This is a genomic window from Aquibacillus sediminis, from assembly GCF_005870085.1.
GTDB lineage: Bacteria > Bacillota > Bacilli > Bacillales > Amphibacillaceae > Aquibacillus_E > Aquibacillus_E sediminis.
Genome location: NZ_SZNM01000009.1, coordinates 57,672 through 115,342, shown reverse-complemented (window position 1 = coordinate 115,342; position 57,671 = coordinate 57,672). Strand labels below are relative to the sequence as shown.

At 38.6% G+C, this 57,671-nt stretch carries 51 protein-coding genes and 2 riboswitches (2 of these 53 cut by a window edge); of the genes, 37 read left to right on the top strand and 14 right to left on the bottom strand.

Features of this window, described 5'->3' with window-relative positions; translation table 11 throughout:
- From FCI53_RS10945 to FCI53_RS10915, 8 genes are all read left to right on the top strand, one after another.
- Nucleotides 1–618, top strand: the final stretch of a protein-coding gene (locus FCI53_RS10945) for an amidase (RefSeq protein ID WP_138418759.1). 822 nt of this gene lie to the left of the window's left edge; the window shows 618 of its 1,440 coding nt (coding positions 823–1,440); the start codon falls outside the window, past its left edge; its stop codon occupies nucleotides 616–618.
- Nucleotides 619–646: 28 nt separating this feature from the next.
- The gene (locus tag FCI53_RS10940) at nucleotides 647–1,858 is read left to right on the top strand and encodes a M20 metallopeptidase family protein (protein ID WP_138418757.1); all 1,212 of its coding nucleotides are present in this window, start codon (nucleotides 647–649) and stop codon (nucleotides 1,856–1,858) included.
- A gap of 50 nt (nucleotides 1,859–1,908) precedes the next feature.
- Complete coding sequence (locus tag FCI53_RS10935) at nucleotides 1,909–2,616, top strand: DUF5058 family protein (protein WP_138418755.1); 708 nt, start codon at nucleotides 1,909–1,911, stop codon at nucleotides 2,614–2,616.
- A gap of 24 nt (nucleotides 2,617–2,640) precedes the next feature.
- Nucleotides 2,641–3,360 (top strand): small-conductance mechanosensitive channel, encoded by a 720-nt coding sequence (locus FCI53_RS10930; RefSeq protein WP_246050081.1) that lies wholly within the window; start codon nucleotides 2,641–2,643, stop codon nucleotides 3,358–3,360.
- A 162-nt stretch (nucleotides 3,361–3,522) separates the two neighbouring features.
- Nucleotides 3,523–4,770: a M20 family metallo-hydrolase gene (locus FCI53_RS10925; protein ID WP_138418753.1), complete on the top strand. Its 1,248-nt coding sequence runs from the start codon at nucleotides 3,523–3,525 to the stop codon at nucleotides 4,768–4,770.
- A 49-nt stretch (nucleotides 4,771–4,819) separates the two neighbouring features.
- Nucleotides 4,820–5,641, top strand: a complete 822-nt coding sequence (locus FCI53_RS10920) for a sulfite exporter TauE/SafE family protein (RefSeq protein ID WP_138418751.1) — start codon at nucleotides 4,820–4,822, stop codon at nucleotides 5,639–5,641.
- 528 nt (nucleotides 5,642–6,169) lie between these two features.
- Nucleotides 6,170–6,277: a putative holin-like toxin gene (locus tag FCI53_RS21880; RefSeq protein ID WP_246050080.1), complete on the top strand. Its 108-nt coding sequence runs from the start codon at nucleotides 6,170–6,172 to the stop codon at nucleotides 6,275–6,277.
- A gap of 648 nt (nucleotides 6,278–6,925) precedes the next feature.
- Nucleotides 6,926–9,118, top strand: a complete 2,193-nt coding sequence (locus tag FCI53_RS10915) for an alpha/beta hydrolase family protein (protein ID WP_138418749.1) — start codon at nucleotides 6,926–6,928, stop codon at nucleotides 9,116–9,118.
- A 165-nt stretch (nucleotides 9,119–9,283) separates the two neighbouring features.
- Here FCI53_RS10915 and FCI53_RS22215 read toward each other — a convergent pair whose 3' ends face one another.
- Nucleotides 9,284–9,943: a winged helix-turn-helix transcriptional regulator gene (locus tag FCI53_RS22215; protein WP_138418747.1), complete on the bottom strand. Its 660-nt coding sequence runs from the start codon at nucleotides 9,941–9,943 to the stop codon at nucleotides 9,284–9,286.
- A 196-nt stretch (nucleotides 9,944–10,139) separates the two neighbouring features.
- On the opposite strand from FCI53_RS22215, the gene hxlA reads away from it, so the two are divergent.
- Together hxlA and hxlB (FCI53_RS10900) are read left to right on the top strand one after the other, a co-directional pair.
- Entirely contained in the window at nucleotides 10,140–10,772 is a 633-nt protein-coding gene (hxlA, locus tag FCI53_RS10905) for a 3-hexulose-6-phosphate synthase (RefSeq protein WP_138418745.1), read from the top strand.
- A 5-nt stretch (nucleotides 10,773–10,777) separates the two neighbouring features.
- On the top strand, nucleotides 10,778–11,338 hold the full coding sequence (gene hxlB, locus FCI53_RS10900) for a 6-phospho-3-hexuloisomerase (RefSeq protein ID WP_138418743.1): 561 nt from the start codon (nucleotides 10,778–10,780) through the stop codon (nucleotides 11,336–11,338).
- Nucleotides 11,339–11,753: 415 nt separating this feature from the next.
- Here hxlB (FCI53_RS10900) and FCI53_RS10895 read toward each other — a convergent pair whose 3' ends face one another.
- Complete coding sequence (locus tag FCI53_RS10895) at nucleotides 11,754–12,401, bottom strand: YczE/YyaS/YitT family protein (protein ID WP_138418742.1); 648 nt, start codon at nucleotides 12,399–12,401, stop codon at nucleotides 11,754–11,756.
- A gap of 590 nt (nucleotides 12,402–12,991) precedes the next feature.
- On the opposite strand from FCI53_RS10895, the gene betA reads away from it, so the two are divergent.
- Nucleotides 12,992–14,677 carry a choline dehydrogenase gene (betA, locus tag FCI53_RS10890; protein WP_138418739.1) on the top strand — a complete coding sequence of 562 codons (1,686 nt, stop codon included), beginning with the start codon at nucleotides 12,992–12,994 and terminating at the stop codon, nucleotides 14,675–14,677.
- 1,550 nt (nucleotides 14,678–16,227) lie between these two features.
- Here the strand turns inward: betA and FCI53_RS10885 are convergent.
- Nucleotides 16,228–17,121: a glycine betaine ABC transporter substrate-binding protein gene (locus tag FCI53_RS10885; protein ID WP_138418737.1), complete on the bottom strand. Its 894-nt coding sequence runs from the start codon at nucleotides 17,119–17,121 to the stop codon at nucleotides 16,228–16,230.
- A gap of 185 nt (nucleotides 17,122–17,306) precedes the next feature.
- Entirely contained in the window at nucleotides 17,307–17,858 is a 552-nt protein-coding gene (gene cudC / locus FCI53_RS10880; RefSeq protein WP_138418735.1) for a choline uptake/conversion transcriptional regulator CudC, read from the bottom strand.
- Nucleotides 17,859–18,148: 290 nt separating this feature from the next.
- Between cudC and betB the strand changes: the two genes are divergently transcribed.
- The 3 genes from betB (at nucleotide 18,149) to FCI53_RS10865 (ending at nucleotide 21,456) form a co-directional block, all read left to right on the top strand.
- A complete protein-coding gene (gene betB / locus FCI53_RS10875) occupies nucleotides 18,149–19,621 on the top strand; it encodes a betaine-aldehyde dehydrogenase (protein ID WP_138418733.1) in 1,473 nt (490 codons plus the stop codon).
- A 271-nt stretch (nucleotides 19,622–19,892) separates the two neighbouring features.
- On the top strand, nucleotides 19,893–20,594 hold the full coding sequence (locus FCI53_RS10870) for a lysophospholipid acyltransferase family protein (RefSeq protein ID WP_138418731.1): 702 nt from the start codon (nucleotides 19,893–19,895) through the stop codon (nucleotides 20,592–20,594).
- A 628-nt stretch (nucleotides 20,595–21,222) separates the two neighbouring features.
- Complete coding sequence (locus FCI53_RS10865; RefSeq protein WP_138418729.1) at nucleotides 21,223–21,456, top strand: aspartyl-phosphate phosphatase Spo0E family protein; 234 nt, start codon at nucleotides 21,223–21,225, stop codon at nucleotides 21,454–21,456.
- Nucleotides 21,457–21,710: 254 nt separating this feature from the next.
- On the opposite strand, the gene FCI53_RS10860 is transcribed toward FCI53_RS10865, so the two are convergent.
- Nucleotides 21,711–22,658: a zinc-binding dehydrogenase gene (locus FCI53_RS10860; protein WP_138418727.1), complete on the bottom strand. Its 948-nt coding sequence runs from the start codon at nucleotides 22,656–22,658 to the stop codon at nucleotides 21,711–21,713.
- Between the two features lie 180 nt (nucleotides 22,659–22,838).
- Here FCI53_RS10860 and FCI53_RS10855 point away from each other — a divergent pair, with 180 nt between their 5' ends.
- Both FCI53_RS10855 and FCI53_RS10850 read left to right on the top strand, forming a co-directional pair.
- On the top strand, nucleotides 22,839–23,426 hold the full coding sequence (locus FCI53_RS10855) for a TetR/AcrR family transcriptional regulator (RefSeq protein ID WP_138418725.1): 588 nt from the start codon (nucleotides 22,839–22,841) through the stop codon (nucleotides 23,424–23,426).
- A 341-nt stretch (nucleotides 23,427–23,767) separates the two neighbouring features.
- Entirely contained in the window at nucleotides 23,768–25,573 is a 1,806-nt protein-coding gene (locus FCI53_RS10850) for an S-layer homology domain-containing protein (RefSeq protein WP_138418723.1), read from the top strand.
- A 381-nt stretch (nucleotides 25,574–25,954) separates the two neighbouring features.
- On the opposite strand, the gene FCI53_RS10845 is transcribed toward FCI53_RS10850, so the two are convergent.
- Entirely contained in the window at nucleotides 25,955–27,454 is a 1,500-nt protein-coding gene (locus FCI53_RS10845; RefSeq protein WP_171038143.1) for an S-layer homology domain-containing protein, read from the bottom strand.
- A 467-nt stretch (nucleotides 27,455–27,921) separates the two neighbouring features.
- On the opposite strand from FCI53_RS10845, the gene FCI53_RS10840 reads away from it, so the two are divergent.
- From FCI53_RS10840 to FCI53_RS10830, 3 genes are all read left to right on the top strand, one after another.
- The gene (locus FCI53_RS10840) at nucleotides 27,922–28,980 is read left to right on the top strand and encodes an SDR family oxidoreductase (RefSeq protein WP_138418719.1); all 1,059 of its coding nucleotides are present in this window, start codon (nucleotides 27,922–27,924) and stop codon (nucleotides 28,978–28,980) included.
- A gap of 12 nt (nucleotides 28,981–28,992) precedes the next feature.
- Nucleotides 28,993–29,802 carry an alpha/beta fold hydrolase gene (locus FCI53_RS10835; RefSeq protein WP_138418717.1) on the top strand — a complete coding sequence of 270 codons (810 nt, stop codon included), beginning with the start codon at nucleotides 28,993–28,995 and terminating at the stop codon, nucleotides 29,800–29,802.
- 669 nt (nucleotides 29,803–30,471) lie between these two features.
- Nucleotides 30,472–32,289, top strand: a complete 1,818-nt coding sequence (locus FCI53_RS10830) for an SH3 domain-containing protein (protein WP_138418715.1) — start codon at nucleotides 30,472–30,474, stop codon at nucleotides 32,287–32,289.
- A gap of 277 nt (nucleotides 32,290–32,566) precedes the next feature.
- Here FCI53_RS10830 and FCI53_RS10825 read toward each other — a convergent pair whose 3' ends face one another.
- The gene (locus FCI53_RS10825; protein ID WP_138418713.1) at nucleotides 32,567–33,106 is read right to left on the bottom strand and encodes a GbsR/MarR family transcriptional regulator; all 540 of its coding nucleotides are present in this window, start codon (nucleotides 33,104–33,106) and stop codon (nucleotides 32,567–32,569) included.
- A 271-nt stretch (nucleotides 33,107–33,377) separates the two neighbouring features.
- Between FCI53_RS10825 and FCI53_RS10820 the strand changes: the two genes are divergently transcribed.
- The 5 genes from FCI53_RS10820 to FCI53_RS10800 are packed head-to-tail and all read left to right on the top strand — an operon-like array spanning nucleotide 33,378 to nucleotide 38,836.
- Nucleotides 33,378–34,502, top strand: coding sequence for a betaine/proline/choline family ABC transporter ATP-binding protein (locus tag FCI53_RS10820; protein ID WP_138418711.1), 1,125 nt, complete (start codon nucleotides 33,378–33,380; stop codon nucleotides 34,500–34,502).
- The gene (locus FCI53_RS10815) at nucleotides 34,503–35,144 is read left to right on the top strand and encodes an ABC transporter permease (protein ID WP_138418709.1); all 642 of its coding nucleotides are present in this window, start codon (nucleotides 34,503–34,505) and stop codon (nucleotides 35,142–35,144) included.
- 27 nt (nucleotides 35,145–35,171) lie between these two features.
- Nucleotides 35,172–36,083, top strand: coding sequence for an ABC transporter substrate-binding protein (locus tag FCI53_RS10810; RefSeq protein WP_138418707.1), 912 nt, complete (start codon nucleotides 35,172–35,174; stop codon nucleotides 36,081–36,083).
- Nucleotides 36,084–36,103: 20 nt separating this feature from the next.
- The gene (locus tag FCI53_RS10805) at nucleotides 36,104–36,745 is read left to right on the top strand and encodes an ABC transporter permease (RefSeq protein ID WP_138418705.1); all 642 of its coding nucleotides are present in this window, start codon (nucleotides 36,104–36,106) and stop codon (nucleotides 36,743–36,745) included.
- Nucleotides 36,746–36,784: 39 nt separating this feature from the next.
- On the top strand, nucleotides 36,785–38,836 hold the full coding sequence (locus FCI53_RS10800; RefSeq protein WP_138418786.1) for a CocE/NonD family hydrolase: 2,052 nt from the start codon (nucleotides 36,785–36,787) through the stop codon (nucleotides 38,834–38,836).
- A gap of 246 nt (nucleotides 38,837–39,082) precedes the next feature.
- Here the strand turns inward: FCI53_RS10800 and FCI53_RS10795 are convergent, their stop codons facing one another.
- On the bottom strand, nucleotides 39,083–39,532 hold the full coding sequence (locus tag FCI53_RS10795; RefSeq protein WP_138418703.1) for a hypothetical protein: 450 nt from the start codon (nucleotides 39,530–39,532) through the stop codon (nucleotides 39,083–39,085).
- 511 nt (nucleotides 39,533–40,043) lie between these two features.
- On the opposite strand from FCI53_RS10795, the gene FCI53_RS10790 reads away from it, so the two are divergent.
- From FCI53_RS10790 to FCI53_RS10775, 5 genes are all read left to right on the top strand, one after another.
- Nucleotides 40,044–41,180, top strand: a complete 1,137-nt coding sequence (locus FCI53_RS10790; RefSeq protein ID WP_138418701.1) for a YibE/F family protein — start codon at nucleotides 40,044–40,046, stop codon at nucleotides 41,178–41,180.
- The gene (locus FCI53_RS10785) at nucleotides 41,177–41,932 is read left to right on the top strand and encodes a YibE/F family protein (RefSeq protein ID WP_138418699.1); all 756 of its coding nucleotides are present in this window, start codon (nucleotides 41,177–41,179) and stop codon (nucleotides 41,930–41,932) included. Before FCI53_RS10790 ends, FCI53_RS10785 begins: the two co-directional genes overlap by 4 nt.
- A 345-nt stretch (nucleotides 41,933–42,277) precedes the next feature.
- On the top strand, nucleotides 42,278–42,502 hold the full coding sequence (locus FCI53_RS10780) for a hypothetical protein (RefSeq protein WP_138418697.1): 225 nt from the start codon (nucleotides 42,278–42,280) through the stop codon (nucleotides 42,500–42,502).
- A gap of 475 nt (nucleotides 42,503–42,977) precedes the next feature.
- Nucleotides 42,978–43,139 carry a hypothetical protein gene (locus FCI53_RS21445; RefSeq protein WP_171038142.1) on the top strand — a complete coding sequence of 54 codons (162 nt, stop codon included), beginning with the start codon at nucleotides 42,978–42,980 and terminating at the stop codon, nucleotides 43,137–43,139.
- 291 nt (nucleotides 43,140–43,430) lie between these two features.
- A riboswitch (cyclic di-GMP riboswitch) is annotated at nucleotides 43,431–43,513 on the top strand.
- Nucleotides 43,514–43,537: 24 nt separating this feature from the next.
- Complete coding sequence (locus tag FCI53_RS10775; protein ID WP_138418695.1) at nucleotides 43,538–44,524, top strand: hypothetical protein; 987 nt, start codon at nucleotides 43,538–43,540, stop codon at nucleotides 44,522–44,524.
- Nucleotides 44,525–44,713: 189 nt separating this feature from the next.
- On the opposite strand, the gene FCI53_RS10770 is transcribed toward FCI53_RS10775, so the two are convergent.
- The 4 genes from FCI53_RS10770 to tenA are packed head-to-tail and all read right to left on the bottom strand — an operon-like array spanning nucleotide 44,714 to nucleotide 48,286.
- Nucleotides 44,714–45,517, bottom strand: coding sequence for an energy-coupling factor transporter transmembrane component T family protein (locus tag FCI53_RS10770; RefSeq protein WP_138418693.1), 804 nt, complete (start codon nucleotides 45,515–45,517; stop codon nucleotides 44,714–44,716).
- Nucleotides 45,518–45,531: 14 nt separating this feature from the next.
- Complete coding sequence (locus tag FCI53_RS10765) at nucleotides 45,532–47,001, bottom strand: ABC transporter ATP-binding protein (protein ID WP_138418691.1); 1,470 nt, start codon at nucleotides 46,999–47,001, stop codon at nucleotides 45,532–45,534.
- A gap of 18 nt (nucleotides 47,002–47,019) precedes the next feature.
- Nucleotides 47,020–47,598: an ECF transporter S component gene (locus FCI53_RS10760; protein ID WP_138418689.1), complete on the bottom strand. Its 579-nt coding sequence runs from the start codon at nucleotides 47,596–47,598 to the stop codon at nucleotides 47,020–47,022.
- A gap of 25 nt (nucleotides 47,599–47,623) precedes the next feature.
- A complete protein-coding gene (tenA, locus tag FCI53_RS10755) occupies nucleotides 47,624–48,286 on the bottom strand; it encodes a thiaminase II (RefSeq protein ID WP_138418687.1) in 663 nt (220 codons plus the stop codon).
- Between the two features lie 130 nt (nucleotides 48,287–48,416).
- Nucleotides 48,417–48,510: riboswitch (TPP riboswitch) on the bottom strand.
- Nucleotides 48,511–48,910: 400 nt separating this feature from the next.
- Between tenA and FCI53_RS10750 the strand changes: the two genes are divergently transcribed.
- The 4 genes from FCI53_RS10750 to FCI53_RS21440 all read left to right on the top strand — a co-directional run bounded on the left by FCI53_RS10750 (nucleotide 48,911) and on the right by FCI53_RS21440 (nucleotide 52,979).
- The gene (locus FCI53_RS10750) at nucleotides 48,911–49,891 is read left to right on the top strand and encodes a BMP family lipoprotein (RefSeq protein ID WP_138418685.1); all 981 of its coding nucleotides are present in this window, start codon (nucleotides 48,911–48,913) and stop codon (nucleotides 49,889–49,891) included.
- 17 nt (nucleotides 49,892–49,908) lie between these two features.
- On the top strand, nucleotides 49,909–51,555 hold the full coding sequence (locus tag FCI53_RS10745) for a methyl-accepting chemotaxis protein (RefSeq protein WP_138418683.1): 1,647 nt from the start codon (nucleotides 49,909–49,911) through the stop codon (nucleotides 51,553–51,555).
- Nucleotides 51,556–52,187: 632 nt separating this feature from the next.
- Nucleotides 52,188–52,691, top strand: coding sequence for a DUF1097 domain-containing protein (locus FCI53_RS10740; RefSeq protein ID WP_138418681.1), 504 nt, complete (start codon nucleotides 52,188–52,190; stop codon nucleotides 52,689–52,691).
- Nucleotides 52,692–52,817: 126 nt separating this feature from the next.
- Nucleotides 52,818–52,979: a hypothetical protein gene (locus FCI53_RS21440; RefSeq protein ID WP_171038141.1), complete on the top strand. Its 162-nt coding sequence runs from the start codon at nucleotides 52,818–52,820 to the stop codon at nucleotides 52,977–52,979.
- A gap of 259 nt (nucleotides 52,980–53,238) precedes the next feature.
- Here the strand turns inward: FCI53_RS21440 and FCI53_RS10735 are convergent, their stop codons facing one another.
- Entirely contained in the window at nucleotides 53,239–53,694 is a 456-nt protein-coding gene (locus FCI53_RS10735; protein ID WP_138418679.1) for a hypothetical protein, read from the bottom strand.
- 98 nt (nucleotides 53,695–53,792) lie between these two features.
- Nucleotides 53,793–54,617: a Cof-type HAD-IIB family hydrolase gene (locus tag FCI53_RS10730; RefSeq protein ID WP_138418677.1), complete on the bottom strand. Its 825-nt coding sequence runs from the start codon at nucleotides 54,615–54,617 to the stop codon at nucleotides 53,793–53,795.
- 287 nt (nucleotides 54,618–54,904) lie between these two features.
- On the opposite strand from FCI53_RS10730, the gene FCI53_RS10725 reads away from it, so the two are divergent.
- From FCI53_RS10725 to FCI53_RS10710, 4 genes are all read left to right on the top strand, one after another.
- Entirely contained in the window at nucleotides 54,905–55,648 is a 744-nt protein-coding gene (locus tag FCI53_RS10725) for a sugar phosphate isomerase/epimerase family protein (protein WP_138418674.1), read from the top strand.
- A gap of 221 nt (nucleotides 55,649–55,869) precedes the next feature.
- On the top strand, nucleotides 55,870–56,874 hold the full coding sequence (locus FCI53_RS10720; RefSeq protein ID WP_138418671.1) for a LacI family DNA-binding transcriptional regulator: 1,005 nt from the start codon (nucleotides 55,870–55,872) through the stop codon (nucleotides 56,872–56,874).
- A 199-nt stretch (nucleotides 56,875–57,073) separates the two neighbouring features.
- Nucleotides 57,074–57,628, top strand: coding sequence for a 6-phospho-3-hexuloisomerase (gene hxlB / locus FCI53_RS10715; protein ID WP_138418669.1), 555 nt, complete (start codon nucleotides 57,074–57,076; stop codon nucleotides 57,626–57,628).
- Nucleotides 57,629–57,641: 13 nt separating this feature from the next.
- On the top strand, nucleotides 57,642–57,671 hold the beginning of the coding sequence (locus tag FCI53_RS10710; RefSeq protein WP_138418667.1) for a bifunctional 4-hydroxy-2-oxoglutarate aldolase/2-dehydro-3-deoxy-phosphogluconate aldolase. The gene runs 600 nt beyond the window's last position; only the first 30 of its 630 coding nucleotides appear in the window; it begins with the start codon at nucleotides 57,642–57,644; its stop codon lies beyond the right edge, outside the window.

Sequence of the window (57,671 nt, the reverse complement as noted above, 5' to 3'; positions counted from 1 at the left end):
GTAGATCCCGCAATAAAAGCGAATATGGAAGAACAAATCCAAATTTTTACTGATTTGGGATGTGATATCGTGGAGGATTATCCAGATTTAACGCACGCGAATGAAGTGTTCGATACGTTGCGGGCTTGGGAAATGGAAATGTCATACGGTACATTATTTGATCAGTTTAAAGAAGTAATGAAACCTAGTTTTGCATGGAATGTAAAAAAGGGTCGTGATTTGCTTGGTATCGATATTGGGAAAGCAGAAAGACTACGGAATCAGTTATATCATAGAACACGAACATTTTTCGATAAGTATGATGCATTTTTATTACCAGTAAGTCAACTTCCACCATTTGATGTTCATTTAGAATATCCGAAACAAATTAATGGTGTACAAATGGAAACATATATTGATTGGATGCGCTCCTGTTATTATATTTCTGTTCTTGGTAATCCAGCTTTATCCGTACCAAGCGGATTTACTTCAGACGGACTTCCAATGGGATTACAAATTGTGGGACCACATCGAGCAGATTTTGAAGTTTTACAAATTGGTTATCAATATGAACAAGCCACTGGTTATGGAAAAAGACGTCCTGAAATAGCTACGTATAATGATGTTTCGACTAATTGATAGATACAAATAGGAAAGGATGATACAGGTGCAAGAACATTTATTTGCTAGATTAGAAGAGGTTTACCCTGAATTAGTAACTTTTAGAAGAGATCTCCATATGTATCCTGAGCTTTCACATCAAGAAGTAAATACGCCAGAAAAAGTAGCAGCATTTCATAGAAAACTAGGTTTAGAGGTTAAGACTGGTGTAGGAGGACGTGGTGTTATCGGAATCTTAAAAGGGGGAAAGCAAGGTAAGACAGTCGCTTTACGGGCGGATTTCGATGCACTCCCTATCCAGGACGAAAAGGATGTCGAGTATAAATCACGTATACCTGGAGTGATGCATGCGTGTGGTCATGATATTCATACAGCTGGTCTTCTAGGTGTAGCTAAAGTATTGAGCGAAATGAAGGCCGAATTACCAGGTACCATTGTGTTTATTCACCAGTTTGCAGAAGAGGTTATACCAGGTGGGGCAAAGTCTATGATTGAAGATGGATGCCTCAATGGAGTGGATGTCGTGTATGGAGCGCATATCAGTTCCATAGATCCCCTGGGGGTAGTAGGAATTAGAGAAGGTAATGCGATGGCAAATGGGGACACATTCGAAATTGAAATTACAGGAGTTGGTGGACATGCGGCAAATCCGCATTTAGCGGTTGATCCCCTCGTCGCAGGAAGTCAATTAGTTGTTAATTTGCAGCAAATTGTTAGTAGACAAGTAGATCCAGTAAAGTCAGCGGTTGTTACAGTAGCATCGATGGACGCTGGTGATAGTTTTAATGTTATCCAAGATAAGGTAACGATTCGTGGAACGGTACGGACCTTTGATGATGATGTCCGTGATTGGGTACAAAAGTCAATTGAGGAGATGGCTACTTATACATGTAAAGGTTTAGGGGCATCCGCATCTGTTCAATATGTACGAGGTTATCCAGCTGTTCGCAATCACCCAGAGGAGACGGAACGTGTTGAAAAAATAGCAGCAGAAATATTTGGTGAGGATAAGGTTCATCAAGTACCGCCACAGATGGGGATGGAAGATTTCGCTTATTACTTAAAAGAAGTTCCAGGAACATTTTTCTGGGTCGGAGGAGCGATGAAATCTGAAGAAGATATTTATCCACACCATCATCCGAAGTTTGATGTTGATGAAGAAGGCATGATGTATGTTGGAAAACTATTTATAGCTACTGTTTTGAATTATCTATCACAAAAAGAGGATAAACCTTATCTTGAGGAACAATCCATCTAATAAGTGCCACTAATTGAATTAATCTCAACTATATAAAGGAGGAGTAGCTTATGGGAGATGTAATGGCAATCGCCAATAGTGCACCATTTTGGATCATTGCTTTTATCGTTGTCGGTATTGTTTTTTTTCAAGCCATTGTATTTATGAGGATCGCAAGTAAATCTGCTCCTGAAGTGGGAATGACTTCAAAAGAAGTAAAAACAGCAATTCGTACTGGATTTGTAAGTTCGATTGGTCCATCTTTTGGTATTGCAATTGTCCTTGTTTCACTAATTGCATTATTAGGTTCGCCAATTACATTAATGAGAATCGGGATCATAGGATCGGCGGCAACGGAAACAGGGGCAGCAGAGATTGGAGCGGGTGCTTTTGGAACGACTTTAGGAGCTGAGGACTTTTCTATCGAAGCCTTTACTACCATTGTTTGGACGATGTGTTTGGGTGGTACTGGTTGGTTACTATTTACCGCTTTATTTACAAAAACGCTCGGAAAATCACAGGAAAAAATTGAGAAGAGAAATCCAAGAGTAATGGCTGCTGTCTCTTTAGGGGCCATGCTAGGTGCGTTTGGTTATTTAGCTAGTGAACAAATGGTTGCTAGTATTAGTCACTTTACATCTGGGATAGTCGCCTTAGTAGTAATGGTGATCATCATGACTGTTGCAGAGAAGGTAAATGTTGCTTGGATTAAAGAATGGGCGTTAGGAATTTCCATGCTAATTGGAATGGTTAGTGCTTATTTTGTATCGATCATATAATGTTTTCATATAAGGAGGAATAAAATGAACGTATATCCTGAAAAAGCCGTGAAGAATCATGTCACAACTGTAACTCCAACGAGTGCTTCAACTTGGACTTTCCATCGTGAGGCGCATTTCTGGGGGCGGATTACTTTATTCAGCTTAATTCTAATGAGTTTAGTTCCACCTTTATATCTATCTTTTGTATTAGATGCACATCCAGGTTGGGGAGCAATCATTACGGGGCTTGTTGGTTATGCAGGTTTTGTCGGTATTCTTTGGGTGCTAGAACCTATTACCTATTATCCTACATTAGGAGTCGCGGGAACTTATTTAGCCTTTTTAACAGGTAATATTGCGAATATGTGTCTTCCTTGTTCTTCTGCAGCTCAAAAAGCAGTGAATGCCGAAACGGGTTCAAGAAAAGCAGAAATTGCTGGTGTTTTCGGGATAGCGGTTGCTTCGATGACAAATATTACAGTCATTATCGCGATCATTTTTGGTGGAACCTATATATTATCTGTCATACCTCCAGCTGTAGAAAGTGCCTTTACCTTTATTGCTCCTGCAATCTTTGGTGCTGTCCTTGGGCAGTTTGCCTATAAAAATCCATTATATGGGGGAATCGCAATTGTAGTTGGAATGCTTGTTCTTTTTTCACCAATCATTAGTTTTATCAAAATTGCAGTAACAGTAGGAATTGTCATTGCGATTATCATATCTATGGAGAAAGCAAAGGAGAAAAAAGCAACTACGTCATAAATAAAGGTTTTAGGAAGGAAATAAAATCCTCCTCTCGTGTTAAGAGAAATAAGCTACTTAGAGGAGGGTTTTTATTTCATTTGACTGTCTGTTTTCCAAGGATTTCCAAGAGGGTACGTGTTTGGATGATCATTACGTGAAGTGAAGGGATGGAGGAAAAACATGAAAATTAATGAAGGACGTTTATGGAATCGCATAAATGAACTGGGGCAAATAGGTAAAAGTGAAGGTGGGGGGATCAACCGATTTTCTTTTACTGATGAAGAACGAAAAGCGAAGGAATTAATAAAGCACTATATGACTGAAGCGGGTTTAACCGTTAGAGAGGATGAAATAGGTAATGTCTTTGGTAGACTTGATGGTAAAGGACCTGGTGGAAAGACTGTATTAATTGGTTCGCATATTGATACAGTACTAAATGGTGGAAAATTCGATGGAGCTGCAGGTGTACTTTCGGGTATAGAAGTGCTACAAACAGTGAAAGAACAGGACATCATTACCGAAGATTCGATTGAGGTCGTTGCATTTACTGATGAAGAGGGGACGCGTTTTTCAACTGGATTGTTAGGGAGCGAAGCGTATGTCGGAGAGTTAACTTATAGTGAGCTTTTCGATCATATTGACCAACAAGGGATATCCATTGCAGAAGCGATGATAAGTCAAGGATATCAGCCCGAAAATATAGGGAATGTTAAGGTGAATGCTGATGATATAAAGGGTTATTTAGAAGTACATATTGAACAAGGAAAGGTATTAGAATCACACAACGTACCGGTTGGTTTAGTCACAGGGATTGCTGGTTTAAGGTGGTTAAAAATAAAATTAAGTGGAGAAGCTGGCCATGCTGGAACTACGCCAATGCCTATGAGAAAAGATCCACTAGCTGCAGCGGCTGAACTGATTTATCGAGCAGAAAAATTAGTAAAGCAACAAGAACAAACCGTAATGACAGTAGGACAACTATCTGTACAACCAGGGGGAATTAATGTTATTCCTAGTGATATAGAATTTACTATCGATATCCGTGATCTATCCGAGGAATTACTAGACCATTTGGTGAATAAACTTAATGAAATAACGAAAGATGTTTGCTTAGAAAGAGGGATTTCGGTCCAAATAGAAACATTACATAAAGTAGCTGGAGTGGGTTGTTCTGCTAAGATAAATTCAAGTATCCAATCATCAATAGAAGGTAATGGGATTGAAGTAATTAAGCTACCAAGTGGTGCGATTCATGATGCGATGGTCATCGGGAAAATGACAGACATTGGAATGATTTTTTTACGTACAAAGGATGGAATTAGTCACACAGCGGAGGAGTGGTGTGATAAAGAAGATTTATCCATGGGTGCCCAAGTACTCTTGGAGGCTGTTGTTAAATTAGCAGTAAACGAATCCGTCAATGTTTAAGCCTATTTCAGAAGCAAGAACTAATTTAACATAGAAAGAAGACGGTACTATGGCTTGGATTATTTTATTAATTGTTGGTTTTGTAGGTGGAACCGTTGGTAGTATAGCGGGACTTGGGGGCGGAATTGTCATTGTCCCTTCTCTCTTGTTTTTAGAGACTAGTCTTGGTGTGATATCAAATATGGGTCCTCAAATTATAGTAGGAACATCTTATCTAGTATTAATTGCAACAGGATTATCTTCTACAATAGCTTATATGAAACAGAAAAAAGTAGATTTTAACAGTGGATTTATCTTTTTTATAGGTAGTGGACCTGGAGCGATTGTCGGGGCATTGATAAATAGGTTCTTTGAAACCGATCAATTTGCAGGTGTTTTTGGTTTGCTAATGATAGGTATTTCCCTTCTTATGTTTTTCACTAAATCGATTAAACCAATCGGAATAATAAAAACAGGGAAACTACATACCTATACGGATGAGAACGGGATGAGTTGGGAATACAAATATTCGACTATACTTGCGATTATTATCTGTTTTTTTATAGGTATTCTGTCAGGTTTATTTGGTATTGGTGGTGGTTCTCTACTCGTGCCAATTATGCTTTTACTATTTGGTTTTCCAACAGCTGTCGCTATCCCAACTTCCATGTTTATCGTATTCTTGTCAGGGATTACTGGTTCTGTTACACATGTGAGTCTTGGTAATGTCCATTGGCTTTACGCTTTGGCATTAATACCTGGTGCATGGTTCGGAGCTAGGTTCGGGGCATATTTGAACAGGAAGCTAAATGAAAAAGTCGTTGTGACAATTTTTCGACTAATACTAATTATCATTGGTTTCAGAATGGTGATAAATGCAATTATTGGATGATCATTAGTGCCTGTTGTCAATGGGTTCCTGTCACAATCCGGGTTTTTAGATGAATTAGAGGAAGAAGAAATGCCAGAAGTCATCCAGTAAATGCGCTATATAAAGGATAAAGTTAATAAAAGGACTTATACAGATAAAGATGTTTTTGTATGATCTGTTGTATTTAAGTTAGGCTGCAAAATATAAAAAAACAATATAAACCAACTAGAAAACGAAAGAGAAGCACTGCTCACCTTATCTGAGAACCCCCTATCATAGAGGGATTCTAGACAGTTCACTAAAAGGTGTAGACAGTGCTTTTCGCTTACGTATTAGAGGTTTTAGAATAATTTATGAAGTTAAAGATAATATTTTTTTGATAAAAACGACAAATTTCGGGGTGTGACAGGTACGGGAAGATAAGTAAACTATCCCTGTGCAAAGTATCTTTGTGGTTCATTTTTATCAGAAAAAGTAGTTATAATTGGATCGTAACTTTATAGCATGGTGGACGATTGGCCATCTCTCTGGTAGAAGGGAGGTGGTAGAGTGACGGCTTATGAAGCTTTAAGTTTAATAGCTCAATTTAGTTTAACATTGTTAGCTGCGCTTACACTTGTTGTAACTATAGTCGTCTATCTAAACAAAAAGAAATAACCGTCCCCACTACCAATGGATTAGACGGTTACTTCTTTGACGAAACACCATACATTTGGTCAGCCGCTCTTTATGCGGTTTGTAGTTACAATTGCCGAGTGGTTACTTCCGCTCGGTATTCTTATTTTATATTATAATTGTAATTATTAAATAGTCAAATTGAATTGGTGCCTGTCACAATTATTTTTGTTGCAAATTTGAAACAGTCTAAGTTTAGGATTATACATGTTGAGAATGATTTAAGCAAAAATCTTAAAAAAGCAAAATAACCGCATTATATGAACTACTAAAGTCCTCACTTTCTCATTCTTTCCCGGATGAATTGCCTCATGACCCTCCAGATTACATCATAAACCATGTCCATTCTCTTTATACCTCCTATTTCAAGCCTAAATATCATGTTTCAGCCCTATGATGGTGTCACCTCCCGGGTTAAAATGGTAGGATTAAAGAAGTGATGGTTATCCTGCCTTAACGGCTAGTAATACCCCTACTTTAGGATTCGGAAAAACTAGTTGGGGCGCCTGCGGGGGTCTCTCTTTACAGTGCTAATCATCAGTGGGAGGCTATGATAGAACTCCCCACTTATGGAAATTTCCCTTTTTATAGATATATTGGTGGTGAAATAGATTGGTCAGAGATTATTTTATGAAGCTGGTTCGTTGGATTTGGACACGGCTATTAACGATTCATGAAAGAGACGGCAATTATGGTAAATGGTTTATGATTGGATTCTTGATTGTAACCATGACAGCCTCGGTGATACAAGCAGTCGGTCATCCAACTGGAGCAACCCTGCATGCACACCTTACCAATATAGCGCGAGAGGTATCTACTAATGGGATGTATTTTGTTATTTGGACAACTGGGGTAGGTGCGTTGTTGTCTTTCTTGTATATACCGCTCCCACGTCTTTTTGTGGGGAGTTTTAGTTATACCATTTACTTGAGTGCAACTCTATTAATAGAAGAAGAAAGTGGAACACTATTTTCCTATATTGTGGGTGTCGGCTACAGTATAGTGACGATCGTCGTCGTGCTATGTTTTATTGTACTTTTTCGTAAAAAAAATAGAAGTGTTAAAATCTCGATACTTACTGGGATCCTTTTTCTAACTTCTATGTATGTCGTGTTATCGGATAACGACAATGAAACTACTAGTGATCTAGAATCGATATCGGAAGAAAATCCTGCCCAAAAAGGAGATTTTCCTTATACATTTTTCAGTTATGGTAGTGGTGAAGATAAGTATCGCGAAGCTTTCGGGGAGGGTGTAGATATTGTTACGCCGGCGGTTGATGCTTCTAGTTTTATAACTAAGTGGAGTGAAGAACGAACAGCATTTTGGGGATTTGATCAGTCTCAATTACCGGTAAATGGAAGAGTATGGCTGCCAGAGGGGGAAGGTCCTTTTCCAGTTATTCTCATTGTTCAAGGAAATCATACAATGGAATACTTTTCAGCGAGCGGATATGATTATTTAGGTGAACTGTTAGCGAGTCGTGGGTTTGTGACAATTACAGTCGATCAAGACTTTATCAATTATTCCAATACCTCAGGGATTCCTGATCGCAATTATGAATTACGTGCATGGGTGATTTTACAACATGTAGCCCAATTACAAACAATGAACCAAACACCTGGAAATGCCTTCTATCAAAAAATAGATTTCGATCAAGTTGGCTTAGTTGGTCACTCTCGTGGAGGGCAAGCAGCTCAAATGGCAGCAGACTACGAATCGTTTTTTGATGATGAAAGATTGCTAGAAAGTATGGATCAGGTCAAGATACAGGGAGTCGTTGCGCTTGCTCCAACAGATAAACGGATTGATGGAAAACGGCCCATGTTGGATAATACCTCCTACTTACTCATGCAAGGAGCCCGCGATGGAGATGTGACTATATTCCGTGGGGAAAGGCAATATTACCAGATGAACTTGGATGAGAATGAACAGGCGTTTCGGTCATCCCTTTATATTGCGGATGCCAATCATAGTCAATTTAATACGAACTGGGGACGAATGGATAGCAGTTTACCGAGAGGGCTCTTTTTAAGTCGAATGCAAACGATGGAGCCAAATGATCAGCAGCAAATCGCAAAAGTGTACATTTCTGCATTTTTTGAAAGTGTTTTGCATGGGGATGCTTCTTTTGAAAAGTTATTTCGCGATTATCGGTATGGGGAAAGCTGGCTTCCAAACACGACGTTCGTCAATAAATATCACCATGCGAATTACCAATCAATCATTGAGTTCAAACGTAACAAAGTAGAGGCTTCGGACGGAGTTATCACAGTTGCAGAGGGGTTTGATGAGATGGATGTCATCACACCTGAGGATCGAGGTGGAAATGATCGCCCTGTAGATGCCGTTCGTCTCGAGTGGAAAGATGATGTATCGTACACCGTTCATTTGCCTGATGATTATATGAAGCGGATCGGATGGGGGAGTGAGGCTGGGAAAAATGGAAGTAGGGAGCGGCTCATATTTACGATGGCGAACATCGTTGGTGAAGTAGAACAGGAAAAAAGACCAGAAATTGAAGTGGAATTAAAGACGACAGATGGTGATGCTGTTCAATTGCCATTGGATGATTTTATGCCGTTCCCGCCAGTTATTACTACCGATTACACACCATTTGGCCTGTTCGATGATATATTTAGAGAGGGGAAATACGAAACGTCGTGGGAACCAGTTTTCCAAACATTCGAAGTCCCACTCGAATCATTTGAACAACAAAACGCAACATTTAATACGGACAATATTGATGAAATAAGATTACACTTTAGAGGGGATGCAGGTGGGATTTTGTTGGAATCAGTGGGGTGGGGTCAGACCCCTTAAAAACACAACTGTCCATGTGATGAGGACAGTCTAAAAGTGCTATCATGTTTTGCCAGACCTATGTGTCTACCAACAAAAGATTTATAGAAAGAGAGAGTCAATTATTTTAGATAAAATGATCGACTCTCTCTTTTGTGGTATGCCTGAATTCGTGCAATATTCTCTCTAAGCTTTACAATGTTGATCCATATAATTCCGGCCCCAATCTTCCATCGCTTTCAAAATTGGAAAAAGGCTTTCTCCTTGTTTTGTTAAGGAATACTCCACTTTAGGTGGAACAACTGGGTAAGCTTCTCGGTGGAGCAAACCGTCGTCTTCTAGTTCTCTAAGTTGATTGGTCAACATTTTCTTGGTTACGTTAGGTATTAATTTTCTGAGTTCTCCAAATCGCTTTGTTCCTTTTAAACCTAAATGACATAAAATGCTTAGCTTCCATTTACCTTCTATAACAGACAATGTGAGTCTCTTCTCAGAGTATATGCCATCAACCTTTTCAGTCATATGTTTTAAATGATCTCTACCCCAGTCATACAGCATATCTAGAATAGGTAGTAAACTTTCACCTTGTTCTGTTAAAGAATACTCTACCTTAGGAGGAATAACTGGATATGTCTCGCGATGAACAAGTCCATTTTCCTCTAATTCTCTCAGTTTATTCGTTAACGTTTGTTGTGTAATCTTGGGAGTTAACTGCTTGAGCTCGCCAAATCGCTTTGTCCCTTTTAAACCTAAGTGACAAAGAAGCGTAAGTTTCCATTTTCCATCAAGGATCGATAACGCTAATTCTTTTTCGGGATATATGCCATTTATTTTTTTCGTAATCATCGAAATCCTTCTCTCTCTTTTATAGTCTAGTTCAAGTTACTATACCAAACTTAAGGTACTATATCAGAAAAAAGTGCCTACTTACATAAAATATATTTTGTCTTTATCATTGATTATACTACTCCGATATGATGGTGGCTATAGCTACCAACAAGGAGAAAAAGATTTATATAAAATGGTAGGAGGAAATCAATCAATGAAATTACAATTAGCGTTAGATCTTGTCAATATTCCAGAAGCAAAGGAGGTAATCAAAGAAGTAGAAGCATCTATAGATATTGTTGAGATTGGTACCCCAATTATTAAAATTGAAGGGCTAAAAGCTGTTCAGGAAATAAAAGAAGCTTTTCCTAAATTGCAAGTATTGGCAGACCTAAAAACAATGGATGCTGCAGCATATGAAGTGCAAAAGGCATCCGAAGCAAAGGCGGATATCGTAACGATTCTAGGTGTAGCAGAAGATGAGTCGATAAAAGGTGCAGTGGAGGAAGCGAAAAAACAAGGTAAAGAAGTTCTTGTTGATTTAATCGCCGTGAAAGATATAGCAAAACGAGCAAAAGAGCTCGATCTATTAGGTGTCGATTATATTTGCGTTCATACTGGTTACGACTTGCAGGCTGTTGGTAAGAATTCATTCGAAGATCTCCAAACGATTAAAGATGTTGTGAAACATGCCAAAACAGCAATCGCTGGCGGAATCAAACTAGATACACTGCCAGAAGTAGTCAAAGTTCAACCGGACCTTGTGATAGTTGGTGGGGGAATTGCTGGACAAGAAGATAAAAAAGGTGTTGCAGCAAAAATGAAAGAAATAATAAAACAAGGTTAAGCACTATGAAGACTACTGAATTTTTACAAGAAATTATAAATGAGCTAAATCATTCAGTAGAGTTAATCGCTGATGAGGAAGCCGAAAGATTAGTAAACGAAATTCTTGAATCCAACAAGGTCTTTGTAGCTGGAGCGGGTAGATCCGGGTTTATGGCAAAATCGTTTGTGATGCGAATGATGCATATGGGTATCGACGCTTATGTACTAGGTGAAACGGTAACCCCTAACTTTGAGGAAAATGATATGTTAATTATTGGATCAGGCTCAGGGGAAACAAAAGGTTTAGTAACCATTGCAGAAAAGGCAACTAGTATCGGTGGAAAAGTTGCTGCTGTTACGTTAGCGCCAGAATCTACGATTGGTAAGCAAGCTGATTTTACCATAACATTACCTGGTGCACCCAAATCTCGAACAGATAACACCAATTATAAAACCATCCAACCAATGGGTTCACTATTTGAACAAACCCTTTTACTTTTTTATGATGCAGTAATCTTAAGGTTTATGGAGAAAAAGGGATTAGATACAAATAAAATGTATGGAAAACATGCTAATTTAGAGTAGGAAAATGGAAGCAGGAGGACGGTTCTCCTGCTTCTTTTAATAGGGAGACAGTGTGCGTTTTATGGAGGGGGTCAGACCCCTTAAAAACACAACTGTCCACGACGAAAGGACAGTTCGGATTCCTAGCACCATCGTTATAGCAACTACATAAAGGTAGATGGTAGCCGAATTCCCTGTGATATCGGGGTTTGAAGGGTTATGACGACATACGGGATAAGCTCTATATGAAAAAGGTATTGTACATGGTAACGACATGAAGGATCAACTTTTTGTTAGCTGCACCTAACAAAAAAAGAAGTAATCACCCACCGCTCCGACCAAAGAGTTGGGTAATTACTTCTTTATTTAAGGATCCCTTTATCTTACATAATGATAGATTCCCCTCGCAGGATTTTGGCTCGCAGTTTGTAAACATCTACATCTCACTCACCTTTGTTTTTTGCAGAGGACTTACCCCATGCTTACATTTCTCCAGTAATTTTTGACTATATCCTAGTGAAACTTGAATAATCGGACCAAGTGCAAAAGCCATGATGATGGTACCAATTCCGAGAGGTCCACCTAATAAATAGCCTACAATCGCAACAACTACTTCCATGGTGGTACGTGCTACCGTGATGCTGCAATTAAGTTTTTTCACTGCAAGTAACATTAAGGTATCCCGTGGTCCTGCCCCTAAATTGGCTGAAATATAAATACCGCAACCAATAGCTAACAGTACAACGCCGAGAATAAAATCGACTAACTGTATCGAAAAGGTATGGGCATCTGGTAATACCCAGTTAAAGAAGTCGATAAATAAACCAACAAAAATCATATTCATAAACGTTCCGATTTTCGGAAACGAATGTAAACCAATCGAAGAAATAACGATAATAAGAACACCAATAATAATCGACCAAAGTCCAATCGATAATCCTAAGTTTTTAAACAAACCTACGTGCAATACGTCCCAAGAGCCTACACCTAAACGTTGACCTTTGATTGTTAGGGAAACCCCAAGTCCCATCACCATAATGCCAACAAAAAAGAACACCCATTGAAAGCCTCTTTCCTTTATCATCTGAACCCTTCTTTCTTTTAATAAAAACAGAAAAGCCACTCTATGTATACACATAGATGGCTTTTGTATCAACTAACCTATTATAACAGAAATTGAGCATGTTTAAATAGATTTTTTATTCATAGCAGCAGTTCTTGACGTGAAAAAAATTAGTGTTGATTCGGTGAGATTTATTACCAAAATGTATTTTAAGTGTCAAAAGTTTGTGAACATCCGTTTACAAAAAAATTTCACTATGATATATTAAAAAAGTTAAGAATGTTAAATAAAAATTTAACAAACTTAATAAAAAGTGTAGGTCACCGCTTGGGAATTGGATGGTACCAGTTCTTAAGAATGGGCAAAACACTATTATGTTGCATAACGAAATGCAATTGGACGTGCTGCAGGAAAATTTGGATTGAAAAAGTACATAGAAACAATAAAGTAAGATTATGAAGCATGATCCACTTGATGAATGTAAGTAAAAAACTTATAAAACTACTATTCTACTAACTAGTTTAAATAACTGAAGGAGGAATTATGATGAATGCTTTTATGATAGAAGAGATCGCTGCATTCAATTATAACTATCTAAGGAGGGACGCAAGATGAATCAAACATATGATTACGTAGTCGTAGGTGGCGGTAGTGCGGGTTCCGTACTCGGCGATCGTTTAAGTGAAGATGGTAAAAGCAGTGTCCTTGTTTTAGAAGCAGGACGTAAGGATTTTTCATGGGACTTATTAATCCAAATGCCAGCAGCATTGCCGTTCCCTGCAGGAAAAAGTCTATATGACTGGAGATATGAATCTGATCCTGAACCTTATATGAATGGTCGACGTGTAAAGCATGCCCGTGGGAAGGTGCTCGGAGGTTCGGGCTCCATTAACGGTATGATTTTCCAACGTGGTAATCCCTTAGACTATGAACGTTGGGGAGCAGACCCAGGTATGGAAATGTGGGATTTTGCACACTGTTTACCATATTTTAAACGCATGGAAAATGCATTAGCCGCAGATAAAGATGATGAGTTTCGTGGCCATGATGGTCCTCTTAAATTGGAACGCGGACCAGCTACTAACCCTTTATTCCAAGCTTTCTTTGACGCAGCCGTCGAGGCTGGACACACCCGAACTCCTGACGTAAATGGTTTTCGACAAGAGGGATTTGGCCCGTTTGATAAACATGTGTATAAAGGTAGAAGGTTTGGTCCTTCACGTGCCTATTTACACCCGAACATGGGGCGTAAAAACCTTACAGTAAAAACGCGCGCATTTGTTAGAAGCATTAACTTCAATGGTACTAGAGCAAGTGGTGTGACATATGAACGAAACGGGAAGACTCATCATGTCACTGCAGGTGAAGTTATCCTTGCTGGTGGTGCAATTAATACGCCACAGCTTCTTCAATTGTCAGGTGTTGGTGATGCTGAGCACTTGCGTTCACTTGGAATCAAACCAGTAGTTGATCTACCTGGTGTAGGGGAGAACCTTCAAGATCACCTTGAAACCTACATCCAATATGCGTGTCCATTACCGGTTTCTGAACAGCCTAGCTTAAATAAAGCGAAAATGCCTTGGATTGGTTTGCAGTGGTTATTAGGGCGGAAAGGTCCAGCAGCAACGAATCATTTTGAAGGTGGAGGTTTTGTTCGTTCGAACGAGGAAGTCGACTATCCAAATCTGATGTATCACTTCCTACCGGTAGCGGTGCGTTACGATGGGCAAAAGGCAGCAACGAAACACGGATTCCAGGTACACGTTGGACCTATGTACTCTGATGCAAGAGGGTCATTAAAGATTCGTTCGAAGGATCCTAAAGAACATCCGAGCATGGTGTACAACTACCTTTCAACCGAACAGGATCGACGTGAGTGGGTTGAAGCGGTAAGAATTACTCGTGAAATCATGTCTCAACCAGCTATGGCACCATACAATTCTGGAGAAATTTCACCTGGTCCTTCTGTTCAAACAGATGAAGAAATCTTGGAATGGGTAGCTGAAGATGCAGAGACTGCCCTTCACCCAAGTTGTACGGCGAAGATGGGGCCTGCTTCAGATCCAATGGCTGTCGTAGACCCACAAACCATGAAGGTCCATGGGCTCGACAATGTACGTGTGGTCGATGCATCTGCCATGCCTTATGTAACGAACGGTAATATCCATGCACCTGTGTTGATGTTGGCGGAAAAGGCATCAGACATCATCCGTGGACGTAAACCGCTAGAGCCTATCCATGCCGACTTTTACCGTCATGGAGTCCATCCAGCTGACGCGGGCACAGTAAAAGCTTAAATGTTTTCTAGGGGAAGATCTCTTTCAACATGTATTTGCCAATCAAGGCAGATATGGAATGGAAGAGGTCTTTCTTTTTTTTTATTAGGCTGTTTTCGTAAAGTTAGTTGTTTTTGTAAATTTTTAACTTAATAGTTATAAAATTGAAACTTTTTACTTCGCAAATCGTATTAACTCTTTAAGGGGGGTATATTATTCTTAAAAAGGCATTAGGCATAACTACTGTAATTATAGGGATGATTCTACTTCTTTATTTAATCGTGAATGTTTATTACAACCTGAATCATTCAGACGGTTCACTATCTGAAGGTGAGTTTTCCTTACTTTATACCAAATTATCATTATGGGCTTTTCTTTTCGGTGTTTTAATGGAATGGAATGGGATTAGCAGAATTATCCAAGGGGAGTGGAAGTTTAATTGGGTCACATTAATTCCAACTGCTATAATATCAATTTTAGTATTTATACCGAATTTCTATTGGGTAAAGTGGTACGGAGCAATAGGACCAGAAGATTTTTTCTTAAATATATTTCAAATACCCGAAACTCATATAATTTTAGCAGTGTTGGCTGGAACCCTCCTTGTTCGTTCATTTGAAAAGTAACATTAAAATATAGCCTCAGGCCTCTTAATTGAGGTCTTTTTTATGCCCCTTTAAACATTTGAACTTTTCTATAACTAGATTTTTGCCACGCTGAAATAAACATTTTACCAAACGTTAAATCTTTACCTATTTGAAGCGAAGCCAACGTCTTTTCCATTTGGGATATATAATTCAATATTCTCTATGCATTCTATAATATGACGCAAATAATTTTTGTCATTTTTCATAGTTGAATGGCTCCGTTTAATACATCTTCTTTCATACTCCAATGTAACAATTACTTTTCAAATATCCTTTCCTTGTTTCAGAAATGCACCCATAGTAAATGTTATCCCGGTGCAATTTTATACAAAAGTGCTGTTTTCTAAAAATATTTTGTTTTGTTGCATGCAGATAAACTCCAGTATAACAGTTGTGAGAAAGCTGTCTTTCGTAGGGACCCGTTAACTCGTAATCGAGAATAAAAATAGTTCATCATCTGTTCGTATTGAGAAAGAGTGGTTGTTTGTGTGCAAAATCATTAATTTTTTACACTCTCTCGGTAGATTCAGTCCAAAAAGGAAAGTGAATCAGCCGAGACAGGTGCTCTCACGGTAGATTCAGTCCAAAAAGAAAAGCGAATCAGCCGAGACAGGTGCTCTCTCGGTAGATTCAATCCAAAAAGGAAATCGAATCAGCCGAGACAGGTACTCTCACGGTAGATTCAGTCAAAAAAGAAAAGCGAATCAACCGAGACAGGTGCTCTCACGGTAGATTCAGTCCAAAAAGGAAATTGAATCAGCCGAGACAGGTGCTCTCACGGTAGATTCAGTGCAAAAAGGAAGCCGAATCAGCCGAGACAGGTGTTCTCTCGGTAGAGCGTAAGTCTACCAGCTCACTTTCCTTATTACAAAAAAGCTAGTCCCTCACCTTAGGAGAGACTAGCCATACCTTAATCTAGTATCCTTATTTTATCCATTCATCAATCAACTCTTGATTCTCTTCAATCCATTTCTTAGCTCCATCAAGAGGGTCTTCGGCGCCTTCTACATCATTGATAAGCTGCCCAATTTGTTCATCATCCATCTTCCAATTTTTAAACCATTCACTTATTTCTGGATAATCTTCTGCAAATCCATGTCTTGTTGCATGGTGGATTTTTTCTACACCACCGAATGTGTTTTGTGGATCATCTAGGAATTTCAAGTCATATTCGGAAAATACCCAGTGCGGGCTCCAAAGTGGTGCCACGATTGGTTCTTCTTTTTCTACTTTATTTCCAATTTCAGCTAACATTGCTGGCTCAGAACTTGTTAATAGTTCATAGTCAAGGTTATAATCTTCAATTAATTGTTCTGTTACTTCCATTGTACCTGCTCCAGGGTCAAAACCTACAATTTCCCCCTCAAATAAATCCTTATGCTCATTTAAATCTTCAACACTATTAACGTCTTCTAAATAGGTTGGAACAACTAATCCTACTTTCGCTGTGTCATACCAAGTTTCTTCTGAGAAGTTAACACTGTCTTGATACTGTTCTAAGTAGTTTGCATCCTGAACGGGTAACCATATTTCTAAACTAGCATCTAGTTCATTGCTTTCTAAAGCTTTCATGGTAGTACCCATGTCTAAAACGCTTAACTTCACGTTATAACCTTTTTCTTCTAATATTGCTTTCCACATATTTGTTACTGCAATATTTTCAGCCCAGTTAATTTGGCCAATCGTTAATTCTCCATCCGTTACTTCTGCACTTGCTTGTTCACTGTTTGATTCCCCCTCAGTGCTTCCGCAGGCTGTCAGTACTGCTACCATTAGTAATACTAAGATAATGCTAAGTTTTTCTTTCCATTTAAACACGTTACAAAACTCCCCTTTGTTGTTTTTATATATTAAATATTCCAAACTTTAAATATGTTAAGAATATTTTTAACAAAAATATAAAACGAACCCCTATTCTAAAAGAGACAAATGTCATACTATATGCTAGGTAGTCAATAGCGATCATTCGATAAACTATAAACTACCTAATCACTTCTTTTCTATTAATCCTGCTTGTGTTTAGGTAAAAATTCAAATATTTTTTCACTTCTTATACTTGCGACTAAATCTTCTAACCAGTTGTAATAGGTTTTAGATTCTTCCAATTGATCATAGTATTTCTTGGCGGTAGCAACCGTCTCTGGTGAGCTCGTGGGATCTTTGATGACCGCAATTAAATCCTCTTGCGCTTCTTTAATTGCTTCCATATTCATTTTTGCTTCTCGTTCCCACATTTGACAATAAAACACCATAAAGGAACGGAAGAAGTTCTTTTCAGCTATATAAGTATGTTTTCTAGAACCACGTGTAAATGTTTTCTTCACCATTTCTATTTCTTGAAGCTTACGGACACTGGTACTCATACTCGGTTTACTCATTTCGAGCTCTGTACGCATTTCATCAAGCGTCATCTGATCTTTAAAGTACATCGTTGCATATAAGTTTGCAGCAGCTGGTGTTACACCATATAAATCCATTGTCTCCGCAATAGCACTAATGACTTTATTTTTGGCCTCTTCTATTTTATTGTTGGACCCTTCAGTAGATTCACTCATAAAAGTTGCTCCTTTAATCTAAAGTTAAGCGTGTTAAATACTTTTTAAATCTTCTTTACAAAAATTATGATACAGCGTTCAGATTAAATGTCAAATGGTATTCGTTGTTATATCGGAGTAAAAACGTCTAAGATCCCAGTATTGACAGTCGGTCTGGTGAATTTATATTCTTTCTAAACTTTTAAGTTTCTTTTAACTTTTGACAGTCTTTAAAAGACATGTTACTATTTGCAAAACGTTAAATAAATTTTTAACATATTTAATTTATTAAAAAACTGGAGTTGATCGATTTGGGTTTAAAACAACAACAATACATAAACGGTGAATGGACGAATGCGATTTCAGGTAACACGCGTGAGATTATTAATCCATATAATCAGGAGGTTATTGCTACTGTTCCTGAGGGAGATGAGGAAGATGCGAAAGCCGCGATTGTTGCAGCAAGAGAAACTTTTGATAGTGGCGAGTGGGCTACGACACCTGCAACAGAACGCGGTAGTATAGTAAGAAAAATTGCAGAATTAATTGAAAGAGATAGAGAAGAACTTGCTAGATTGGAGTCTTTAGATACAGGTAAAACAGTTGAAGAAAGCCGTGGAGACATGGATGATATTGCTGGTGTTTTTCGTTATTATGCAGAGATTGCAGATAAAGATGGGGGAGAATTAATTGATTCTCCAGTGCCAAACTCTATTAGTAGAGTCGTTCACGAACCTGTTGGGGTTTGTGGTCAAATTACACCATGGAATTATCCATTACTACAAGCATCCTGGAAGCTAGCTCCAGCCTTAGCAACAGGTAATACATTAATTATGAAGCCTAGTGAAATTACACCACTTACTACCATTAAAGTATTCGAACTGATCGAAGAGGCGGGAGTGCCTGCCGGTGTTGCGAATCTAGTACTTGGGTCTGGTAATACAGTTGGTGCAGAGTTATCTAGTAACACGAATGTGGACCTTATTTCCTTTACAGGCGGAATTGTTACTGGAAAGAAAATTATGCAAGCAGCAAGTGTGAATGTGAAGAAACTTGCATTAGAACTTGGTGGGAAAAACCCTAACATTATCTTTACTGATGCTGATTTTGAGACAGCTGTTGATCAAGCATTAAACGGGGTATTTTTCCATGCAGGACAAATCTGTTCCGCTGGTACAAGATTAATTGTAGAAGAGAGTATTCACGACGAGTTCGTAAGCGCCCTTGTTGAACGCGTGAAAAACTTCAAACTAGGAAGCGGATTTGACGAAGATACACAGATGGGTCCACTTATTTCGGCCGAACACCTTGCGAAAGTTGAACAGTATGTAGAAACAGGTAGGAAAGAAGGTGCTACATTAGCAGTAGGTGGTAGCCGTCCTGAAGATCCAGAACTACAAAAAGGATTTTTCTACTTACCAACTATTTTCACAGACTGTACAACAGATATGAGCATTGTTCAAGATGAAGCTTTTGGTCCTGTGATCACGGTTGAGAAATTCCGTACAGAAGAAGAAGCGGTAAAGCTTGCTAATGATTCGATCTACGGGCTTGCTGGTGGCGTATGGACATCCGATATTGTAAAGGCTGAACGTTGTGTAGCCAAAATGCGCATGGGAACTGTTTGGATTAACGAATTCAATCTTTACTTCCCACATGCACCGTGGGGTGGATTTAAACAGTCAGGTATTGGGCGTGAGTTGGGAAGGTTAGGTATGGAAGAATATACAGAAACAAAGCATATCTTCCAAAACCTTCAACCTGAACCGATTAACTGGTTCTAAGCTTCCCTAAAAAAGTCAGTTGTTCATTATAGTGGACAGTATAGTAGAAGGAGTTGTCGGATCGGATGGCAGCTCCTTCTTTTGTTTTCTGATAAAGGGCAAAATTCGATGGGGCGTTAACGGACAGCAGCCCTTTTGAGAAAAACTAACCGGTTTTTTTCCTTATAATATGACAAATGTAATAGCCACAAATGACATTCGTAACTTCTATCATGTGTTTCTATCCTTTATGATTGTGAAAGACTAAACATACCGGAAAAGAGGAATAACGATGCGCACTTTATTATTTCAAGGATACATGTGGGGTTATATTTTAAGTAAAGCAAATAAATCATTTACGATCAATAAATTAAATAAGGCAGGTAAGAACAAAGAAAAATTAGAACTAATGGATAACATTATTTTAAAATGTACAAATAATTTAATTAAAATTTCAGGTGCCGACCTGACCATAACTGGAGCAGAAAATATACCTTTGGATGAACCTGTCTTGTATGTTGCCAACCATCAAGGGAATATGGATATACCAATTTTATATTCAACGGCCCCACGATCAATGGCGTTTGTTGCGAAAAAAGAAATGGAGAAAATTCCGTTGTTAGGTTATTGGATGAAAGAAAGAGGGTGCGTGTTTATCGACAGGGACAACGCTCGTAGTTCGTTGAAGGCGATTAATCAGGCAATAGACAGTTTAAAATCAGGCCATTCCATCGCAATTTTTCCAGAAGGAACGAGAAGTAAAGGACCTGAAATGGGAGACTTTAAAGCGGGAAGTTTACGAATTGCGATTAAAGCAGGGGTTAAAGTTGTTCCTGTGACGATTAAGGATTCTTACAAATTGATAGGGAAAAAAGGTAAGCATACACCAGCAAAAGTTTCTGTCCATTACGCTGATCCGATCAATTCAACAGAATTTAAAGATACCAACCAACTAGCATCAGCAGTATTAACAGAGATTGAGAAGCATTTGTAGACGTTCGGTTTCGGATGTTGGAAGAGAGAGAGGGTCGATCATTGATTGGCCCTCTTTTTGTATGTTTTTAGGTTGATGTTGTGGGGGAGTAGTGGTTGTTGGAGTGAATTTGGACTGGAGTGGAAGTGATCAGAAGAGTGATTGGATTGGTGAACAGAAAGAGGTGGGGGTGAACAAAAGAGTGTGATTGGTGAACAGAAAGAGGGTAGGAGTGATCAAAAGAGTGCGAATGATGAACAAAACTACAGGAGGAGTGATCAGAAATAGAAAGCAGCGAGATAGGTCTCCTGCTTTCTGTTGCAGTTCTAAATTAAAGGAAGTGGGACAAGTCCCAGTTCTAATACAAGGAGCAAAATCCTCATTTCGGTGAAACGAATAGAATGGTCAGCTCTCTTTTTTACGCTTTATTACATATCTAGTGGAGAAAAGTTATTTGGTGCCTAATCACCGTGTCCTTAGATAAATAGAAAAAATTTTGTGAAAGGTATTGAAAAATTATTCAATTCATTTAAAATAACTTGTATGAATTAACTTATATTTACCCGTTTTTTATAATCAATAAACACATGGTGCCATTTTTGTGTTGAGAGTGACGAAAGAACGGCGCAAATAAGGAAGGGAATTTCATATGGACAATAATACAATGCTCCTCGACCAATCCACCCTGAATAAAACAATACAGAACAAAAGACAAGAGATGATTAAATCAGGATTAGAACTGGGATTAAGCCATATAGAAACTATTAAAATAAGTAAAGAACTTGATAAATTAATCAATATTTATAACAAACGCATGAAGATGGGACAAGGGGACAGGGCACTTGTCCCAGATCCGGTGCTGGAAGTAAATTCGTCATTTTGATGAAACGAATAAAAGACAAGAGAGTTGACCATTTTATATAAAATAAAATGGCCAACTCTCCTTTTTTTTAGGAATCGCCAGCAACAAACTTCGGATTACGTGAATTTGAATTAATATGCCCACTAGGTGGCAGCCTAGCAAACCTAGTTACACTTAAATCAAATAAACTGATAATTGAATAACTGGGACAGTTACCCTGTCCCCATGTCCCAGGAGGAATGAAAGAAGCACAGGAACTGTTCCTGTGCTTCTTTCTATAGGTTTGCTACTAGTCGTCCGGTTATTTCGTGGCGCTCTAGGCGTTCGAGGCCTTCTGGTATTTCGTCAAAGGTAATTTCGGATAGGACTGGGTCAAGATGTCCTTTTGCCATTAAATCATAAACGGCAGCAACATCTTCTACTGTCCCGCCAACACTACCTTTTAGTTGTACAGATTTTAATATCATGCTACTAGTATTAATGGTGGAGGATAGTTTTCCCATCCCAACGAGCACCACTGTCCCACCAACTCCGACTGCATCGATCGCATCGGCAGTTGTGGTACCAAAACCAGCGTAATCGACGATTAATTCTGGAGCAATTTCTGCTAAATCGCTGACATTTTCATAGACTTCCTTACAACCAATTTCTTTTGCTACTTTACGGGCATCTGCACTTAAGTCTGCTGCATACACTTCGCAACCAGCGACAACAGCGGCACGTGCAGCCATTTGTCCTAACCCGCCAATTCCAATGATGCCGACTTTCATGCCTGCTTTTGCTCCACCTTTTTGGAACATTGCATGATAGGAGGTCATGCCTGCATCGGTTCCAGCAGCGGCTTGTCCAAAGCTGATTTCGTCTGGCATTGGAACTAAATCAACAGCAGGTACAAGTACTTTATTGGCATAGCCACCATCACGGCCATTGCCAGGTCCTAGTCCGTCTTTTCCGACCGGACAAACCCCAACGCGATCGCCAACTTTATAATCGGTTACACCTTCGCCCACTTCAGAAATAACACCAGCAATTTCATGGCCTAGAATAATTGGTACTTCTGCTAAAATATCCATCCAGCCTGGATCTCGTAACGTTCCTACATCGGTATGACATAAGCCTGCCGCTTTAACATCGATCACCACTGTTCCAGGTGTAGCGATTGGGTCAGGTTTCTCTACTAATTTCAATGGTTCGTTGGTACCGGTGAATTGCCATCCTTGCATGACTTCTACCTCCCTAAATTTGAAGTATCTTATAATTTCACTATATTGCAAATTTTGACAAGCTTCAATAAACAATAAGTGTATATTGTTTATTACTGTACAATTGGAGGGAAATTGTATAGTAAAATAAAACTAGTGAATCGAACTGAAACAAAACATAAAATCCAGAGGTGATAGATGATGACCGAGCAACTTGATAAAAGAGTCCAACGATCAAAAACTGCGATCAAGGAGACGTTTATAAAACTATTAAATAGGAAGAAATTTGATCAAATAACGATTTCAGAAATTGTTCGAGAAGCCAATTATAACAGGGGAACGTTCTATGCTAATTTTCAAACGAAGGAGCATCTACTTGAGGAGATCATTCAGGATCTTTTACGTGAAATGGTTAATGAAATCCGCAAACCGTATCAAAGCTTTGAGCGAGTAGATATGACCGAGTTAAATGTACATACCATCACGTTATTTTCCTATTTCCAGGAGAATGCATCCCTTTATAAATTGCTACTAAGTGACCATATCCAGGCAAACTTTCGCTTCCAAATCGCCAAGGCCATCGAAAAGCTGTTTATTGAGGAATATGAGTACGAACTGGATGAAAATATAGACATCGATACGAAGTGGCTTTATACCTACCGTGCTCACGGCATTGCCGGCTTGATCATTCGTTGGATAGAAGAAGATTTCCCAACCACCCCCGAATACATGACAGAACAAACCCTAAAACTCATGACCACCGCAACCAAAGCCTTTTATGTTAAATAAGTGGGACAAGGGGACAGGGCACTTGTCCCAGTTTAGCCACTGGAGCGGTGAGGTTACTTTTTACCAACTTTAAAGAAAAAAATTCTGACTCAGCCTTCTAAAATAGAAAGAAAAACCAAACAACAGTTTGAGGAAATTTAGGAAGGCTAGGTAAAATTATGTAAATCTACTAAAGCATTCAAACTAACTTACAAGCATGCTAGAATTATTGATTGTTGGAAAGCTCGAGGCTTTTTTATACCTTTACTGTTTTTGCTGGTGAAAATGGTCCTTTACTAAGGGCAATGTATAAATTACCTTATTTTAATAGGTAGTTAAGTTATATTTTAGGGGGGAAAAATTTGGATACTATTTCTAAGTTTCAGAGTAAATTAATGGTGTCTATCGGATTATTTACTTTATTAATTACTGGTGTACATACAACCGAGGCATCTTCTGCTGATTTTAATGATGTGAGTAAAGATGGACGATATAGTGAAGCGGTAGATTATTTGATTGATGAGCGTATTGCACAGGGACTTTCAGAGAATGAATTCGGTATAAAAGACCCGATTAAACGTGGTGATGCTATGGTAATGATTGCAAATGTACTTGATTTAAATGTCGTAGATGCTCCAAGCACACCATTTGCTGACTTAAATTACCGTGTAGAGCCTGCGGTAAATGCTACGTATGCAAAAGAAATTGTTAATGGAAAAACTGATACATCGTTTAAGCCTGCAGCCAATATCACGAGAGCAGAAATGGCAAAAGTAATTGCGAATGCTTACCAGTTAGATGGTGAAGGGATTCAAAATGAATTTATTGATGTGAACAGTAATTGGGATACCTATATAGATGCATTGGTACAACACGGTGTAACACAAGGAAAGACACCAACAATTTTTGGAACGAAAGAACCAGTTACAAGAGGTGAGTTTGCCTTATTTATTTATCGGGCAAAAGATGCTAATGAAGCGATTGGGTATCCTATGTTTACTTATGACGGCGAACGTACTTTCACTGTTGCGTATGGGGCTGATTTTGATTTACCCGAAGTTACCGCAACTGATGGAGCTGGTGGTTCAGCAAACATTACAAAAACAATTACGTACAACGATAATCAAGTAGAATCTGTTGATACAGAGCAACCAGGTACGTATACGGTCACATATGAAGCGGTTAGCCCGACAGGAAATAACGCAGTGATAATGGATATAACGGTGACAGTATTAACACCTAAGTATGACATTGATGATGTAAAAGCTATCGATAAAAATACAATTGCAGTAGTATTTAGCAATAAGGAAGAAATCGAATTTGACCTAGATCAAGCACTTGTGCATGGACAAAACGAAGTAACAGTCGAATACGAAGACCATGAATATAATACTATGGTAGAGTATGACGGACTGACACCTGTTGTGGAAGCTGCTGAACAATCAATTGCTACATTACCTGAAGCTATTACTCTAGATGATAAAGATCAAGTAACAACTGCTAGATCACTGGTAGAGGAAGCAATTGCTATGAAGGAAGACGTTGAAATTGACGGGCTTTCTAAATTAGAAGACGCCGAAGCACTTATTGACTATTATGAAAATGAACAAATCACTCTTAATGAAACAAGATATGTGCTAAGAACGGGCGAAGACTTACAATTAGAAGCCTCCGTAACACCTGAAAATGGCCCATCAACGACAATCACTTGGGATTCTAGTGATGCTGATGTCGCAACTGTTACAAGTGATGGGGAAGTTACTGCTGTCAATGAAGGATCAGCAACGATTACTGTTGAAACAGAAAGTGGTACAAAAGCAACTAGCACTATTATAGTTAGCGATGAACCGTTATTGGAGTTTCACAGTTACGCTTCGATCACGATGAATAATGTTATTCAAGGTTTCCGTACATCCTTTTATAACATGGATAGCCGTTCTGTAACGATAGACAAAATTGAGGTGTATGAAGGTGATCAAATTGAATCGACCTACACGCAATCCAGTTTAGAAGACGATGGATTTTCAACTACCATTGACCCTTATGAAAGTTTTGGAATGAGTATTAGTTACAAATACGGCGGACTTTGGGCGACAGAAGAAAACGTTGTGAAATACTATATTAGTGATGGGGAAGAGGAATTTGAATTCCTATCTATTATAGAGTAGGTCTATTGAATTTCAACCCATGCTTTAAAAAACCCGTTCCTTATCAAATCGATAGGGAGCGGGTTTTTCTTTATCTTGATGTAAAATGTATTAGTGTTATGAACACTATGCTAGCTAGAGGTTTGGCACCAAGTTTCCTTTACCCCGGTGTAAACGTTCGTAAGACTCCCACTTCATGAAGTGAAACGGAGATGCTTAAGTGTGTTAAACGACCGTTCGCTTTCACCCCGAATGGTTCAACTAACACTCAGTGGGGGAAGACAAAAATTCACTTTATCTAATCTGTCGAATCAATTTGACCAGTAGGAATACCCTAGCCATTAAATTAAATAAACTGATAATTGAATAACTGGGACAGTTACCCTGTCCCCATGTCCCACTTTATCTAAAAGGTGTTACGAAGTTTTGAGTGCCATAAAATGCACGATCTTTACCGTCTAAACCAACACCTAAGTGAGTGAAGTTTTCGTTCAACATGGTTTGTCGGTGTCCTAGAGAGTTCACCCATAGATAGTATAAATCAAACGATTCAAATACGCCTCCGCTTATGAATGCGATATTTTCACCAGCAGTTGTATAGTTTATGCCATTGTTGCTCATACGATCAAACGGATCCAGTCCATCTGGGTTTACATGGTCAAAATAATCACGGTTGAGCATGTCCGTACTATGTTCCCTTGCCGTTGTCGCAGCCGTTTCATGATGTTTCACGGGATTCTTATTGTATTTATACCGAAAGCTATTCGTTTGTTCAAAAATTTCTTTTTCCCAATCGGATAACATAGCCGATGTGATATTGTCGCTAGTGATCCCGGAATTTTTGAATATATATACTCCAGAAAGTATGTGGTTATTATGACGATCAAAATAAAACTTTACCGAATTATTATGAACCATATACGGTGTATCTGTTGTTCCAAAGGAAGAATCCATCTCCTTTTCCCCATAGAGCTCGAAGACATCTTCATTTGTAGAGTGATGGATGCTTAGTCCGTCAGTATGTTCCATCATGTCAGCGTTAGTAAATACAGCTACAACCTCATTGTCTTGTATCCCAATTTGCAGGGCCTTTTGTTCATCACTATAAATGTACCACTGATAACTTTTGCGACTTTGATCGATTCTTTTTGGCTCACCCAAAACATCAAGGACTGTTTGTTCTGAATCGCCGATACCGATCCCTTTAAATGTGAATTCTCGTTCGGATTCTTCTGCTTGATCTTCGGTGTTGTCATCTTTATCCGTTGTTTGGTCACTTTTTTCTTCATCTGTTGTTGAAGAGTAATCGAACGCCTCATTTTCTAAAACGTTGTGCATAAATACAGAAAATTGCGCTCTAGTTGTTGGGTTGTTAGGTCTAAAAGTTTTATCTGGATAGCCAGTGGTAATCCCATAGTCTGCTATCGTTTCAATCGCATGGTATGCCCAATGATTACTAGAGATGTCCGTGAAATCTTCCTCCCATGTGGAGTCGATTTCATACATAGAAGTTAAAACTACTGCCATTTCAGCTCTTGTTAAAGGTTTGTAAGGCATAAATTGGCCATTAGACCCACTGAATATTCCTTCCTTTGTTACAGCTGCAATGGATTTATAACCGGTCATATCTTCAGACACATCTTTATAGTCAATCGAAGGAAGATTGGTAGTGTCCAAATCTAGTGCTTTTGTAATCATTATTGCGGTTTGTATTCTAGTAATAGTTTGGTTTGGTTTAAAAGAACCATCAGAATAACCATTAATAATCTCTGAATCAGATAAGTAATCAATAGATTCTTTTGCCCAATAATCATTCCTAATATCATTGAAATCTTCTTGTGCGTATACGTGTTGAACCGTAAATAAACACAATAAAACAAAAAACATACATGTCTTTCTCATCATCCGTTCCTCCCTAAACTAGTTTAATAGATGTACAGCGGGACGGTTATCCAGCTTCCATTGTAGAATACGGCATATACGGAGGAAGCACAAGAAACGAAATACCTATGTGCGATGACTTAAAACTTACGATCAATGATAAGTAGAAAAAAGGAAAAAACTCTCTCTTCTGGGGGAGCGACTAAGGGGAAAAAGGCCTATGAATAGATTGAATTTACTTATTGTGCTTTTTTGCAAAACTTTCAATTAGTACTGTCCTGTGCTTCGTTAATTCCTCGTGTTCCACCATTTACCATATAATATTTATATTAATGGAATCCCCACCCTACAAGGTTTTTGCATATCAGAAAAAGTAACAATTTAGCAAACTTTCATAATAGGATTGAATATATTGTGCGGATAAATTAGTATTAAGATTAAGCAACTATGATTTTAACTATATTAAAACTGGAGAGGAAGTAGTTTACTTGAATATTTTACTAACAGGAGCAACAGGATTTGTCGGCAAACAACTCACGAAGAGGTTAGTAGAAACCGGTCATCATGTTTATGCGATTATCAGGAATGAGAAAAAGGCTGAAAAACTACTTTCATCTTTACCTTCAAACCTTAGGGGACGTTTGTCTATAGTAGAGGGTGATGTTACCCAACCTAAAGTAGGTATTACCAGTTCATTAATAGAAGAGTTATTATATAACAAAATTGACACCGTTTACCATATTGCGGCATATTTATCTTTTGATGAAACAGAGAAACAACGAACGTTCCAAGTTAATTATGAGGGAACGAAAAATATATTAGAACTTGCAAAACAGATAAAGGTTAAAAACTTTTTCCATGTTAGTACTGCATACACACTAGGTAAAAATGTTTATGCTAATGAACGTTTAAATCCAGTTGAAAATCGTTTTGTGAATTCTTATGAAGAAAGTAAATGTCATGCCGAACACTTAGTGTTTGAATATAATGAGTTTTTCCATGTGAATATCTTTCGTCCAGCGATTATTATTGGTGACTCCAACACTGGTGAAGCGGAGACGACTTTTGCCTTGCACGGTATCATTCGCAGTTTTAAGCTATTAAAACGAATGAAGGACCGCAAAGGAGATTGGAAACAAGGATTTAAATTTTTATGTAATAAAGAAACGAAACAAAACTTAGTTCCAATTGATTATGTGGTTACGGTTCTTCATGCTGCGTTATCTTCTGCGCAAAATAATAAAATCTATCATATCACAAATTCAAATCCACCGACTAACCAAAAACTTTTTGAGCTTATTCAAGAGATCATTGGGTTTGACGGGATCGAAATGGTTCCTACCAATTATACTGGCCAATTGACAAAAGAGGAACAAAAGTTCAATCAGCCAATTAATGTGTTTTATCAATATTGGGAAAATACCGTTACATTTGATGATTCCAATACGAGGGAACTATTAAGTGCAGCAAATATTTCACCTCTTAACTTAGATCAAGATGCTTTGAAAAAGATTATTTTGGGAAATCCTGCCGAGCAACCTGCTTAGAATGAGGCTGAGATGACAGAAAAACGATTAGATTATAACGTAGTTACCAATGGGCGTAGTAAGGAATGGGCCGTTTTTTTCCATGGAATTGGTGGGAATCATAGAATTTTTTATAAACAAATAGACATGTTTAAACAACATTACAATTTGCTATTTATTGATTTACCTGGGCATGGTAATTCCCCAGCCCTGCCATCAAACCAGGGGGTATTACCAGCTACTACGGCGATGGTGTTGGAGTTATTAGATGATTTGAAGATAGAGTCAGCACATTTTATAGGCATTTCGTTAGGTACGATTGTCATGCAACATATCGCCATCCATTATCCAAACAGGGTAGCATCAATGGTGTTAGCTGGAGCTGTTAATAGGTGGTTAAAGTGGGGGGAATTACTAGGGAGATTGGTCCTGTCAAGATGGCTAAGAAATATCCTCCCATATATGCTCCCGTATATTGTTTTTGCTTATTTGCTAATGCCAAATAACAACCATAAACAGTCCAGAGATATTTTCATTCGGGAAGCTTACAAGCTTGGGAAACAATCCTATCACCATTGGGCGTTTGTGCTACTGTACTCGTATAAAACGTATGATCAATTGATCAAATCTAGTAATGCTATTCCGAAGTTGTATATATCTGGAGAAGAAGACCATATGTTTATTAAAGGAATCACATCGTATGTTAAAGCGGAAAAAAACGCAGAATTGCATCTAATAGAAACGTGTGGACACGTGTGTAATATTGAAAAGCATATGGAATTTAATCACCAAGCGCTCCAGTTTATTCAAAGGAATAAACGTCCGATCGGAAGGGTTTCGTAGCGATATCGGTGGAGGGCGAACGATTAGGTGGGGGAGTTGTCACATAGGTGGCAACTCCTTATTTTTTGGTAAGGGGGCTCTAATAACTAGGTGGAGAGACAGTGAGAAAAATGTCTTACTCGTAATGTGTGCGAGTGATTGTTGCCGCGCTTTTCCTCGGTGTCGCATTGTTGCAGTGGTCTCCATGTTGCCAGTTCTTGTGCTGTGTTTGGCGGCCATTTATTCCGTTATTCTTGCGAAAATCAGCAATTTTTAGCTGGGTGCGGACATTTGTTCCATTATTTAATAGAAAAAGTGCTGATTCAGCTTGAATTAGGCTAAATAGCTCACTCGATGTCCGTTCAAACTGCTAAAAAGGGATTTTTTTAAAAATAGCGCACTGAATGTCCGCGTAGCGCAACGAGCACACGATAGTAAACCGTAGTTTTAGCGGAGCACAGTGCGGTTGCAAGCACGACACAGCAAAACGCGGTGTAGCTCATCACCGCAGTAAATCGCAGTATAGCACCGCCAGCGCAGATACTGGCTGCCACCTTTAAGTGGGACAAGTGCCCTGTCCCCGTGTCCCAGGGAAATTTCTAAACTATTCATGCCGAAATATGTAGAAATTTCCTTTGTTTTGTCATACTATATAGATAGATTGATAGAAATCGATGAAAGGGGATTAAGATGACGAGGTGGAACAACAAGATCATAGCGGGTTTAATTGTTGTCGTTTCTATTGTAAGTTTTTCGGCCCCAGCGACAGCATCAGCATACAATCATGCTTTCACTGATGTGAGGAAAGGGTCAACATTCTATACTCCAATCATGGAACTTACAGAGCGGGGCGTCATCAATGGGTATTCAGACGGCACGTTCCGAGGAAAAGACATCTTACAACGTCGTCATGGTGCAGTATTATTATACAATGCGCTAGATATGCCCCCATCTTCAAACGTTGAGGAGACATTAAACAAGTATTATGATGACGTTTGGGTAGGTGGTGCAAATGCAAACGAAATTGCAGCAGTAACCCCTTCCATTTTTAAAGGAAGTGGTAGAAAGTTTCAGCCTTTCGATGATATGACTCGTGAAGAGGTGGCAACAACATTTGTACGGGCATTTAATTTAAACGATAGAGGAACAGATCCCAAAGTGAATCTATCAAATGTATCTCCAGCACACAAAGATGATGTGAAAATCTTTGCGCAATATGAGATTACGAAAGCACTAGAGGACTTTAAACCAAAGGAAGCCATTACGAGAGAAGAGTTTGCAGCGTTTCTTTATAGGATCATGAATATAAATCAAAATGAGGACATTAGAGAGTATACACAATATAGCGTTGATTTTGCAGAAGTGGTTAATACCCAAATGACGAGGACGCCAAAAGTGGATGGTGCTGGTCAATTTTTAGCTAGTAAAGAATTAGTAGCGTATTATGCGAATCCGAATAATTTTTCTGAAAATTCACCCGAGTTTTTCCAATTTCTTTTATTATCCTATAGTGATGGGCTCAATGCCGCTGAAATTAATGAAAAAATATTAAAGGGTAAAGGAAGTTTGGAAGGTACAGCTGAGTCGTTTATTGAGGCTGGGAAGATGTATGATATTAACGTTATATACTTAATTGCCCATGCATTGCATGAGACGGGAAATGGTACTTCCGTATTATCGACTGGTTATCCTGTTTCAGAAGTGAAGGGAGAAGCAGTTCCTGAAAGAGAGACCTATAACATGTTTGGGATCAGGGCGTATGACTCTTCCCCGCTTAAGAGTGGATCAGAGCATGCGTATGAACAGGAATGGTTCACAAAAGAAGCCTCCATTATAGGAGGGGCGAAGTTTATTAATAGTGGTTATATTGGGAAAGGACAAGACACCCTTTATAAGATGCGATGGAATCCGATTTCTCCTGGTAGCCATCAATATGCTACCCATGTAAGTTGGGCAACCATTCAAGCACGACACATTCAAAAAATGTATGAGTTATATAATCTGATTGATCACTATGTATTGCGATTTGATATACCGAACTATAACAATCAACCAACAAATTCGCCAATGCCAACGGTCGAGAACCGGTATGCAGTTAACACTTCTGCTGAAGGCTTGATTGGTGAAACAACTACTAATCTAAGATTAAGAGTCGCACCGTCGACTTCTAATGCTATTCTGACAACACTATCTGAAGGGACAACCCTCGATGTGATTGGCGAAAATGGCGGCTGGTATAAAGTCGAAACCGCTAATCGAGTTGGTTGGGTGTCTGGAGACTATGTTGATTTTATTAATCTATTAAAGGTAGATGTTGGTAACAGCATTCTTAGAGTTAGAAGCACTCCTCAGATAACTAGTGGTAATATTGTTGGAAGTCTACAACAAAATGACACAGTTGCTGGAGTCATGGATGATCAAGGTAATTTTGTAACAGACGGAGATTGGTACAATATTATCTTTGAAGGAGAGGACGCTTGGATCCATGGGGATTATGTGAAGCGGTAGTGGGAGCGGAACTACTAAACAATGCTGCCTCTATTTGCGGGGTCAGACCCCCTAAAAATACAACTGTCCACATTGGAAGGACAGTTAACAAGAAAAAGCTCAACTCCCTGGTAAAAACAAGGGAGTTGAGCTTTTTTTGTGGGACATGATGATTCAGTTGGAAAAGTCATGTGATGGTAAGGTGCAAATCGGTCACCTAATGGCCACACTACCATCCTTTCCACCGTCAAGTGGGACAAGTGCCCTGTCCCCATGTCCCACCCAGGCCCATGTCCCACTATTGGTCTTTTACTTTGGGTACGTGTTTGAATATTTCTTGGGATTCTAGGAAGTCGACTAGTCGACGGATCCAGTCGTAGTATTCAAGTGATTTGTAGGAGTCTTCTAAATACGTTTTTGCTTCTTCCTTTATGTCGTCACTTGTTTGGTCATTTTCTATGATTTCATTTAAATCATGTTGAATTTTATGTTCGATATGATAGTTACGCGTAATGACTTCTTTCCAGTTGGATGTAAATAGGGATATGAAAATTTGATAGTAATCTCTTTCAACTGTATAAAAATCTTTACGTGATCCTTTGACGAAGGTTTTTTCTGCTATATTTAGACGAACCATTTCCCTTAAAACCTGACTCATCCTCGTTTTACTCATTCCGGTTTTTTCCGCTAGTGTATCTAAGTCTAATGGTTTTCCTTCATCGTAAATTAATGCAATAATTCGTCCAATTGTACTTGGAAATCCATAAGATTTCATATTTTCCGCAATTTGCTCAATGATTCTATTATTTATTGATTCTAATTTTTCTTCACTATTCATGCGACATTCATCCCCTATTTTGCTTAGTATCATTAGATTATCATAGAAAAATGGCAGTGCAAAGCTTACCAAAACATAGGATTTTGTCGAAAAAGAGAGGAATTTTAAGTATATAAACATTATGCAATCTATAAACTTAAAATTTTATAAAGTTTGTGCAATTAAAAGTTTATATCAAGTTTTTAAAAAAAGGAAATTTTCTATAAAATAAAAGACGTTGCAACAACAGAACGGATTTATTCATCAATTTCACAATGGAGGAGGAAAGACTTTGATTCAATTAAAGCGTATTAACAAGGTCTATGATGATGGTTTTCAAGCATTGAAAGAGATAGACCTTACATTTGAAGAAGGTAAAATCAATGTATTGATTGGCCCTAGTGGTTGTGGAAAGACGACTACAATGAAACTACTAAATCGGCTAACAGAATATACGGATGGGCAAATTTTAATAGATGGGAAAGATTTGAATCAAATCAATCCAATTGAGCTTCGTCGTCAAATGGGATATGTGATTCAAAATATCGGGTTATTCCCGCATATGACAATCTATGACAATGTTGCTACCGTCCCTAAGTTATTAAAATGGGATAAACAACGAATTAGAAAGCGGGTCGACGAATTACTTCAGTTAGTCAATCTTGATCCAGAAACATATAGGGGCCGGTATCCATCTGAATTAAGTGGGGGACAGCAACAACGGATCGGGGTTATTCGAGCATTGGCAGCTGAGCCGTCTACCATTCTTATGGATGAGCCCTTCAGTGCGCTTGACCCGATTAGTAGGGAACAGCTGCAAGATGAGCTAGTTCGCCTGCAACGCGAAATTAATAAAACGATTGTCTTTGTCACCCATGATATGGATGAGGCGATAAAAATTGCTGATCAAGTTATTTTAATGAAAGACGGTCAAGTCGTGCAAAAAGGTTCACCAAAACAGCTATTGGAAAATCCAGCGAATGAATTTGTCCGTGAGTTTATTGGAGAAAATCGATTGGAAAGCGCGAAAACGTTGCCACCATTAAGCGAGTTCGTGGTTGAGGGTTATCCATCCGTAACGGGGCAATCTGATTTACAAGATGTGATCGATGTTATGGTGGAGCACAATCTAGCTGAACTTCCAGTGGTAGATGGGGAGAACAAATATAGAGGAATCGTAAGTCTTTACCGTGCGTTATCGAACAAACAGGCTGTTCTTAGTGATGTATTAGATACATCCATTCAGGCTGTAAACGAAAACGAAGCGATCGACGACGTGATGAACCACACAAAGAATGCACCTGGTTCTGTTATACCAATTGTTTCCAATGAATCAGAACTGATTGGTGTCGTGAATCATAACCAGTTGTTTCAAGCTTTACATCAATTTTATCAACGTAAGAGTGGTGGAGAGTAAATGGATCTATTTTTGGATTATTTCGAATTTTGGCAGGATAAATTTGATTCCATTCTAGCGTACACGTATGAACACTTGATTATATCATTCGTTGTGATCGTTTTATCAGTAGTCGTAACAGTGCCTTTAGCCATTTATATGACGAAAATGAAAAATGAAAAAATAAAAAATCTCATATTTAATATTGCGAATGTTTTCCAAACAATCCCAACGATTGCTTTATTGGCGATCATGATTCCGATACTAGGAATTGGTTTTAAACCTGCGGTAGCAGCATTGTTTCTATATGCGCTGTTACCATTGTTACGAAATACGTATACCGGTGTAAAATCGATTGACCCGGGTGTTGTAGAAGCAGCGAAGGGAATGGGGTTTAGTACCTTCCAGCGATTGTTTAAAGTCGAACTTCCTGTCGCACTTCCTTATGTGATGTCCGGGATTCGTGTGACGACCGTTTATATTATTAGCTGGACAACCCTTGCTGCATTAATCGGTGCAGGTGGTTTAGGAGATCTAGTATTAGCAGGTATTGGCTATAACGATCAACATATGATTTTTACTGGAACGATCCTAGCGATTATGATCGCATTATTGTTAGATTTACTGTTTGGCAAGTTTGAAAAAAGGTTTTCAAAAGTTTAAAAAATATACATGTAAGGAGAATGTAAAATGAAAAAAATAGTAATGGCAAGTTTATTGACGGTATTATTACTCGTTATGGCAGCGTGTGGAGGTAATAGCTCTGCAGATGGCGGAGAAGTATTTGAATTTGGTGCACAGAAGAACACAGACCCTAAAGTGATGGCTCAAATTGTAAAACTATTAGTAGAAGATCAAACAGCACATGAAGTGAACATTACAGAAGATATGCCAGCTAGTCCACAAGTAATGGCGGCAATTGATAAGGAAGATTTTGATTTTGCATTACTTTATTCAGGTGAAGTATACAACAATCATTTTGACGAAGATCAAGTAGAATATACAACAAACCCTGATGAAACATTGGAACAAGCACAAGCGTTATTTGGTGAAAAATATGATATGAAATGGTATGACTCTGCCGGCTTTAGTAATCAGTACTCGATCGCAATCGAAGACGATTTTGCCGAAGAAAACAATATTACGACTATGTCTGATTTAGGGGAATATGCCGGTGATTTAACACTAGGTACCGACAATTCATGGATTGAACGTGCAAATGATGGGTATGAAGGGTACCAAGAAGCATATGGGTATGAATTTGCTGATGCACGCGGTATGGATGTTGCGTTAATGTATGAAGGAATTGCAAATAATGAATTAGATGTGGTAACAGCCTATACCGTTGACCCGCAAATTATTGAGTATGATTTAAAGGTATTGGAAGATGATGAAAAATTCTTCCCACCATATGATGCATCCTTAGTGGCAAGAAATGAAGTAATCGATGAGTATCCAGAAGTTGCTGACATTTTTGACTCGATTGTTGGCTCAGTAAGTACAGAAGAGATGACACTGATGATTCGTGAAGTAGATATGAATGAGCGTAGTACCGCAGAAGTAGCGAAAGAATATTTACAAGAAAAAGGGTTATTACAATAATTTTAAAAAGGTGATGTGTCATGAATTTTATCACTGAACTAAGCCAGTATATGGTGGAAAATGTCGGAGAATTAATGGCTCTAACCGTTGAACATATATTAATGGTCGTTTATGGGATTCTTCTTGCACTTGTTGTAGGAGTGCCATTAGGAATCATTGCTGCCAGATATGAGAAGTTAGCGCCGATTATTATTTCAATCACGAATATATTGCAGTTAATCCCAAGTTTAGCGATGTTAGCGATTTTGATGCTTTATTTTGGATTAGGTTTTGAAACGATGGTGATTGGCCTGTTCCTATATTCTTTACTTCCAATTGTCCGGAACACTTATGTAGGAATTAAAGAAGTCGATGATAGTATCACAGAAGCTGGAATTGGGTCTGGTATGACGCCGTTACAGTTACTAGCGAAGGTGCAATTTCCACTATCTATTCCATTCTTAATGGCAGGATTACGTGTAGCATGTGTTATTGCTGTAGCAGTAGCTTGTATCGGTCCATATATTGGCGCAGGTGGTTTAGGGAAAGAGATTATATCAGGTATTAGTTTGCAATCAGAAGTGAAAATCTATGCTGGAGCAATACCGGCAACGATCTTAGCGATTTTTGCTGATCTGATGTTAGGTTTATTTGAAAAACGTACGAAAAAGCGAGTAGCTTAATCGAAAGCAAAAAGTAGATGGATAGAAAGGTTGACAACATTGGTTTTTAATATTAAAGATTCCGAACGACGTAGAACGAAAACAGAATACCCAAGAGATGTGAAGAAAATGGAGCATGTATGGATTCCTATGTCTGACGGGGCAAAACTAGCCGCAACAATCTGGTTACCAAAAGATGCTGAAGAAAATCCAGTGCCAGCGATATTAGAGTATATCCCATATCGAAAGAATGATTTCACAGCAATTCGTGACTCAGCAAGACATCCTTATTTTGCTGGCCATGGCTATGCCAGTATTCGAGTTGATATTAGAGGTTCTGGTGATTCGGATGGTATTTTACTAGATGAATATTTAAAACAGGAACATGATGATGCCTTGGAAGTATTGGATTGGATTGAACAGCAAGCCTGGTCAACCGGTTCAGTCGGTATGATTGGAAAGTCATGGGGAGGATTTAATAGTCTTCAAGTAGCTGCCCGTCAACACCGTGCATTAAAAGCAATCATTACCTTGTGTTCAACAGATGATCGTTATTCCGATGATGTCCATTATCGTGGTGGGAATATTTTAGCTTCTGATATGTTGTGGTGGGCATCAACCATGTTTGCTTATAATGCTAGACCACAAGATCCAAATGTCGTGGGGCAAAGTTGGAAAGAAAACTGGTTAGACCGGTTGGAAAATACCCCTCCATTTGTCGAAGAGTGGGTTAAACACCAACGAAGAGATGCGTATTGGAAACATGGATCAATTTGTGAAGATTATTCCGATGTTGACATTCCAGTCTTTGCTGTCAGTGGTTGGCAAGATGGGTATACCGATGCAGTCTTCCGTCTGTTAGAAAAATTACCAAAGGAAAGTAAAGGGTTAATTGGACCGTGGGCACATGAATTTCCAGAAGTGGCCACACCGGAGCCTGCGATTGGATTTTTACAAGAATGTCTTAGATGGTGGGACCAATGGCTAAAAGGTGAAGATACCGGGATCATGGACGAGCCTAAATTAATTTCATGGATTCAAGATAGTGAATTGCCACAAGTAAGTTATCAATCTAGACCTGGAAAATGGGTAGCCGATCATGCATGGCCATCTGAAAACGTATCGGAAAACTCCTTATGGTTAACGGAAGGAAAACTTGTATCAGATTGTAAGCGAGAGGAAACGATCTCTATCCCAAGTGTGCAGGAACATGGTTTCTATGCAGGGGTATGGTGCCCATTCGGTCAACCAGGTGATATCGCAGCCGATCAACGATTCGAAAATGGAAAGTCTGTCGTCTTTACGTCAGCCCCATTTGAGGAAACGACCGATCTACTAGGGCATCCCGTCTTTCATGCGGAGTTATCTGCGGATCAAGAAAATGCCTTGATTGCGGTAAGGTTATCTGATAAGGCGCCAACAGGTGAATCTACTTTAATTAGTTGGGGAATGCTTAACTTAAATCACCTTCAATCGCACGAACATCCGGAAGCATTAGTGCCAGGGAAAAAATATCAAGTGGCAGTAAAACTAGATGCACTAGGTCAGCAAATTCCAAAAGGACACCGATTAGAACTTGCTGTATCACCGACTTATTGGCCACAAGCATGGCCATCACCAAAGCCGGTGACATTAACCATCCATGCTGGTGAAGCGACACGTCTAACATTACCAGTTCGTACACCTCAAGAAGAAGACGAGACATGTGGTCAGTTTGATGTTCCAGAAACGGCTCCGGTAATGGATAAGGAAATTTTAAGAACGGAAAATAGAACAAGAGAAGTGATCCACGATCCTGTAAATGGTACGTGGAGATTGGAAGATTTCTCTGATGAAGGACAGCGAAAACTACCTTCAAATGGATTAGAATATGGAAGTATAAACAAAAATACGTTTGCCATCGCCGAAAATGATCCATTAGCAGCACGCGTCACTTGTGAATGGGAATTAACAGTTGGACGAGATGATTGGCAAACAAAGTTAGAAACGTACAGTGACATGACAAGTGACGAAACGAATTTCTATATAGTAAATACTGTGACAGCATATGAAAATGAAAAGCAAGTATTCACTAAAACGTGGAAAAAAGAAATTCGGAGAGATTTTGTGTAGGGGTCAGACCCCATAAAAATACAACTGTCCACATTGGAAGGACAGTTAACTAGAAAAAGCTCAACTCCCATGGTAAAACAATGGAGTTGAGCTTTTTTTGTGGGACATGGGGACAGGGCACTTGTCCCAGAGGATAAGCTGGCGGAGTCCCAGGTCTGATATCGGGGGCCACCGCCATCTAACCGAAGTAGAGCGGTAGGAAAAGGATTGATTATCGAGTAATTCTATTAAAGAGCATCACAAAATTTAATATTCAGCTAGATAAATATCTCTTATTTTAAGAGGGTAATGGGTAATCCTGCCGTGCTCGTCTTCAACAAGTAAGCTCCTAATTTCATCTTCAATAGCATCAAATAACATGTCAGGGTAGTCCGTGTTCCAATTATCCGATAATAATAGCTCATTTGCGTCTACTTGTAGTAATTCGATTTCAGAAGACATCGTAACAAGTTGAGGCGGAATAGCCGATCTAAAGATACGCTCGATTGTTTCAGGAATTTCTCCCCTAATGGAAGTTGTGTATGCAGTCACTTCCTCTGCAACGACATCCACGCTACTTTTCACTTCGACATAGAAGCAATAATAGACTCTGTCGGGATTATAGTAATAATCGTTGGTTTCTATCGCGACTTCAACGGTTCCGAACAGCTCATCAAATATCTTTTGGCTATTGTATAATGACTCTACTTTGCTCATATTCCCGCCACCTTTTCTATCAAAATTCTTATTCTATTTGTATGAGTTAGTTAATAGATTATGCATGAACGACCATTTGCTGCGATATTAGTTTGACTAGTGCAGGTGTTACGGTTAGTGGGGACGATGGTGACGAAGCCGTGATTTCTCGGTGCCGTGCTGTGCTGTGCGGACATTTAATTCCTTATTCATGCAAAATATAGCAATTTTCAGGTGGTTGCGGACATTTGTTCCTCTATTTACCCAAAAAAGGGCCAATTCCGCTTGATTTTAGTCAAATAGCGTACTGATTGTCCGTTCAAAGCACAAAACAGGGCAATTTTAGCCAAATAGCGCACTAAATGTCCGCACAGCGCATTCCAGCATCACCCCAGCGCCACCCCGGCGCACCCCAATCCAAGCAAATTACCAAAATCCCCACCTCAAAAGTGGGACAAGTGCCCTGTCCCCATGTCCCATTTCCGTGATAGAATATATTCTATATGTATGTTGGAAAGTGGGAAGTGTTTTTATGAATTGGGTTGTAAATAAGTTAAGAGGTATATCATTAAAACAACGAATTTTTCTCGTGATGTTGTTTGTTACTTTAATTGCGTCGTTTATTTTTGTTTACCAAAATCATGCGTTTTATGATCAGCCGATTGTTGAAGTGGTTGAAGTGACTTCAGAGGATCGGGAAGAGGTGGAGGATACGAATCAAAATCAGGATGTCGTCTATACACAGCATCTTGTTTCGGAATTGAAAAATGGAGAGCAAAAAGGTGAACTTGTTTATTTTACGAATGATTATTCAGAATCTAGTGCGCATCACCCACAACTTCGTGTCGGACAAGATGTGTTTATCACAGTGGATTCGAGGGATAGTGATGGGAATTTAACTGGAAGTATCATAGAAGTGAAACGCGATCACATTTTACTGATCGTTACATGGGTGTTTATTTTTGTATTACTCCTTGTTGGTAGGCGGCAAGGCTTTTATGCGATTATCGGTTTGGTTGTGAACGCATTGTTGATTTCATATGCGTTAGATGTGTATATTCACACTTCGGATATTAGTCTGTTGTTGATCATGAGTATCACGGTTATTTTGATGACGGTACTGTCCTTGCTGTTTGTTAGTGGATTTACTGAAAAGACCTATGCTGCAATCGTCGCAACGTTGTTAGGAACATTTGGTTTATTGTTCATTACGATTTTTGCATTGTGGTTAACCAATGAGCAAGGAATACGGTATGAAGAAATGGCCTTTCTAACTCGACCTCCTGAAGCAGTATTCATGGCAGGGGTGCTGGTTGGAGCATTAGGGGCTGTGATGGATGTAGGTGTGACAATCGCTTCTTCCTTGTTTGGTTTGTATGAAAAGAATCATCAAATTTCTGTAAAAGATCTCAAAGCATCAGGATACGAAATAGGAAAAGACATCATGGGAACGATGACAAATATACTATTTTTTGCATATGTGAGCGGAACGATTCCATCGCTTATTCTTTATTTTAAAAATGCTGCTACGCTAGAATATACGCTTTCGATGAATCTTTCGTTGGAATTAACTCGCGCATTAGCAGGTGGAATTGGCATTGTGCTAACCATCCCGATCGGTATCTATACAACTATTTTCTTTATTAATCGAAAGAGGTCGAACATATGAATGCATTAGTGTTATTATCCATCATTTTGTTTGCATTGATGGCTGTGATTGGTGGTAAAAAAGGGGTTCGCTCGTTTGTTGCGTTATTTATTAACTTTGTTGTGCTACTAACTACAGTATTAGTGATGACTGATCCGAGTGCTGATCCGATTATTTTAACCTTGATCGCTTGTACCATCATCAGTTGTATTAATTTGTTCTATATTAATGATGTAAATAAAAAAACGAAAACAGCATTTGTGTCCACGATGTTGACGACTCTTTTGCTACTTTTATTCATTTATATTGTGACCGAACGTTCTCTGATTCAAGGATTTGGAGAGGAAGAAGTGGAAGGTCTCACGATTTTTTCCTTTTATATAGGCATTGATTTTGTAAAAGTAGCTGCTTCTGTCGTTATTATGAGTACAATCGGAGCGGTGACCGATGAGGCGATTTCAATTAGCTCACCGATGTATGAGATCCACCGACATCATCCAACGATCTCGAAAAAGGATCTTTTTCTAGCTGGCATGAGTATTGGAAAAGACTTATTAGGAACAAGTGCCAACACATTATTTTTCGCCTTCTTTGGTGGTTATATCGCATTGTTAGTAAGATTCAAAGACATGAACTATTCTCTTGGTGAAATTATCAATGCCAAAGTATTTAGCGCCGAAATCATTACGATACTGTGCGGAGGCATCGGCGTCGCATTAATTATACCAATCACCGCCGCCATCACATCCTATGTATTGGTGAGGTCGGAATAGGTGGGACATGGGGACAGGGCACTTGTCCCATTTTTTTATCGAAATAATGATTACACTGAGTCAAAATAGAAGGCATTTGATTTAAATGAAGCATGTGCTCAGTTAAACGAAAGGATACTTATGAAATTCTATTAAATGAATATTACATTGCTCGGAAGTCGTTGATTGGCGAAGGGTAAGCGTGCTAATAACGGGGCTATTTTTTATAAGATAGTCATCTTTTTGAATTTCAGTTGCTGCTGACAATTTTAGTGTCACCAATTTAAGCTATGGTGTCATCATATGATCTATTTAGCAAGATTTGACCACACGAAAAAAGACTCATAATATACACAGGGAACAAGTATGTTTGGGCAATTATATGTAGTATTTTTAATTTTTCAGTACGACAAAAGAAGACAATATACATATATTTACAGTTGGAACTTTATCTCGCATGAAGAACATAATGCCATTGAAGTTCATACCGAAGAAGCGATTGAAGCTCAAAACCATAAACCAACAGCACTTATCAAAGAAAAATACACAAACTACAACGATTTGATTGATTTAAAATATATGGAGCACTAAGAAAGAAGCGTTACACGCACTAGCGTGAAACTTCTTAATTAAGTGTATTGTTCAATTTATGTAAAAGTGTAAATTTCATGGGACCTCAAAAAGACAAAATACCCTTGTCCGTTGCATAAAGGGAGTCCTGTTGATGAAGTGGGACAAGGGGACAGGGCATTTGTCCCACCGATATCAGGGGCAGTAAGCGTCCCCCCTGTCAAGTTGATACTAAGAGCCTGGGGTCAGGCAGCAGACCTAGGTTGATATTGTGTAGTTGCTTTTTGATCCTAAACCTTTTGCCTTCTTTTATTGTTATAGAAGTTCATTTGCCAATCGATTGTGCGTATCGGCGGGTTTCTTAATATATACAAAGGGCACCCTTTTATATGGGAGTCCCTGAATGACCTCATGAATTGGATCCCTGGTTGTTGGTTGTCTAAATTCTACCTATGTTAAAATAGGATAACAATTTAACATAAGGGGGAATTTTCTTATGTTTAAATGGTTGAAAAAGTTGGTGCAGCAACAAACATGTGCGTTCTGCCACAATAAACTGGAGCGATCACAGGACTATATTAATGATGTTGAAGAAACGATAAGTGTTTGTTATAAATGTGTTCCTTACGCAGAACGAAGAGCGTTTAGGAAAAAATAGTGTAAGAGGAGAGTTGTCACATTCTGTGGCGACTCTCTTGTTATTTAAGCGGGACAAGAGTGGGGTGGGGCACTTGTCCCACTTAATATCGTGGCAGCTATCGCTTGGGTGGGACAGCGGACCTGTCCCCATGTCCCTGCTAGCTTCCTCCTTTTATGCTGTTATAGCAGATCATGACCCTGTTCTATCGACATATTTCTAGTTCTTTTTCAGTAATTAATTTTTTCTAATATGGTAATGTAAACCCATTTTTTCCAATATTTGTATTTATCTATCATTTCATCTGTTACGATACTAGGTGGGTACAGTCAAAGAAATTTGACGTCACAAAGCAATAGGGGCTAAGGAGTAATCTATGCTAGCCTGCTGCCGTTACTAAATGATAGGAGGAATTGGTAATGAAAAAGAAGATTTCAATTTTATTTGCTGTGATGTTGGTTATGTCAACTGTTTTAAGTTCCCTTACAGTTGCGGCTAAGCCAGCACACGCGGGGCCACCTGCACATGCAGGAGGAGAAAAGGCTGAAGTTTCAAAGCCTAGTAAGGAAAAGGTAGAAAAATCGAATAAACAGAAGGTCGAAAAACCACAAAAGAAAGAGAAACAGAATAGAAATGGGATAAACAACGCTTTTGGCCAAAGAGTAGAAACGATCAATAACCATTTAAATAAAGTAGATACGAAAGTTGCTAGTGTAACGGAAGCTGTTTACAATGAGTTTGGCTCAGAAGAAGAAGAGATAGTAGATGAAGAATCTACTACCGAAGAAGAAGCAGCTGATTCAGAAGAAGCTACAGTAGACGAAGATGCAAATGAGGAATCCACGGATGTTGAAGAATCAACAACAGAAGAAAGTGAAGCAACAGAGGAAACTGTAGACTCCGAAACAACGGAAGAAGAAGCTGTCCAAGAGGAGCAAGATGCACAATCTTCTGACGGTGCTGAAACAACAGAAACCGAGGAAAATGAAGAAGAAAGTGAATCTGCACAAACAAGTGAAGAAGATGCACAAGAAGTGGATGAAGAACTTGAGAGCAAAGTAGATGGTTACCTTGGAAAATTAAACGGACAAGCTAACTATCTTAAAGCAATTCAAAAGCAAATAGATCAACTAGCTAGATTTGCTGGTGATTCTGATCAACTAGATTCTTTATCTAGTAAAGCTTCAGATTTAGATCAAACGATTGAGTCCGAAATCAATAGAATCATCGAATTGTATGAAGCGAGCAATCAACCAGCTGAAGAGGAGCAAGAATCTGACGCTGATGGGGAAAGTTCATCTGGGGAAGAAGAAACAGATGAAGCCGATGAAGAAGCAGACGAGGGTAATGAAGACTCTGATGAAGAGCCTGTAGAAAACGAAACTGAAGATGAGGAATCAGTGTAAGGAAGTCCATGCTGATGCTCCCTTCAGAAATTGGATAAACACTTCATTAAAAGAAAAACACTATGAAAAGGAGTTGTCACAGGATAAGGGGGCAACTCCTTTTTTGTGGCAATTACCTTGATCGATCACCTTTTGATTGAAAGGTTTCTTACTCAATTCGCTGTGTCTTGACATAATATCTAGAAGAAACTAACCATTATCACGCACATCTAAGATCGAAAAGTACGGATGATTTATAGCCGCATAATAAGAAACTAGTATCATTATTACAAAATAGAACATAAAGATCATATCAAACTTAGAAAAGCCTAATTGATAGTAATAGGTCCTGTTTACCGTATCAGAAAAACGTTTCGCCTCCATTGCAATAGCAATCCTATAAGCCTTCCTAATGCTTTGGGAGAGCATGGGGATGGAATAGGATTTTAATTTTTTGTAAAAACCTACAAAACCTTTATGATTTTGAACACCACGAACTTTTAATGCATAATGTAAGGTTTGTGTTTCCTCTATCATTATTGGGATCAACCTTACTGCAGCCATAAAGCTATAGGCATATTTCGGTTTTAACTTTAATTGTTGCATTAAGGAGTAAAACAAATATACAGGTCTAGTTGTCAGAGCAAAAATAATTCCTAAAGTTGCAAAAATAATCCCACGAAACCCCAAATGTAATCCCCGGAAAAAGCTTTCTTCCGTAATATGCACTAATCCCCATTTAATCCAAGTGATTTCCCCTTTTCCAAAGAAGATCATGGATGTAGATGATGTAAGAAAAATTAAAATAAATGGTATAGAAATAATCAACAGGCGTTTCCATGGATGACCTGTAAAAAACAAATAAAGAATAGTCATTCCTAGCATATAATTGATAATAAAATTTATATTATGAATCATTAATAAGTGAATAAATAAGATAATGATAATTATAAACTTTAAACTTGGATTTATTTTATGTAGCCATGTTACCTTATAAGAAAAATCCATTTGCATATTGCCCCCCCATATCAACTCATGGCTGGTTGTTTTTGATTATTTTTGGTATAGTTAGATGCTGAACATTCCTCAACGAGCTTTCCGTTAGAAATGTACCAAACTTTTGTAGCGAAGTGGTTAACGATCTGTAAGTCATGCGTAACCATAATGACTGTTGTTCCTTGCAATCTCAACCGTTCAAGCTGCTCAAGTATTGCGAAAGTATTTTTCGCATCTTGACCAAATGTAGGTTCATCTAAGAGTAATATTGGTTGTTCTTTGATAATAGCGGCAGCAAAACTTAGTCTTCGTTTTTGACCCATGGATAATTGATAAGGGTGTTTTTGTTTATGCGCTTCTAATTGATATAAATTCAAAAGCTGATTAACTCGAGTTAAAACCTGTTCTTCACTCCAATCTTCAAGTTGAATGGAGTATGCTACTTCATCAAACACTGTATTTGTAATGAATTGGAACTCAGGGTTTTGAAATACAAAACTCACATAATCGGAGAAGTTTTTTATCTTCCTATGATTTTGATCTAGTATATAGTAGGATCCTTTTGTTTTTATCAAATTCATAAGTCCCAGTAACAGCGTACTTTTTCCCGCTCCATTTGGACCGAGCACAGTTATCCATTCACCAGGATAAGCATCTGCTTCTTTTACATCTATTTTTTTGGATTTCTCTCGATAGCCTGCAAATTCAGCCAAGTGTAGATTTGGTTTTTCATTCACTTTATTTGATATCGGAAATTCTTTACGATTAACTTGAATGTACTCATCCCAGACACCCGGATACCAAATCCCTTGTTCTATAAGTACATGTTTATACTGGTCGAAAATTTTCCGTTTCGATCCGTCAGCAATGATCTCTCCGTTTTCATTCAGAAGAATAATTCGATCGACAAAGTCTACAATTTGTTCAATTTTATGTTCGACTATGACTACCGTTTTATCTTTACCAATATCTTTTAATGTGTCCCAAACACTTTGTGTTCCTTTTGGGTCAAGCATGGCAGTTGGTTCATCTAAAAATAACACTTCCGGTTCGAGTGCAAGAACCGATGCAATAGCTAATCGCTGCTTCATACCTCCCGATAAGGTTTGTATTTTCGTATGAATATTGTCAAAAGTTAATCCAACTTGATGTAAGTAATAATGAATAGAACTTTCCATTTGTTCTCTTGGCGTTTGAAGGTTTTCAAGGACAAAAGCGATTTCTTCGTCTACGTAAGGCATACAAAATTGCGTATCAGGATCTTGAAATAAAAACCCCCAAGATTCAGGAATTATCTTTTCCTCTGCTTTCATTGGTATTTCCACAGCATCAGGTACTAATCCCGTTAACACTTGTAGTAGTGTAGATTTCCCTGAACCTGATGGCCCCAATATTAATACTTTTTCTCCTTTATTCAAGGAAAGGGAGAAATCCTTGAATAACAAGGATTCAACCCCTGGAAACTTTAATCGCATGTTTGTGATACTAGCTATGGTTGTCATCAAAACACTCCCAATTTGTTAGTTTAATGCCTTATAATCTTCACTTGACGCTGGACGGACAAGATTTGTCACCCCTGTTTTTTCCAAAGCTTGAACTATTAGATAAGCGAAAATACCAGAAATAAGGATAGCACCAATAACTCTAGCTCCAAACATAATCAACAAATTCCAAATAGCCAGATCAGCGACATAACCATAGTAGTAATCAATACCAATAGACGCAAATGCCGAAGCAACACCAGCTAAACAGGCAATGAACATGTCAGATCTCTTATAACGAAAAGCTGCAAAAATAAGTTCAGCTGCAAGACCTTGACCTAAGCCAAACACGAGTGTAACTACTCCCCATTCCCCACCAAAAATAAATTCACCTTGAGCTGCTGCCACTTCTGCTAATAAGGCGACACCAGGTTTCCTTATGATTAAGTAAGCAACAATAGCAGCTATAAACCACATTCCATAAATCAGTTGTTCTATTTGAAGACCAAATGTCGAAACAACCCCATATAACGGCCCCCATAACTTGTAAATAATACCAAATAGAAGCGCGATAATTATAGTCACTAAAATATCTGTTAACTTTAACCCCTTTTTCATTTTCCAAAAATCCCCCCTTATTATTTTATATAGGCCATTTTTCCAATTGATAAGCCATTTTCCAAAACGAATATTCGTATTGACTACTTATGATGAAGTGCTCTTTCATTCGTTCGCGATCTGCTTCTGTCACTGTTTCGGCTATTTGGTCAAGTCTAGCAATTTGTTCTTCTACTAATGTTTTAAACCATTCCCCACCATATGCTGCAATCCATTCTTGATAAATTGGTTCTTCAGGAGTACATGATTGAAGTTTTTCCCCGATTTCATAGTAAAGCCAATAGCATGGCAATATGACTGCAATAACATCTCCTAAATGGCCTTGATATGCTGCGCGATACAAATGAGATGTGTATGCATATGCGGTCGGAGAGGGATAAAATGATTTTTGTTCATCTTCTGTAATTTCTAAAAGGTTGACGAATTTTTTATGCAAAGCTAATTCTGCTTCATATGTTCCTTGTGCATGAGCAGCCATTCGACTGGTCGTATAAAAAGTATCCGCTTTTGCCGCACCTAAAGATTGCACCTTTGCAAAATGTGATAAATAATACGCATCTTGCATGACATAGTAACGAAAACACTCTAAAGGCAATGTCCCGTCACCAAGCTCTTTAATAAAAGGGTGATGAAAGCTTGCCTCCCAAATGTCATTTACTTCTTTTCTTACCATCTCTGAAAATTTCATTTCCTAACCTCCAATTAATTTGTTTGTGAATCTGTGTTCCTCTACTCCAAATTTGGACAAAACAAAAACCACTTTCCATACCATCGTAGGGAAAGTGGTTGTATTGAAAATTAGGCATAAAAATGCACGCATCTTCACAACTCCACTTCCCTACGCTGGTATTACCCAGATCAGGTTCTAAGGGTCTTAAAGTCTGACTTTAATCTCAACCTTTAGTCAATAAGTGGGAAAGCAAAGATTGTACACTGTGTTAACATGTATGTTTTTAACACACATTTTCGTCAACAGCCTTGAATTTCTATTGCTAATCCCACTAATGAAGGTTCCCCTAGTGGAAAAACTTACTAATTAAATTGTATGTTGACACTCATAGTATCATAATATTTTTAATTGTCAAACATATTTTGGCGGGGACCTCCTAGAAATATGTTTTGCGGAAATAATCGTTTTTTACGGATTCATCAACTGGGACAATCGAGTGCGTTGTCCCACTTTAAACGGGTGATGCTGTCATCGCCAGTATCCAATAAAAAAAACCTCCCCATTTCCTGGAACTATTTGTTATAATATATATTCAGTTTGTGTAAAATTTGTCGAAATAAAATACAATTTGGAGGTTTATAGATGAAAAAATGGATTGTTATTCTATTATTTTGTTTACAAGTCATCGTCATGACGGGTTGTGCGGAAGCAGGGACGACCTCAGCTGTCGATGAAAAGGTAAAAATAGGTGTCATGTTGTCGGACGTCGGACTGGGTGACCAGTCATTCAGTGATTCAGCTTTTCTAGGGCTTGAACAAGCAAGAGATGAATTAGGTATTCTGTTTGATTATCGTGAATTAGAAACGGTTGGCGATTATGAAAGCGGATTAATAGATTTGGCCGAACAAGACAATGATTTGATCATTGGAGTTGGCTACATGATGGAAGAAGAATTAAAAAAGGTTGCCGAGGATTATCCTGATCAGCAATTTGTTATTGTTGATACTGTGATCGATCTACCCAATGTGACAAGTGTTACATTTAAGGAACAGGAAGGTAGCTTTCTGATTGGGGCAATTGCTGGCATGAAGACAGAATCCGATGTTGTTGGCTTTGTTGGTGGCGTCGATTCCGCGTTGATTCGCAAATTTTTAAATGGTTACGAACAAGGGGTTAAAGCGACAAATCCTGAAGCAGAAGTGGTCACACAATTTGCGGGTGATTTTGGTGACGATAAACTTGGTGCAGACATAGCTGATCAAATGATTCAAGAAGGTGCTGATTATATTTATCCATCAGCTGGTTTTACTGGAGTGGGCGTCATTCAAAAAGCAGAGGAACAAGGCATTTACTCATTTGGTGTCGACTCTGATCAGTATTTTTTAGGAGAGGAGACGGTCGTGACATCGATGATGAAAAACATTGATGTAGCCATGATGAATGTCGCAACGGAATTACATGAAAACGGTGAGTTAAGTGGGGAAGACTTAGTGTTAGGTTTAAATGAAGATGGTGTAGGCCTTGCACCCATTCGTGTGCTTTCTCTTACATCTGAGGAAAATAATCAACTGGAAAACCTGATGGATGAAATCACCTCAGGCGAGATTACGGTGAAAGAATAAGAGAAAGGGTGGGTGTAATGAAGTTTAAACAAAAGTTAATGTTAAATGCACTATTACCATTAGTACTTGCTTGTGTTCTGATCGGTTTGATCACTTATCAGATGACCCAAGTTCAATCATCGAACGAGGAAAACGTCCAACAACTGGTGAATGTGGAGAAATTAGCGAGTTCTGTTCTATCAGTTGAACAAGGACTGAGCAGTTTTTCGCTCAATAAAACCGATTCAAGTGCGGCATCCGTACAAACGAATTTAGAAAATACACGGGAAGAGCTCGATCAGTTAACTAGTTTAATGGATGATGATAAACAGAAACAAATGACTAAAATTGAGGAAAAGTTAACGGATTTACAAAATGAGACAACGGAAGCTTTAGACAATAAAGATGCAGCGGAGGCGAACCGACAATCAATTCGAACACGAGGCATACAGAACGATATTCATTTATTACAATTGATGATCGAAGAAGATTATCAACAGGCACAAGTAGCCTTGCAAAAGAAAATTGATTTCATTATTGGATTTGCTGTTATAGCCGGTGTGATTTTACTTATTGGAACAAGTGTATTTACGTTCATCATGACAAACCGAATGGTAAAACCAATTGATGTGCTAGCAAATCATGCCAATGCGATCGCGAATGGTGACCTCCGAAATGCGTTACAGGAGACGGATCGAAAAGATGAGATCGGCCAGCTACATAATAGTTTTGTACGAATGAATGATGATTTGAAAGACCTTATTTCCAATGTATTAGATACAACACAAAATGTAGCCGCTTCTGCTGAACAATTGAGTGCAAATGCAGATGAAACATCGACTGCGACCATGCAAATTGCTAGTGCGATTCAAGAAGTATCAGCAGGTACCGACAATCAATTGTCCAACGTCGACCAATCGAAAGGGAAGGTGGAACAAATTTCCGAAAACATCGATTCGATCTCGACTGAGATTGAACGTGTCACAGCATCCACCATCGAGGCTTCCCAACAATCGTCACAAGGGGTGGAAACTGTCGGCCGCGTGACAGAGCAAATGGGTATCATCAATCGCAATGCAGAAGATACAGGAAATGTCATTGCTGGACTAGATCAACACTCGAAAGAAATTGGACAAATTGTGCAAATGATCACCGACATTGCTGAACAGACCAATTTACTTGCCCTAAATGCTGCGATTGAAGCGGCTCGTGCAGGGGAGCATGGAAAGGGATTTGCGGTAGTAGCAGACGAGGTAAGAAAATTAGCGGAACAATCAAGCCAGTCAGCCAATCAAATTAGTGAGTTAATTTTAGTCATCCAAAAGACGACAAAAAATGTTGTCGAGTCGATGGATGCTGGCAATCAAGCGGTTCAAGATGGTTCTAAGTTAGTTTCTGAAGCAAATGATTCGTTCGAAAGTATTACAAAAGCCGTCTCAAGCGTCGAGGAACGGTTGAATGAAGTAACAACGTCACTGAGCCAAATTTTGACAAGTAAAGATGAACTCGTTACGTCGATCGAAACAGTCTCAGAGATTACCGAAACGACCGCAAGTCACTCACAGGAAGTGGCTGCTACAACAGAAGAGCAAACAGCTTCGATCCAAGAAGTGTCAGCAGCAACCACAACCTTAGCGGACATGGTTCAAGAACTACAGGATAAAATTAGTCGATTCAAGCTGTGATGGGATTTGGAATCTCGGCTTAGATGGGTGATGATCTTCTGACTAAGCTGAGATTTTGGGTTCTGTTCACTGTTTTGTGATCACTCAAAGCGGTGTTCTGATCACTGATCGCTGTTTTGTGCTCACTTAAAGTGGAGTTCTGTTCACTGAATATTGTTTTGTGTTTACTCAAAGTGTGTTTCTGTTCACTGATCTCTATTTTGTGTTTACTCAAAGTAAGGTTCTGTTCACTGAACACAGTTTTGTGATCATTCAAAGTGTGTTTCTGTTCACTGATCTCTATTTTGTGTTCACTCAAAGTAAGGTTCTGTTCACTGAACACAGTTTTGTGATCATTCAAAGTGTGTTTCTGTTCACTGATCTCTATTTTGTGTTCACTCAAAGTAAGGTTCTGATCACTGATCTCTATTTTGTGATCACTCAAAGCAGAGTTCTGTTCATTAATTTCTTTCAAGGATCAACTGCTTTGAGCTAAGCCCACTACTGATGAATGTATTGCTAAAAATTACATGAGAAAAGCAGTATATTGTTATTTACAGAAACTAAGGAAGCCTTTACAATTAGATGGTTGTAGATGTCATGATATGTTCGTTCATTCACAATAGATTATAAAGTTATAGGAGTTGGTAACAATGGCCAGTGCTCTAGCTACCGGCTTGTTAAGTGGAATATGGGCTTATATCGCCCCACTTTTTGGAATGTTAACCTGGGCTGGATTTGCCGGGTGTACCACATTTTTTGCTGTTGGAACGGGTGGTACGAAAGCGCTTAGGACAGCGATGATTACGAATACGACGGGGGTTGCCTGTGGTATGGCAATTCTCGGTCTATCCGCAACGATAGATATTCCTGCGGGTGCAGCGATTTTTAGCGGGATTATCACTAGTGTCATGGTTTTACTTGGAAATGTACGGCCAATGAATTATACGCCGGGAATTTTTGTGGGATGTTTTTCAACGTTTGCCGTCGGTGGAGATTGGCCATTAGTATTAATTTCCCTTTTGTGTGGTGTGTTACTTGGATTTTTTAGTGCAGAACTTGGTGGTAAATTCTCCAGCCTGTACCAGAAGATCGCACCGAAACAGGATGGTGAAATAGAGAAAACGCATGCTGAAGAAGAGAAGAAGTTGGCTTAGGTTGGGGAAGTGAAATAACAAGATAGGCTGTGTACAGGTCGACCCAAATACAGTCCTGGGTGTTGATTGACTTGGTTTTATCTATGTTAAAATAGGATAAGAGTTAACATAAAGGGGAATTTTCCTATGTTTAAATGGTTTAAAAGGTTGATGCAGCCAAAAACATGTGCGATCTGCCATAATAAATTGGAGCGATCCCAGGATTATATGAATGATGCCGGTGAAACGATAAGTGTATGTTATAAATGTGTTCCATACGCAGAACGAAGAGCATTTAGGAAGAAATAGTAAAAGGCGAGAGTTGTCACATTCTGTGGCAGCTCTTTTGTGTGGGACATGGGGACAGGTTTGTTGTCCCAGTTGGGTAAGTAAGGTGTACGGAAATAATCGTTTTTTTCACGGGATTATTGAGATTTTTACGGAATTCCACCTTTTTTTTTCACAGCATCAACATTACCAATCGAGCAGCGTACTTGTCCCAGTTAAAAATAGAGAGTTGCACTATTGCAACTCTCTTGAACTCTATCCCACATTAATTTAGATTGTGCTAAAAAGGTAGCTCATCATCTTTGTGCGTAAATTCCGCATTCCTTATATTGTCTTGGCTTGGTTCACTCGTATCTGGAGATAATGGATCCTGTTCCCATTCTTCCCATGTGATCCCAAATGGAACCCCTCCATCCGTATAGCCAGCAATATATGCATATGTCTCATCACACTCATCATTAAATGCTTCTTCTTTCATAGCTCGTTCTCGTTCTTTCTTTTTCTCAGCAAGCTGTATGTTTTTTAATTGTTGTTTATAGCTATCGCTAAAAGAATACCCTAGCATTTCTAACTCTTTAACAGCACCTAATAAATCTATAGCAAAGTGTTTACTGTAGCCTTTGGCCAAGTTTTTCCCCTCATATTTTGGAATCCAATGGGGAGCAGCTTGTAGTCGACCATCTCGATTTAATCTCTTGTGCCTGGGTGGTTTTGGTTCATTCTTTTTCTTTCCCATTTTAGCCCTCCTTTATATCTTAAATGGAGGTACCTGTCGTATGATTCCTTTTGGGAAGTGGGAGAGTTTCTATTAAATAGAACTGCCTGTCTTTTTTATCAGTTCTTCACTACTACCTCACCCAATACATATTCTTCTACAATTTTAGCCACGCCGTCATGGGTGTTAGTATCTGTCACAAGGTCGGCTACTTCTTTAATGTCGTCTGGTGCATTGCCCATGGCTACGCCAAGTCCAGCGAATTCTATCATTTCTTGGTCATTATAGCTGTCGCCAATTGCAATCACTTCCTCGCGCTTGATTCCACAAGTTTGGATTAACTGGTTAAGGCTTGTCCCTTTTGTAACACCTTTTTCCGTGAATTCGAGGAAATATGGCTTGGAGCGCATGATGCTATAGTACTCCGATAATTCAGCTTGTAATGTTTCTTCTACGGGTTTCAGTTTTCCTGGATCACCAACCATTAATGTTTTCACAACTGGCGTAGTGACAGCCTCCACATAATCGTCTACAACGTTAACTGGCAAACCAGTAAGCTCGGATTCGATCGTAGTGTATCGGTTAGCTTCTTCTGTGATAATTTCATCCCCGACATATGTATGAATAAAAACTTCCTCACGGCGGCTTAATTCATACAATTTTTGTACATCATCAACGGATAACGTACTGCTGAACAATTCCTCATTTGTGCGCCAATTAATGATTTTTCCTCCGTTAAAGGATAAAATGTAGCTCCCATATGTATCTAAAGAAAGCTCATCCGCAATTGCCCTCATCCCAAACGTAGGTCTACCAGAAGCAAGCACCACTTTCACATCATTTTCCTGTGCTTGTATCAAGGCTTGCTTTGTCCGTTTTGAAATCGATCCATCCTCAAGTAATAATGTATCATCTAAATCTAGCACGATCATTTTATATGCCATATTTGTAGTTCCTCTCTTTAAACATTTCTTTCTATTTTACTAGATTGGGGAGAAGAAGCAAGGGAGGATAAATGAATATACTGGACATCTGGACAGTTCACAAGGGAAACAGGGGACGGTTCTGCTGCTTCCGACGGTGGTGGCACCTAACACTATCAAGAGGGGAAGTGCAAGGATCGTCCCTATGCTTATCAAAACTTTCTCAGCAAAGTTGATAAGCGCTTTCAAATGGTGTATAATTTAAAATAAATCGATTTAGTAAATCGGTTTAGGGAGGAGGGGTTGCTATGGATAAAGTTATCATTCCATTAAATGCTTTTCCTGTTGATCAAGTTAGAACAGATGGACAAGCAAGCTTTGTGAAAAGTATTGCTAGGTCAGGGGCATATGGGATCGAAATTCGCCGAGAGTTGTTTCCGAAAGGCGAGTTACCGCTTAAAGAGACAAAAGAGGAAATTGACAAGTACAAATTACATACTGTTTTTTCTGTCCCAATGGAATTGTGGAGTAAAAATGGAACGTTAAACAAGACAGTGCTTAAACAAATTTTTGAAGAAGCAGTTATACTAGGTGCAAGTTGGGTAAAAGTTTCTCTTGGACATTTTCATCGGCAAAACTCTGATATACTAGAACTGGGTGAACTTTTAGATTGTTATTCTAATATACAACTTTTGGTTGAGAATGACCAGACGATGTATGGCGGTAATGTGGATAATCTTACAAATTTTTTCGATTGCGTCAACCAATATGCGATTTCTGTTCATATGACATTTGATACGGGAAACTGGTATTATACAAACCAAGATGTAGAATATGCCTTAACAAATCTAGCAGAATATGTTCGCTATCTTCATTTTAAACACGTAGTTAAAATAGAGGATCAACTTGTAACAGTGTCACTTCCAAAATTACAGGAAGCGGAGTGGAGACAGATTAGTCGCCGTGTTTCATCGGACGTTATGAAAGCGCTTGAATTCCCGATTGAGTTGGATGAATTACAGACGTATATTGAGTTGGTTGATCAAGATTGAAAGAAAAAGGTTATTATTGAAGACATGGCGTAAGGGATAGCATTTCGTTTTGTTCAGTTTACAGTCTAACTCCTTATAATTTTAACTATTTGCATACGCATCAATAGCTTGATATTGGGTGTCCCAAGCATATGAAGAAAAAGCAACTGCTTACCTTTGTAAAGGCTATCAGCAAAAAGACATAAACTAAGGGTTATTAACTAAATAAAGAGGTAGATTTTATGGGGAAAATAACGATGGCAGATGTTGCCGAAAAAGCAGGAGTGTCAAAAAGCACAGTTTCTCAGTTTCTAAATAAACGTTACCATTATATGCGGGAAGATACGAGAACAAGAATTGAAGAGGCAATAAAAGAGCTTAATTATCAACCAAATTATCTTGCTAGAAGTTTAAAACAAAAACGGACTTCTACTGTAGGGATCATCGTGGGTAATATTATGCACCGCTTTTCAACTGAAGTAAGCCGTGCAGTTGAGGATTATTTTATTCAACATGATGTCCACACCATTGTATGTAATGCAGATAATAATCCAGAGAAAGAAAAAAAGTATATTGAAATGCTTCGTGCTAAGCAAGTCGATGGTCTAATTATATTTCCAACTGCACCAAATCTTGATATCTATCAACAGTTAATCAGGGAAAATTATCCAGTGGTGTTTATGGATCGAAAGTTATCAGGTTTAAAGGCCCCATTGGTTGCATCAGAAAATAATGAAGCGACCTGGTCTGCGATTCAACACTTTATTGACCAGGGACATGAACGAATTGCAATTGTCACGGAGCCTTTAACGATTTCAACTAGGCTTGAGCGACGCGATGGTTATAAACAAGCATTAGAGGAAAATGGAATAGAAATAAAACCAGATTTCTTGGTTAGTGCAGAAATTAAACAAATTCAACAGGAGTTAGAAAAATTATTTGCTATAGAATCACCACCAACAGCAATATTAGCAGGAAACGACCTTTTATTAATTGAGGTATTGAAATTTGCTAAGGAAAAAAACCTTAAAATAGGTGAAGCATTTGCGCTGATTGTATTTGATAATATTCCATTTGCACACTTGGTGGATCCGCCAGTGACAACTATTAAACAGTCATCTTATCTAATGGGAGAAAGGGCTGCTGAATTGTTGCTGAAACAAATTAATAATCAAAAAATTGAAGCCCTTGAGATGAGGTTCCCATGTGAATTAATAATTCGTGATTCATCAAAAAGGTTAAAATAAAATTGGAAAAATAGAAAATTCTAAACCTACAAAATTAAAAAAAACACTTGTAAAACGCTTACAAATATTTTATACTATCACTAAACCGGTTCACTAAATCGATTTAGTAAATGGGTTTACCAAAGTAAAGTGCAAAATCATTGTTGGTCAAATCCAACTGAGACTTTGGTTAAAGCAGCATTGAGGAGGTGGTGTCATAATGAAACAAGTTACTAAAACAATATCTGATGAAGTAAGTGAAGTTTTACGGAATGTTAATACAACAGAAACCGAACTGTTAGCTAATGAATTGAAACAAGCGAAGAGGATATTTATCGCTGGCACTGGACGGTCTGGTTTAGTAGGGAAAATGGTTGCGATGCGTTTAATGCATAGTGGTTACCCTGTTTATGTGGTAGGAGAAACAATCACGCCAAGTATTGAAGCAGAGGATTTATTACTTGTTATTTCTGGGTCAGGCAATACCGAGATGCTAAAGTATTATGGAACTCAAGCCAAGAGTATTGGCGCGAAGGTAGCTTTAGTTACAACAAACAAAGACTCTGCCATCGGGCAAATGAGTGATTGTAACGTCGTCATTCCAGCAGCAACGAAAAAACGACTACCGCATGAACCAACAACAATTCAACCTTTAGGAAATCAGTTTGATCAGTCCGCACATCTAGTTTTAGATGCTGTGATCATATACTTACTACAATTAGATGACAGGGGAAACGATGGAAGTTTAAATAAAAAACATGCAAATTTAGAATAGGATGGATTATATCATGTCACTTGTTCAAAAAATTAGTGAACAT

Bases quoted from the DNA above. Each gene is read 5' to 3' on its own strand.
- FCI53_RS10810 (WP_138418707.1), top strand. From the start codon at position 35,172: ATGAAAAAAATAGTAATGGCAAGTTTATTGACGGTATTATTACTCGTT.
- FCI53_RS10920 (WP_138418751.1), top strand. From the start codon at position 4,820: ATGGCTTGGATTATTTTATTAATTGTTGGTTTTGTAGGTGGAACCGTT.
- FCI53_RS21440 (WP_171038141.1), top strand. From the start codon at position 52,818: ATGTTTAAATGGTTTAAAAGGTTGATGCAGCCAAAAACATGTGCGATC.
- FCI53_RS10825 (WP_138418713.1), bottom strand. From the start codon at position 33,106: ATGAATAGTGAAGAAAAATTAGAATCAATAAATAATAGAATCATTGAG.
- FCI53_RS10935 (WP_138418755.1), top strand. From the start codon at position 1,909: ATGGGAGATGTAATGGCAATCGCCAATAGTGCACCATTTTGGATCATT.
- FCI53_RS10855 (WP_138418725.1), top strand. From the start codon at position 22,839: ATGACCGAGCAACTTGATAAAAGAGTCCAACGATCAAAAACTGCGATC.
- FCI53_RS10860 (WP_138418727.1), bottom strand. From the start codon at position 22,658: ATGCAAGGATGGCAATTCACCGGTACCAACGAACCATTGAAATTAGTA.
- FCI53_RS22215 (WP_138418747.1), bottom strand. From the start codon at position 9,943: ATGATTACGAAAAAAATAAATGGCATATATCCCGAAAAAGAATTAGCG.
- FCI53_RS10790 (WP_138418701.1), top strand. From the start codon at position 40,044: ATGAATTGGGTTGTAAATAAGTTAAGAGGTATATCATTAAAACAACGA.
- FCI53_RS10750 (WP_138418685.1), top strand. From the start codon at position 48,911: ATGAAAAAATGGATTGTTATTCTATTATTTTGTTTACAAGTCATCGTC.
- FCI53_RS10785 (WP_138418699.1), top strand. From the start codon at position 41,177: ATGAATGCATTAGTGTTATTATCCATCATTTTGTTTGCATTGATGGCT.
- FCI53_RS10765 (WP_138418691.1), bottom strand. From the start codon at position 47,001: ATGACAACCATAGCTAGTATCACAAACATGCGATTAAAGTTTCCAGGG.
- FCI53_RS10930 (WP_246050081.1), top strand. From the start codon at position 2,641: ATGAACGTATATCCTGAAAAAGCCGTGAAGAATCATGTCACAACTGTA.
- FCI53_RS10895 (WP_138418742.1), bottom strand. From the start codon at position 12,401: ATGATAAAGGAAAGAGGCTTTCAATGGGTGTTCTTTTTTGTTGGCATT.
- cudC (WP_138418735.1), bottom strand. From the start codon at position 17,858: ATGAGTGAATCTACTGAAGGGTCCAACAATAAAATAGAAGAGGCCAAA.
- hxlB (WP_138418669.1), top strand. From the start codon at position 57,074: ATGAAACAAGTTACTAAAACAATATCTGATGAAGTAAGTGAAGTTTTA.
- FCI53_RS10805 (WP_138418705.1), top strand. From the start codon at position 36,104: ATGAATTTTATCACTGAACTAAGCCAGTATATGGTGGAAAATGTCGGA.
- FCI53_RS10915 (WP_138418749.1), top strand. From the start codon at position 6,926: ATGAAGCTGGTTCGTTGGATTTGGACACGGCTATTAACGATTCATGAA.
- FCI53_RS10815 (WP_138418709.1), top strand. From the start codon at position 34,503: ATGGATCTATTTTTGGATTATTTCGAATTTTGGCAGGATAAATTTGAT.
- tenA (WP_138418687.1), bottom strand. From the start codon at position 48,286: ATGAAATTTTCAGAGATGGTAAGAAAAGAAGTAAATGACATTTGGGAG.
- FCI53_RS10795 (WP_138418703.1), bottom strand. From the start codon at position 39,532: ATGAGCAAAGTAGAGTCATTATACAATAGCCAAAAGATATTTGATGAG.
- FCI53_RS10775 (WP_138418695.1), top strand. From the start codon at position 43,538: ATGAAAAAGAAGATTTCAATTTTATTTGCTGTGATGTTGGTTATGTCA.
- FCI53_RS10760 (WP_138418689.1), bottom strand. From the start codon at position 47,598: ATGAAAAAGGGGTTAAAGTTAACAGATATTTTAGTGACTATAATTATC.
- FCI53_RS10845 (WP_171038143.1), bottom strand. From the start codon at position 27,454: ATGAGAAAGACATGTATGTTTTTTGTTTTATTGTGTTTATTTACGGTT.
- FCI53_RS10770 (WP_138418693.1), bottom strand. From the start codon at position 45,517: ATGCAAATGGATTTTTCTTATAAGGTAACATGGCTACATAAAATAAAT.
- FCI53_RS10745 (WP_138418683.1), top strand. From the start codon at position 49,909: ATGAAGTTTAAACAAAAGTTAATGTTAAATGCACTATTACCATTAGTA.
- FCI53_RS21445 (WP_171038142.1), top strand. From the start codon at position 42,978: ATGTTTAAATGGTTGAAAAAGTTGGTGCAGCAACAAACATGTGCGTTC.
- FCI53_RS10830 (WP_138418715.1), top strand. From the start codon at position 30,472: ATGACGAGGTGGAACAACAAGATCATAGCGGGTTTAATTGTTGTCGTT.
- FCI53_RS10865 (WP_138418729.1), top strand. From the start codon at position 21,223: ATGGACAATAATACAATGCTCCTCGACCAATCCACCCTGAATAAAACA.
- hxlA (WP_138418745.1), top strand. From the start codon at position 10,140: ATGAAATTACAATTAGCGTTAGATCTTGTCAATATTCCAGAAGCAAAG.
- FCI53_RS10925 (WP_138418753.1), top strand. From the start codon at position 3,523: ATGAAAATTAATGAAGGACGTTTATGGAATCGCATAAATGAACTGGGG.
- FCI53_RS10870 (WP_138418731.1), top strand. From the start codon at position 19,893: ATGCGCACTTTATTATTTCAAGGATACATGTGGGGTTATATTTTAAGT.
- FCI53_RS10780 (WP_138418697.1), top strand. From the start codon at position 42,278: ATGTTTGGGCAATTATATGTAGTATTTTTAATTTTTCAGTACGACAAA.
- FCI53_RS10835 (WP_138418717.1), top strand. From the start codon at position 28,993: ATGACAGAAAAACGATTAGATTATAACGTAGTTACCAATGGGCGTAGT.
- FCI53_RS10730 (WP_138418677.1), bottom strand. From the start codon at position 54,617: ATGGCATATAAAATGATCGTGCTAGATTTAGATGATACATTATTACTT.
- betA (WP_138418739.1), top strand. From the start codon at position 12,992: ATGAATCAAACATATGATTACGTAGTCGTAGGTGGCGGTAGTGCGGGT.
- FCI53_RS10740 (WP_138418681.1), top strand. From the start codon at position 52,188: ATGGCCAGTGCTCTAGCTACCGGCTTGTTAAGTGGAATATGGGCTTAT.
- hxlB (WP_138418743.1), top strand. From the start codon at position 10,778: ATGAAGACTACTGAATTTTTACAAGAAATTATAAATGAGCTAAATCAT.
- FCI53_RS10735 (WP_138418679.1), bottom strand. From the start codon at position 53,694: ATGGGAAAGAAAAAGAATGAACCAAAACCACCCAGGCACAAGAGATTA.
- FCI53_RS10720 (WP_138418671.1), top strand. From the start codon at position 55,870: ATGGGGAAAATAACGATGGCAGATGTTGCCGAAAAAGCAGGAGTGTCA.
- FCI53_RS10725 (WP_138418674.1), top strand. From the start codon at position 54,905: ATGGATAAAGTTATCATTCCATTAAATGCTTTTCCTGTTGATCAAGTT.